The organism is Rubrivivax gelatinosus (assembly GCF_004340905.1).
GTDB lineage: Bacteria > Pseudomonadota > Gammaproteobacteria > Burkholderiales > Burkholderiaceae_C > Rubrivivax > Rubrivivax gelatinosus.
The window spans coordinates 56171-111801 of the sequence record NZ_SLXD01000011.1; the positions used below are offsets into that span (position 1 = coordinate 56171).

The following is a 55631-nucleotide window of genomic DNA, read 5'->3' on the forward strand; positions in this document are numbered from 1 at the left end:
CGCCGACGAAACCGACCTTGCCCGACTTGCTGGCCATCGCCGCCAGCATGCCGACGAGGAAACTGCCCTCGTGCTCGCGGTAGACGAAGCTCTGCACGTTGGGCAGCTTGATGACCATGTCGACGATCGCGAAGCGCTGCTTCGGGAAGTCGCGCGCCACCTTCTCGATCGCCGAGGCCTGCGGGAAGCCGATGCCGACCACCGGGTCGGCGCCGCGTTCGGCAAAACGCCGCGCAGCCTGCTCGCGCTGCGCGGCGTTGGCGATCTCGAACTCGAGATACGGCTTGCCGGTCTCCTTCTGCCACTGTTGCGCGCCCCGCCAGGCCGCCTCGCCGAAGGACTTGTCGTTCTTGGCGCCGAGTTCGTAGATCACCGCCGGCTGGGCGCCGGCGGTGGCCGCCGCCGCGAGCGTCGCGGCGGCCAGGAGGACACGTTTCATCGTCGTCAGAAGCTGGCCTTGAACTGCACCCCGTAGGTCCGCGGGTCGTTGATGAAGCCGGTGAGGTTGTTGAAGTCGATGCCGCCGACGACCCGGACCTGGTCCGTCAGGTTGCGCACGAAAGCCGCCGCATCGTACTTCCCGTTGCCCCAGACGTAGCCGATGCGCAGGCCGCCTTCGAGCAGCGACTTGCCGGTGAACTCGGTGGAGTCGTAGAGGAAGAAGTTGACCTCGCTGCGGTAGGCCCAGTCGGTCAGCACGTAGACGTCGCCGGCGGCCAGCGGCTGGGTGTACTTGAGCGTGAAGTTGACGGTGCGCTTGGGCGCCTGCGGCAGCGGGTTGCCGTCGATCAGCGCCTTGCCGTCGGCGTTCAGCGGGTCGGTCACCGTGCACTGCGCGCAGACCGAGACCGCCAGGTCCTTGTCCTGGATCTTCGTCAGGTTGTAGCCCATGCCCAGCGTGGCCAGCAGGTTCTCGCTCAGGTAGGCCTGCAGGTCCAGCTCGAAGCCCTGGCCGGTGGCCTTGTCGGCGTTGAGCAGGATGTTGGAGTTGGCCGCGCCGCCCACCGCGGTGAGCTGCTGGTCCTTCACCGTGTAGCGGAAGACGTTGAAGGCCACGCGCGCGCGGCGCTCGAACAGGTCGGCCTTCACGCCGGCCTCGAACGAGGTGTTGGTCTCGGGCTTGGCGATCGACTGGCCGTTGAAGGCGCCGGCGCCCTGCACGCTGCTGGCGCGGAAACCGGTGGCGGCGCGCGCGTACAGGTTGACGTCCTTCGACAGCGCGTAGGTCGCGCTCAGGTCCCAGTTGATCTTGTTGTCGTGCGTCGTGGCGCTGATCGAGTCCAGCGTGTCCAGGCCGCCGGAGTACTCGAGGATGTCGAAGTCCTTCTTGTCGCGTGTGTAGCGCAGGCCGGCGCGCAGCGAGAGCGCCGGCGTCGCCTGCCAGGTGGTGGCGCCGAACACGGCCCAGGCGTCGTTCTTCTGGCGCGAACGTTCGTACGAGCTTTGCGGGTTGCCGGCGGCGAGCGAGTCGTAGCCGAAGCTCTCGAAGTCGAAGTTCTCGTGGAACAGGAAGACGCCGGCCTGCCAGCCCAGCGGCGCCTTGCCGGTGGACTCGACGCGGAACTCCTGCGTCCACTGCTCGTGCGTCGGGATGCCGTCGGCGGTCTCCGACGGGAAGAAGATGACGCCCGGGCCGGTGGGCGTGCCGCCGTCGATGTCGCCGCGGCTGTAGGTCTTGACGGTCTCGTAGCCGGTCACCGAGTACAGCGCCACCGGGCCCAGATCCCAGCGCAAGCGGGCGCTGCCGCCGTAGTTCTGCAGCTCGGAGCGGTTGACGCCGTCGATGAAGATCTTGTCGGGGTCGAAGCCGTCGACGAGGTCGTTGCTGCCGGCCTTGATGATGTTGGCGCGGAACAGCCGCGCCGAGCCGTCGAAGTCGCGTGCGTGCAGGTTGAACAGCGCGCCGAAGTCCTTCGTCGGCTGCGTCTTCCACTGCAGGCGCAGGGCGCTGTCGCGGTAGCCCTCCAGGTCCTGCGTCGGGCCGTCGGGGTTGGCGTTCTCGACCCAGTCGCTGCGCGTCTGGTTCAGCGCCGACACGCGCAGCGCCGAGGTGTCGGAGGTCGGCACGTTGAGCGCGCCTTCGAGGTTGACGGTGTTGTAGGTGCCGTAGGACAGGCTGCCGTAACCCTCGAAGCGCTGGGTCGGCGCCACCGAGTCGAACTTGACGACGCCGGCCGGCGTGTTGCGCCCGAACAGCGAGCCCTGCGGGCCGCGCAGCACCTCGATGCGCTCCAGGTCGAAGGCCGGGAAGCCCTTGAGGATGGCGTTCTCCTGCACGACGTCGTCGTAGACCAGCGAGACCGGCTGCGAGGCGTTGAGGCGGAAGTCGGTGTTGCCGTAGCCGCGGATGTAGAAGCGCGGGAAGGCGCGCCCGAAGGAGGACTCGATGTTCAGGCTGGGCACACGCGCCGACAGCATGCGGATGTCCTGGCCGCTGGTGTTGAGCACCTCCAGCGTCTCGCCCTGCAGCACGCTGACCGAGTTGGGCACCTCCTGGATGTTCTCGAGCCGGCGTTCGGCGGTGATGTTGATCGTCTGCAGCTTGCCGGCTTCGGCGTCGGTTCCGTCGGCGGACTGTGCGGATGCACCGAGGTGAAGCGCTGCGATCGCGGCGGCTGCGACGGCGTGGTGCGCCGGCAGGCGCGGGGTTCGGGCCATGGGATCCTCCTGGTGTGATGTGGGCTCGCGGCGCTGCTGCGCAATCGGCGTGCCACTGGGCACGTTGCTTGCGCAGCGCTCCCTCAAGCAGGCGGGGAAACCCGCAGGCACCCGGCGGACGCGGTGTTTATCGTGGGCCGCCCGTCCACGAGGAACGTGATGCCCGCCGAGTCCGTCTCGCCGCCGCCCCAGCGGCACATCCGCCTGACCTCCCACCCGGGCCAGGGCCCGGCCGGCGCGCCGGCCATCCGCTGGGGCGCGGCCGATGCGCTGGAACGCGGGCCGCTCGTCGGCACCACCACGCAGCGCGGCCAGCGCAACGTCATCGGCACGCACAGCGGCAGCTACGGCGTCTACCGCGCGCTGGCCGTGGCCGCCGGCAACCTGCCGCGCGGCCATCGCGCCGACCTGACGAACACCTCGCCGACCGACCCCATCGGCCCGTACCCGCAGTGGAGCGACGCACGCCGCATCGTCTCGCTCGACCCCTGGGGCGCCAGCGTGCAGCAGGTCTACGCCGGCCACCTGGCGCAGGGCTACGACATCCGGCCGACGATCGCCGTGACCAAGGCGCGGGTGCACCTGCCGGAGATCAAACAGGCCATCGCCTTCCAGCGCCTGGCGGTCGACGGGCGTTTCCTGCTGGCCGACGCCAGCGCCGCGGTGACCAAGATCGCGATCGAGCCGGTCTGGTGGCTGCCCGGCGTGGCCGAGCGTTTCGGCGTCGCCGAGGCCGAGCTGCGCCGCGTGCTGTTCGAGGAGACCGGCGGCATGTACCCGGAGCTCGTCACGCGCAGCGACCTGGAGGTCTTCCTGCCGCCGATCGGCGGCCAGACGCTGTACGTCTTCGGCGACGTGCACGACCTCGCCAAGCCCGAGGTGACGCTGACCGCGCGGGTGCACGACGAGTGCAACGGCTCGGACGTCTTCGGCTCGGACATCTGCACCTGCCGGCCCTATCTGACGCACGCCATCGAGGAGTGCATCCAGGGCGCGCAGGCCGGAGGCGTCGGCCTCATCGCCTACAGCCGCAAGGAGGGCCGGGCGCTGGGCGAGGTGACCAAGTTCCTGGTCTACAACGCGCGCAAGCGCCAGGAAGGCGGCGACCGCGCGGACAAGTACTTCCTGCGCACCGAGTGTGTCGCCGGCGTGCAGGACATGCGCTTCCAGGAGCTGATGCCCGACGTGCTGCACTGGCTGGGCATCCGCAGGATCCACCGCCTGGTCAGCATGAGCAACGACAAGTACGACGCGATCACCGGCAGCGGCATCGAGGTCGGCGAACGCGTGAAGATCCCCGACGCGCTGGTGCCCGCCGACGCCCGGGTCGAGATCGAGGCCAAGATTGCCGCCGGCTATTTCACGCCCGACGGCCGGCTGCCGAGCGAAGACGACCTGGCGCAGGTGAAGGGACGCAGCCTTGAATGACGCGCTGGCGGTGCTGCGCGACCCGGCGACGATCCGCCTGCGATCGGCGGCCATCACGCAGGCGGTGGCCGACGGGCGCTCGGGCTGGTTCCGGCTCGACCGTTCGCGGCTGGACGAGGTGGCCGAACGTGTCGCCACGCTGACGCACGAACGTTTCCCCGACGGCCGCATCCCCTTTCACAGCCGCTGGCGGCATTTCGAGGCCGGCGGCGTGAACCGCCGGGCGCTGCTCGACGAACGCCTGGGCCGTGCGACGCCGGCCGAACGCGCCCGGGCCTACTTCGACGTCGCCGTCGTCAGCGTGCTGCTCGACGCCGGGGCCGGCGGCGCCTGGCGCTTTCGCGAAGGCGAGGGCGACGAGGCGGCCAGCTTCACGCGCTCGGAAGGCCTGGGCGTCGCCAGCTTCCGCGGTTTCCTCGCCGGCGCCTTCGCCTTCGAGAGCGCCGAGCCGCTGCGTGCCGACGCCGCGGCGCTGCGCCGGCTGGACGCCCGTTCGCTGGCCGAGCTCTTCCAGGTGACGGCCGACAACCCGATGGTCGGCCTCGAAGGCCGCGCCGCGCTGCTGGGGCGGTTGGGCACCGTGCTGATGGCCGAGAGCGGGCGCAGCGGCCACGAGTCGCGGCCGGGGCTGATGTTCGACCTGCTGACCGCCGGCGGGCGCAGCGAGGTGACGGCGGCCGAGATCCTCGGCGTGCTGCTGCGTGTGATGGCGCCGATCTGGACCAGCGGCAGCGTCGTCGCCGGCCAGCGCGCCGGCGACGTCTGGCCGCACCGTTTCGCCGGCAGCGCCGCGCCCGGCGGCGTCGTCGACCCGCGCACGCCCGGCTGGGTGCCGTTCCACAAGCTCAGCCAGTGGCTGGCGTACTCGCTGATCGAGCCGCTGCAGTGGTGCGGCGTGCAGGTCCGCGGGCTGGACGCGCTGACCGGCCTGCCCGAGTACCGCAACGGCGGCCTGCTGCTCGACGCCGGCGTGCTGCTGGCGCGCAACCCGCGCGACCTGATGCGGCGCTGGAAGCCCGCCGACGAGTTCATCGTCGAGTGGCGCGCGCTGACCGTGACCCTGCTCGACGAAGTCGCCGAGCGCGTGCGTGCACGCCTGGGCCTGAGCGCCGAAGAGCTGCCGCTGGCCTGCGTGCTCGAAGGCGGCAGCTGGGCCGCCGGCCGCCAGATCGCGCGCGAACGCCGCGCCGACGGCGCCCCGCCGGTCGACATCGACAGCGACGGCACGATCTTCTGACCCCCAAACCCCGGAAACGCCCGCATGACGCCCGTCGTCCACCACGTCACGCACCCGCTGGTGCAGCACAAGCTGACGCTGATGCGCCAGAAGGACCGCAGCACGAACAGCTTCCGCCGCCTGCTGCACGAGCTGTCGATGCTGATGGCCTACGAGGTCACGCGCGAGATGCCGACCTCGATGATCGAGATCGAGACGCCGCTGGCGACGATGCGCTCGCCGGTCATCGACGGCAAGAAGACGGTCTTCGTCGTCGTGATGCGCGCCGGCGACGGTTTCCTCGACGGCATGCTCGAGGTCGTGCCCGGCGCACGCGTCGGCCACATCGGCCTGTACCGCGACCCGAAGACGCTGGTCGCCGTCGAGTACTACTTCAAGATGCCGCAGGACATGCACGAGCGCGACGCCATCGTGCTCGACCCGATGCTGGCCACCGGCAACTCGGCGGTGGCCGCGGTCGACCGGCTGAAGGAGACGCGGCCGAAGTCGATCCGCTTCGTCTGCCTGCTGGCGGCACCCGAGGGCCTGCGCCACTTCCAGGCGCACCACCCCGACGTGCCGGTCTACACCGCGGCCATCGACGAGCGCCTGGACGAACACGGCTACATCCTGCCCGGGCTGGGCGACGCCGGCGACCGCATCTTCGGCACCAAGTAGCGCCTGCCCGCGCCGTATGCTCGGCGGCGTTCCCCCCCTCGCCGACCTCTTCATGCTCGTTCGCAACATCACCCTGCCCGACGGCCGCAGCGGCCTGGACCTGCTGGTCCAGGACGGCCGCATCGCCGCCCTCGGCCCCGCGCTCTCCGCGCCCGAAGGCACGCCGGTCGTCGACGGCGGCGGCTGGCTCGTCAGCCCGCCTTTCGTCGACGCGCACTTCCACATGGACGCGACGCTCAGCTACGGGCTGCCGCGCATCAACGCCAGCGGCACGCTGCTCGAAGGCATCGCGCTGTGGGGCGAGCTCAAACCGCTGCTGACGCAGGAGGCGCTGGTCGAACGGGCGCTGCAGTACTGCGACTGGGCGGTGGCGCGCGGCCTGCTGGCGATCCGCAGCCACGTCGACGTCTGCGACCCGCGGCTGCTGGCCGTCGAGGCGCTGCTGGAGGTGAAGAAGCGCGTCGCGCCCTATCTGGACCTGCAGCTCGTCGCCTTCCCGCAGGACGGCGTGCTGCGTTCGCCGGGTGCACTCGCCAACCTGGAGCGTGCGCTGGACCTGGGTGTCGACGTCGTCGGCGGCATTCCGCACTTCGAACGCACGATGGCGGACGGGGCGGCGAGCGTGAAGCTGCTGTGCGAGATCGCCGCGCGCCGCGGCCTGCGTGTGGACATGCACTGCGACGAGAGCGACGACCCGCTGTCGCGCCATGTCGAGACGCTGGCTTACGAGACCCAGCGCCTGGGCCTGCAGGGCCGCGTCACCGGCTCGCACCTGACGTCGATGCACTCGATGGACAACTACTACGTCAGCAAGCTGCTGCCGCTGATGGCCGAGGCCGGGCTGCACGCGGTGGCCAACCCGCTGATCAACATCACGCTGCAGGGCCGCCACGACAGCTATCCGAAGCGCCGCGGCATGACGCGGGTGCCCGAGCTGCTGGCGGCCGGCGTCAACGTCGGCTTCGGCCACGACTGCGTGCTCGACCCCTGGTATTCGCTCGGCTCGGGCGACATGCTGGACGTGGCGGCGATGGGGCTGCACGTCGCGCAGATGACCTCACAGGCCGGCATGCGCCAGTGCTTCGACGCGGTGACGGTGAACAACGCGCGCATCCTGGGGCTGGAGGGCTACGGCCTGGAGCCCGGCTGCCGCGCCGACTTCGTGCTGCTGCAGGCGCGTTCGCCCGCCGAGGCGATCCGGCTGCGCGCCCAGCGCCTGCTGGTGGTGCGTGGCGGCCGGGTGCTGTCGCGCATGGCGCCGGCCAGCGCCGAGCTGTCGCTGCCGGGGCGGCCCGTGACCGTGGATTTCACGCTACAACGTTCCTAGGGGCAGGGTGCCCCAGGGGGTTCAGGGGGGCTTGGCTAGAATCGATCGGCCCTGGCAAGCCCAAAGCTGTAACCCGTTCCCCCCATGAAACTCATCGGTTCGCTCACCAGCCCCTACGTCCGCAAGGTGCGCGTCGTCATGGCCGAGAAGAAGCTGGACTTCCAGCTCGTGCTGGAAGACGTCTGGGGCACGGACGCCATCCTCAAGTCCAACCCGCTGGGCAAGGTGCCCTGTCTGGTGATGGAAGGTGGCGAGGCGGTCTTCGACTCGCGCGTGATCGTCGAGTACCTGGAGACGCTGTCGCCGGTCGGCAAGCTGATCCCGCCGTCGGGCCGCGAACGTGTCGAGGTGCGCACCTGGGAAGCGCTGGCCGACGGCGTGCTGGACGCGCTGATCCTCGCGCGCCTGGAAGCCACCTGGAACGGCCGTGCCGAAGGCGAGCGGTCGCAGGCCTGGATCGATCGCCAGATGACCAAGGTGCAGGCCAGCCTGAAGGCGATGAGCCAGGGGCTGGGCGAGCGCGCCTGGTGCGCCGGCAACCACTACACGCTGGCCGACGTCGCCGTCGGCTGCGCGCTGGGCTACCTGGACTTCCGTTTCCCGGAAGTCGACTGGCGCAGCCCGTACCCGAACCTCGCCAAGCTGGCCGAGAAGCTCGCCGCACGGCAGAGCTTCATCGACACCGCGCCGCCGCGCGGCTGAACCTCAGCCGCCCAGCAGGAAGCTCGCCTGCAGGTCCAGCGGCGGCACCGGCGGTTCGCTTTCGTCCTTCAGCTCGACGCCGCTCAGGCGGCGGCGGCGCGCTTCGTCCAGCAGCCAGGCCAGGCGCGACGCCGCGGCCTCGACCGGCAGGCCTTCGGGGCGCACGTTGGAGATGCAGTTGCGCTCGGCGTCGCTGCGACCGGGGCGCGGCGCCCAGGTCAGGTACAGGCCCAGGCTGTCGGGTGAACTGAGGCCCGGGCGTTCGCCGATCACGATGACGACGATGCGTGCGCCCAGCGCGTGGCCGATCTCGTCGCCGATCGCCACACGCGCCTGCTCGACCACCGCCACCGGTGCGAAACGCCAGCCGCGGCGCAAGCTGCCGCGCAGCGCGGCGATCAGGGCCGCGGCGTGGCGTTCGGCGGCCAGCGTCGACAGCCCGTCGGCGATGACCAGCGCCAGGTCCGGCGGCTGCTCGGGCGCCGGCAGTTCGCGCAGCAGGGCGCACGAGGCCTCGTCCAGTCGCCGGCCCAGATCAGGGCGTTTCAGGTAGCTCGCGCGGTCGGGCGCGGCGCTGTGCAGGCGCAGCGTCGCCAGGCCCAGCGCGGCGATGCCGGCTTGGACCGCGTCGGCGTCGAAGGGCCGGTGCACGGCGTCGCGCGCCTCGGCGTGCGCGCGCTGGAAGTCCAGATGCGCGGCGGTCGGCAGGCTGACGCCGGCACGGCCCAGGCCGATGCGCGCCGGCGTGTGGCGGGCGAGCGCCCGCCAGGGTTCGGGGGTGACGGCGTCGTTCATCCGGCGATCCGGGCGAAAGCCGGCGGCAGGCCGGCGAGCAATCGGTCGGGCGCGCCGGGTTCGGTGATCTGCATCGCCTCCAGCCAGCGTTCGAACTCGGGCGCGGGCCTCAGGCCCAGCACACGGCGCAGGTACAGCGCGTCGTGGAAGGACGTGCTCTGGTAGTTCAGCATCACGTCGTCGGCGCCGGGCACGCCCATCACGAAGCTGCAGCCGGCCACGCCCAGCAGCGTCAGCAGCGTGTCCATGTCGTCCTGGTCGGCTTCGGCGTGGTTGGTGTAGCAGACGTCGCAGCCCATCGGCAGGCCCAGCAGCTTGGCGCAGAAGTGGTCCTCGAGCCCGGCACGCTGGATCTGCTTGCCGTCGTAGAGGTACTCCGGGCCGATGAAGCCGACGACGCTGTTGACCAGCAGCGGACTGAAGTGGCGCGCGACGGCGTAGGCGCGCGCCTCGATCGTCTGCTGGTCGCAGCCGTGGTGCGCGCCAGCCGACAGCGCGCTGCCCTGGCCGGTCTCGAAGTACATGACGTTGTCGCCGCGGGCGCCGTCGTCGAAGAGCGCGCCGCGCTGCAGCGAGCGCGCCGCCGCCTGCGCCTGGCCGAGCAGCGCGAGGTCGATGCCGAAGCTGCGGTTGGTCGCCTCGGTGCCGCCGATCGACTGGAACACCAGGTCCACCGGCGCGCCGGCCTCGATGCAGCGCAGCGTGTTCGTCACGTGCGTCAGCACGCAGCTCTGGGTGGGGATCTGCCAGCGCTGGATCACGGCGTCGAGCATCTGCAGCAGCCGCGTCACCTGGGCGACGTTGTCGCCGGCCGGGTTGATGCCGACGACGGCGTCGCCGCTGCCGTGCAGCAGGCCGTCGAGCACGCTGGCGGCGATGCCGGCGGCGTCGTCGGTCGGGTGGTTGGGCTGCAGCCGCGTCGCCATGCGCCCGGGCAGGCCGATCGTGTCGCGAAAGCGCGTGTGCACGCGGCACTTGCGCGCCACCAGCACCAGGTCCTGGATGCGCATGATCTTGCTGACCGCGGCGGCCATCTCCGGCGTCAGCCCGGGCGCCAGCGCGGCGAGCACGGGTTCCGTCGCTGCGTCGCTCAGCAGCCAGTCGCGAAACCCGCCCACCGTCAGGTGCGCCACCGGCGCGAACGCGGCGGCGTCGTGGGTGTCGACGATCAGCCGCGTGACCTCGTCGTCCTCGTAAGGCACGACGGTTTCGTTGAGGAAGGCCGCCAGCGGCAGCTCGGCCAGCGCGTGCTGGGCGGCGGCGCGTTCGGCGCGGCTGCTGGCGGCGACGCCGGCCAGCTCGTCGCCGGAGCGTGCCGGCGTCGCACGCGCCATCAGCGTGCGCAGGTCCTCGAAGACGTGGCGCGTGCCGCCGACGACGTGCGACCAGCTCACGGGGGTGGGCGACGCTGTGCCATGGGCGCAGTGTGGGCCCCGCGGCCGCTGCCGGCCAAGACCCCGGCCTGAGGTGGGCAAGCGCCGGCCGCTAAGGCACGCCGGCCATGTCCGGCAGGCGGTGGGCGATGCCCTTGTGGCAGTCGATGCAGGTCTTCTCGCCGCGCGCCAGCGGGCCGCTGTGCGCGTTCTGCGCGCGCGGGCTCTGGCGCGTGAAGTCCATGTAGTCGTAGTCGTGGCAGTTGCGGCACTCGAGCGAGTTGTTCGCCTTCAGCCGCTTCCACTCGTGCTCGGCCAGCGTGCGGCGCATGGCCTCGAACTTCTCCGGCGTGTCGATGCTGCCGAAGACCTTGCCCCAGACCTCCTTGGAGGCCTGCATCTTGCGCGCCATCTTGTCGGTCCAGTCGTGCGGCACGTGGCAGTCGCTGCACTTGGCGCGCACGCCGGAGCGGTTGGTGAAGTGGATGGTGTTCTGCAGCTCGGCGTAGACGTTGGTCTTCATCTCGTGGCAGCCGATGCAGAAGCGTTCGGTGTTGGTGGCTTCCAGCGCCGTGTTGAAGCCGCCCCAGAACAGCACGCCGGCGACGAAGCCGCCGACGGTCAGGAAGCCGAGGCTGTAGTAGGTGCTGGGGCGTCCCAGCACCTTCCAGTAGCGCTTGAGCAGGCTCAGCATCGTGGCGCGCCCGGGTCAGCGCCGCGGTGCCGGCGGGTTCTGCTGGGCGCGCAGCAGCTGGTCGACGTCGACGAAGCGGTTGTCCACCAGCGGCGGCAGGTTGACCTGCGGCACGTGGCACTGGGTGCAGAAGTAGCGCCGCGGCGCCAGCTCGGCGAGGTGGTTGCCACGCCGGTCCAGGTAGTGCGTGACGCTGACCATCGGCGCGCCGCTCTCCTGGGTGCGCGTGCGCGCATGGCAGAACATGCAGCGGTTGGCGTTCTTGTCGAGCTGGTAGTTGTCGATCTTGTGCGGGATCACCGGCGGCTGCATCGCGTAGTTGCGCACGCGGCGGATGTCCGAGTTGTCGGAGTTGACCAGCGGCGGCGGCGGCGTCGTCTCCTCGATCGGCGCGCCGCGCATCGGGTCGGTGGTGTCGACGGCCTGGGCCAGCGCCGCCGTCAGCGCCAGCGCGGCCAGCAGCGCGAGGCGCTTCATATCGTGCCCCCCTGCGGCGGCATGCCGCCGGCGCGGCGGATGCTGACGGCGCACTTCTTGAAGTCGGTCTGCAGCGAGATCGGGCAGGTGGCGTCCAGCGTCAGCTTGTTGATCAGCTGGCTGGCGTCGAACCAGGGCACGAACACCAGCCCGCGCGGCGGCTTGTTGCGCCCGCGGGTCTCGACGCGTGTGCGCATGCTGCCGCGGCGCGACGTGAGCTCGACGATCTCGCCGCGGCGCACGCCCAGTGCACGTGCGTCCTCGGGGTGCAGGTAGCAGACGGCGTTGGGGAAGGCGCGGTAGAGCTCGGGCACGCGCCGCGTCATCGAGCCCGAGTGCCAGTGCTCGAGCACGCGCCCGGTGCACAGCCAGTACGGGAACTCCTGGTCGGGCTCCTCGGCCGCCGGCTCGTAGGGCAGGGCGTAGATCACCGCCTTGCCGTCGGGGTGGCCGTAGAAGCGCACGCCCTCGCCGGGCTTGACGTAGGGGTCGCTGCCTTCGCGGTAGCGCCACAGCGTCTCCTTGCCGTCGACCACCGGCCAGCGCAGGCCGGGCACCTGGTGGTAGGTGTCGAAGGGCGCGAGGTCGTGGCCGTGGCCGCGGCCGAAACGCGCGTACTCCTCGAACAGCCCCTTCTGCACGTAGAAGCCGAAGCTGCGCGCGTCGTCGTTGTCGTAGCCGGCTTCCATCTGCGACAGCGGGAACTTGTCGACCTCGCCGTTGCGGAACAGCAGGTCGAACATCGTCTTGCCGCGCAGCGCCGGCTTGCGCGCCAGCAGCTCCGCGGGCCAGACCTCTTCCATCCTGAAGCGCTTGCTGAACTCCATCAGCTGCCAGAGGTCCGAACGCGCCTGGCCGGGCGGCTTGACGAGCTGGTGCCAGAACTGGGTGCGCCGCTCGGCGTTGCCGTAGGCGCCCTCCTTCTCGACCCACATCGCGGTCGGCAGGATCAGGTCGGCGGCCATCGTCGTGACCGTCGGGTAGGCGTCCGAGACGACGATGAAGTTGGCCGGGTTGCGGTAGCCCGGCAGCGCCTCCTTCATGATGTTCGGCGCGGCCTGCATGTTGTTGTTGACCTGCACCCAGTAGGCGTTGAGCTTGCCGTCGCGCAGCATGCGGTTCTGCAGCACCGCGTGATAACCCGGCTTGGCCGGGATCGTGCCGGGCGGCAGCTGCCAGATCTCCTCGGCCGTCGCGCGGTGCTTGGGGTTGGTCACCACCATGTCGGCCGGCAGCCGGTGGCTGAAGGTGCCGACCTCGCGCGCGGTGCCGCAGGCCGAAGGCTGGCCGGTCAGCGAGAACGGGCCGCTGCCGGGGCGGCTGATCTTGCCGGTCAGCAGGTGCAGGTTGTAGAGCAGGTTGGAGCACCAGGTGCCGCGTGTGTGCTGGTTGAAGCCCATCGTGAAGTACGAGGTGAGCTTCAGCTTGGGGTCGGCGTAGAGCTCGGCCAGCGCCAGCAGGCGCTCGCGCGGCACCTTGGACAGCTCGGCCGTGTAGTCCAGCGTGTAGGGCGCGACGAAACGCGCGTATTCCTCGAAGCTCGCCGGCCGCGACGCCCCCGGATCCTGCGCGTGGGCGGCCTTGCGCTGCAGCGGGTGCTCGGGGCGCAGGCCGTAGCCGATGTCGTCGGTGCCGACGACGAAGCGCGTGTGGCGGTCGAGGAAGGCGCGGTCGTAGGCCTTCTTCTGGATGATGTGGTTGGCGATGTAGTTGAGGATCGCCAGGTCGGTCTGCGGGCGGAAGGTCAGCGTCAGGTCCGACAGCTCGTAGCAGCGGTGCTCGAAGACCGACAGCGTCGCGACCTTGACGTGCGGCGCCGACAGCCGCCGGTCGGTGATGCGCGTCCAGAGGATCGGGTGCATCTCGGCCATGTTCGAGCCCCAGAGCACGAAGGCGTCGGCCTGCTCGATGTCGTCGTAGACGCCCATCGGCTCGTCCATGCCGAAGGTGCGCATGAAGCCGGCGACGGCACTGGCCATGCAGTGGCGCGCGTTCGGGTCGATGTTGTTGCTGCGGAACCCGGCCTTGAACAGCTTGGCCGCGGCGTAGCCTTCCCAGACCGTCCACTGGCCCGAGCCGAACATGCCCACGCCCTCCGGGCCACGCGCCTTCAGCGCGCGCTTGAACTGCTCGGCCATGGTGTCAAAGGCCACGTCCCAGCTGACCGGCTGGAATTCGCCGTCCTTGGCGTAGCGCCCGTCCTTCATGCGCAGCAGCGGCGTCGTCAGGCGGTCGGCGCCGTACATGATCTTGGAGAGGAAGTAGCCCTTGACGCAGTTGATGCCGCGGTTGACCTCGGAGTTCGGGTCGCCGTGGGTGGCGACGACGCGGCCGTCCTTGACGGCGACGCTGACGCCGCAGCCGACGCCGCAGAAGCGGCACGGCGCCTTGGACCATTTGAGCTGCGTGCGCGCGGCGTCGGTGACGACGTTCTGCGCGCCGGCCTCCTGCGGCAGCCCGGCGGCCAGCGCCGTCGTCGCGGCGGCGCTGGCGCGCACGAAGTCGCGGCGCGTCAGCGCCGGGGCCGCCACGGTGGCGGCGGCGTGCGTGGCCGGCGGCGGGCTGGCGAGATCGGCTTCCGGGGCGATCGGCACGACCATCGGTGCGTTCACGGCGTGACTCCTTGCTGCAGCGCGGAGCGCGGCTCCGCGTGCTGATAGACCAGGGCGACGTTGAGCACGCCGGGCAGTTCGCGCAGCGCGTCGAGCACCTGCAGCACCGAGGCGGCGCCGACGCCTTCGACGACGACGGCGATGCGGCCGTCGTCGCCGGCGCCCACCAGCTCGGTGTCGGCGAGCGCGGTGATGGCCGTGCGCAGCGCGCCGACGGCCTCGGGCCGCGCCTGCACCAGCACGCCGGCGATGTGGATCTCCGGGTCGTCCGCGGTCTGGGGCGCGGTGCTCATCGCGGCAGGTTCCCGGTCAGGAGCTGGACCATCCAGACGACGAAGCCCCAGCCGGCGACGATCAGCACCGCCAGCAGCGGCGCGGTGACGGTCGTCAGGAAGAGGAAGCTGCGCCACTCCTCCTGCCTCGTGGACGGGGCCTCGGGATCGGCAGGATGCACCGGCGCCCCGGGTGGCGGCTCGGCGTTCATCGTGCCGGGCCCCGCAGGGGCGGGTGAAGGATCGGACTCACGCCCCGGTTATCGGCTATCCGCTCGCCGGCATGACCTAGGTCAAGTACGGTGACGCGTCGGGCACGGCGGACACCCGCTGCGGCCGGCGACCGCGGGCCGCTGGCCGCGGGCCGCTGGCTATACTCCAGTCTCCAGCGCCGATTTGTTTCCTGATTGCGGGCGCTTTAACAAATGCCGCTAAAGAGGACACCGAGACCCGGTGCCCGCTGACGGCGGCGCCGGGTTTTTGCTTATGGCTTCGGTCGGACGCGTCACTCCCCAGACGATGCACTTCGACGAGCCGCTGCCGCTGCGCAGCGGGGCGTCGCTCCCCTCCTACTCGCTGGTCTACGAGACCTACGGCACGCTCAACGCCGAGCGCAGCAACGCGGTGCTGGTGTGCCATGCGCTCAACGCCAGCCACCACGTCGCCGGCGTCGACGAGCGTGGCGCCACCGGCTGGTGGGACAACCTGGTCGGCCCGGGCAAGCCGCTGGACACCGAGCGTTTCTTCGTCATCGGCGTCAACAACCCGGGCTCGTGTTTCGGCTCGACCGGGCCGACGCACCTGAACCCGGCCACCGGCAAGGCCTGGGGCGCCGACTTTCCGGTCGTCACCGTCGAGGACTGGGTCGACGCGCAGGTGCGGCTGATCGACCGCCTGGGCATCACGAAGCTCGCCGCGGTGCTCGGCGGCAGCCTCGGCGGCATGCAGGCGCTGTCCTGGGCGATGCGCCACCCCGAGCGGCTGGAGCACTGCGTCGCGGTGGCCACCGCGCCCAACCTGTCGGCGCAGAACATCGCCTTCAACGAGGTCGCGCGCCGCGCCATCGTCACCGACCCCGACTTCCACGGCGGCCACTTCTACGAACACGGTGTCGTGCCCCAGCGCGGCCTGCGCGTGGCGCGCATGATCGGCCACATCACCTACCTGTCCGACGACGCGATGGAGGCCAAGTTCGGCCGCGAGCTGCGCGCCGCCGAGCTGGGCTACAGCACGCAGGAGATCGAGTTCCAGATCGAGAGCTACCTGCGCCACCAGGGCGACAAGTTCAGCGCCTATTTCGACGCCAACACCTACCTGCTGATCACGCGCGCGCTGGACTACTTCGACCCGGCGCGCGAACACGGCGGCAAGCTCGCGGCGGCCTTCGCGCCGGCACGCGACAAACGCTTCCTCGTCGTCAGCTTCACGACCGACTGGCGCTTCTCGCCGGCGCGTTCGCGCGAGATCGTCAAGGCGCTCGTGGACAACCGCATCGCCGTCAGCTACGCCGAGATCGAGGCCCCGCACGGCCACGACGCCTTCCTGCTCGAGGACCCGCGTTACCACCAGGTGATGCGGGCCTACTTCGAGGGTGTCGCCGCGCGCGTCGGTGCCGTGACGACGGAGGCCGCCCATGTCTGAACGCCGCGACCTGCAGATCATCGGCGACCTCGTGCCGCACGGTGCCCGCGTGCTCGATCTGGGCTGCGGCAATGGCGAGCTGCTGGCCTGGCTGCAGCGCCACAAGGGCTGCAGCGGCTACGGCATCGAGATCGCCGACGCCAACGTGCTCGCCTGCGTGCAGCGCGGCGTCAACGTCGTGCAGCTCAACCTGGAAGAAGGGCTGGCGCTGTTCGACGACCAGAGTTTCGACGTGGTGCTGCAGATCGAGACCCTGCAGCATCTGCGCAATGCCGAACGCATGCTGCACGAGACGGTGCGCGTCGGCCGCATCGGCATCGTCAGCTTCCCGAACTTCGCCCACTGGCCGAATCGCGTGCGCGTCGTCGGCGGCCGCATGCCGGTGACACGCGCCCTGCCCTACGAGTGGTACGACACGCCCAACATCCGCGTCGGCACCTATGCCGACTTCGAGGTGCTGGCGCGCAAGAACGGGCTGCAGATCCGCGACGCCTTCGGGCTGCAGGACGGGCGTGTCGTGCGCACGCTGCCCAATCTTCGCGCCAGCGTCGCGGTCTTCAAGTTCGAGCGCGGTTAGCGGAGGGCGGGTCGGCACGCGCTCCCGGCGCGGCCGGCCGCGCCTAGACTCGGGCACCCCTTAACACGAGGAGCTGGCCGTGATCGGATACGTCACCCTGGGCACCAACGACCTGCCGCGCGCCGCGGCGTTCTACGACACGCTGCTGGCCGAGATCGGCGCCAAACGCCTGATGGACTTCGGCCGCGGCTACGCCTGGGGACGCTCGATGGAGCAGCCGATGCTGGGCATCATGAAGCCCTTCGACGGCCAGGCCGCCAGCGTCGGCAACGGCGTGATGGTCGCCTTCCAGGTCGACAGCCGCGAGGCCGTCGACCGTGTCCACCGCAAGGCGCTGGAGCTGGGCAGCACCGACGAGGGCCCGGCCGGGCCGCGCGGCGAAGGCTTCTACGCCGGCTACTTCCGGGATCTCGATGGCCACAAGCTCAACGTCTTCTGCATGGGTTGACCAGGGCGCCGGCGGCCCGCTCGCCGGGCTCAAGGTGCTCGAACTCGGCCAGCTGATCGCCGGCCCGTTTGCCGCCAAGACGCTGGCCGACTTCGGCGCCGACGTCATCAAGATCGAGCCGCCCGACGGCGGCGACCCGCTGCGCCGCTGGCGGCTCTTGAAGGACGGCACCTCGGTCTGGTGGCAGCTGCAGTCGCGCAACAAACGTTCGGTGGCGCTGGACCTGAAAGACCCCGAGGCCCAGGCCGTGGTGCGCGAGCTGGCGCTCGAAGCCGACGTGCTGGTCGAGAACTTCCGCCCCGGCGCGCTCGAAGGTTTCGGCCTCGCGCCCGAGGCGCTGATGGCGGCCAACCCGAAGCTGATCGTGCTGCGTGTCAGTGGCTATGGCCAGACCGGGCCCTACCGCGACAAACCCGGTTTCGGCGTCGTCGCCGAGGCGATGGGCGGCCTGCGCCACCTGAGCGGCGAGCCCGGTCGCGTGCCGGTGCGTGTCGGTGTCTCGATCGGCGACACGCTGGCGGCGCTGCACGGCGTCATCGGCGTGCTGATGGCGCTGCACGAGCGCGAGAAGAGCGGGCGCGGCCAGATCATCGACGTCGCGCTCTACGAAGCGGTGTTCAACTGCATGGAAAGCCTGCTGCCCGAGTACAGCGCCTTCGGCGCCGTGCGCGGCCCGGCCGGCAGCGCCTTGCCGGGCATCGCGCCGACCAATGCCTACGTCTGCCGCGACGGCCAGGTGCTGGTGGCCGGCAACGGCGACAGCATCTTCCGCCGGCTGATGAAGACCATAGCCCGCGAGGACCTGGCCGCCGACCCCGAACTGGCCGACAACACCGGCCGCGTCGCGCGCGTGGCCGAACTCGACGCCGCGATCGGCGCCTGGACGGCCGAACGCACGGTCGACGAGGTGCTGGCGGCGCTGGACGCGGCCGCCGTGCCCGGCGGGCGCATCTACACCGCGGCCGACATCGCGCACGACCCGCACTACGCGGCGCGCGAGATGCTGCTGCCGGTGACGCTGGCCGACGGCAGCACGCTGACGGTGCCCGGCATCGTGCCCAAGCTGTCGCGCACGCCGGGCGGCCACCATCGCAACGCGCCGGCGCTGGGCCAGGACACCGACGAGGTGCTGGCGCCGCTGCGCGCCAGGCGCGAAGCCGAAGGCTAGACGCGCGGCACCGGCGCCAGCGGGTCGAAGCCCGCCGGCTGCTTGCTCTGCCAGGCCTGGATGGCCTGCGCCATCTCGCCGATGTCGAAGATCGCGCTCTGCAGCAGCGCCATCTGCTCCAGCGCGTCGGCGGTCGGGTGGTCGATGGCGTAGTTCAGCGCCAGCTTGCTGCCGGCGACGGCCAGCGGCGACTTGGTGGCGATCTCGGCGGCCAGCGTCAGCGCGTGGTCCAGCGTCGCCGCGGCGTCGGGCAGCACGGCGTTGACCAGGCCGATGGCCAGCGCACGTTCGGCGCCGATGCGTTCGCCGGTGTAGGCCATCTGGCGCGCGACGCCCGGCGGCACGATCTTCGGCAGGCGCTGCAGCACGCCCAGGTCGGCGGCCATGCCGATCTGGATCTCCTGCACGGTGAAGAAGGCGTCGGCCGAACACACGCGCAGGTCGCAGGCCGCCGCCAGGTCGAGCGCGCCGCCGAGGCAGCCGCCCTGGACCGCGGCGATGACCGGGAAACGCGCCGACTCCAGCACGTCGAAGCAGCGCATCAGCTGGCGCAGCGAGTCCTGGAAGGCCAGCCGCCGGCGCGCGTTGCCGGTGTCCAGCAGCGACAGGTCGCTGGCGAAGACGTCCAGCGCCATGCCGGCGCTGAAGTGCTTGCCGGTCGAGGAGATCACCAGCACGCGCGTGCGGCCCTCGGCGTTGAGCGACTCGACGACCTCGCGCAGCGCCGGGAAGAAGGCCGGCGTCATCGTGTTCAGCCGCTCGGGGCGCGCGAGCTGCAGGTGGGCGACGCCGGTGTCGGCGAGCTCGAGGCGGAAGAAGTCGGTCGTCATCGGCCCAGGATAGCGGCGGCCCCCGGCGCTGCGAAGCCCGGCTTCCCCTCGGGGCGCGGGGGCGGCCGTCCTACACTGGCGGGATCGCCGAACTGAAGCAGGAGCCGCCCATGAACGCCCCCGACCGCCACCTGCCGCTGGCCGACTTCGTCGACCGCGCCTGGGACGAGCGCATCGTGCCCGCCCTCACCGACTACATCGCCGTGCCGGCCAAGAGCCCGATGTTCGACGCCGACTGGCAGGCCCACGGCCACATCGAACGTGTCGTGCAGGACGCGGTGGCCTGGGTCGAAGCGCGCCGCGTGCCGGGTCTGGCGATCGAGATCGTGCGCATCCCCGGGCGCACGCCGGTGATCTTCTTCGAGGTCGCGGCCACCGGCGCGGCGACCGACACGGTGCTGTTCTACGGCCACCTGGACAAGCAACCCGAGTTCAGCGGCTGGCGCAGCGACCTCGGGCCCTGGACGCCGAAGTACGTCGACGGCCTGCTCTACGGCCGCGGCGGCGCCGACGACGGCTACGCGATCTACGCCGCGGTCACCGCGATCGAGGCGCTGAAGGCCCAGGGCACGGCGCACCCGCGCTGCGTCGGCGTCATCGAGACCTGCGAGGAAAGCGGCTCGCACGACCTGCCGGCCTATCTGGAGGCGCTGAAACCCCGCCTCGGCGAGGTCGGCCTCGTCGTCTGCCTGGACAGCGGCGCCGGCAACTACGACCAGCTCTGGCTGACGACCAGCCTGCGCGGCATGGTCAGCGGCGTGCTGAAGGTCGAGATCCTGACCGAGGGCATCCACTCCGGCGACGCCAGCGGCCTGGTGCCGTCGAGTTTCCGCATCCTGCGCCAGGTGCTCGACCGGCTGGAAGACGCCAGGACCGGCCAGCTGCTGCCCGGGTTCTTCCACTGCGAGGTGCCGGCCTCGCGCGTCGCCCAGGCCCAGGCCACCGCCGCCATCCTCGGCGACGACGTCTGGAAGCGTTTGCCCTGGGCCTGCGGCGCCGACGGCAACCTGGCGCTGCCGACGACGACCGACCCGGTCGAAGGCCTGCTCAACCGCACCTGGCGGCCGACGCTCAGCGTCACCGGCGTCGACGGTTTCCCCGAGCTGAAGAGCGCCGGCAACGTGCTTCGCCCCTACACCGCGTTCAAGCTCAGCCTGCGCCTGCCGCCGCTGGTCGACGGCCACGAGGCCAGCGTGCGGCTGAAGGCGCTGCTCGAGGACAACGCGCCGTACAACGCCCGCGTCACCTTCGTGCCCGACGGCCGCGCCGGTGCGCTGGGCGCCAGCGGCTGGAACGCGCCCGAGCTGCCGCTGTGGCTGGAAGACGCGCTGAACACGGCGTCGAACGCCCACTTCGGCGCCCCGGTCGGCTACATCGGCCAGGGCGGCACGATCCCGCTGATGAGCATGCTGCAGGCCGGCTTCCCGAAGGCGCAGATGATGGTCTGCGGCGTGCTGGGCCCCAAGAGCAACGCCCACGGGCCCAACGAGTTCCTGCACGTGCCCTACGCCAAGCGCCTGACGGCCGCGGTGGCGCAGGTGGTCGCCGCCTTCCGCTGAACCGGGGCCGGAGGCCACGATGGACCAGCTGCGCGCGATGAAGGTCTTCGTGCGCGTCGTCGACGAAGGCGGCTTCGCACGCGCGGCGCGGGCGCTGGACATGGCGCCGCCGGTGGTCACGCGGGTCGTCGCCGAGCTCGAGGCGCACCTGGGCGCACGGCTGCTCAACCGCACCACGCGCCGCGTCGCGCTGACCGAGGTCGGCGAGAGCTACCTGGAGCGGGCGCGGCGCATCCTGGCCGAGGTCGACGAGGCCGACGCGCTGGCCGGCGAGGCGACGCGCGAGCTGAGCGGGCCGCTGCGCCTGCTGTGCCCGTCGGCGCTGGCGGCGCACCAGCTGGTGCGCCATCTGCCGCGATTCGCCGCCCAGCACCCGCGGCTGGCGCTGGAGCTGGCCGCGCCGGGGCGGGTCGAGACCGTCGACGAGGACTACGACGTCACGTTGCTGACGCTGCGCGACCCGATCGACGGCGACTTCGTCGCGCGCCGGCTGGCGCGCTCGGAGGTGCTGCTGTGCGCGTCGCCGGTGTATCTGGCGCGTCAGGGCCGGCCGCGCCATCCGCGCGACCTGGCGCGCCACGAGCTGCTGTTCCAGCCCGCGGCGCAGCCGCGCGGGCTGGTGTTCTTCCGCGGCGCCGAGGCGGCGTCGGGCGAGGCCACGGAGACCGTGGTGCCCGAACGTGCGCCGGTGCTGCGCTGCGACGACGTGCAGACGCAGCTCGCCGCGGCGGTCGCCGGGCTGGGCGTCGCGGCATTGCCGACGCTGGTGCTGGAGCAGGTGCTGGCCGACGGACGGCTCGAGCGCGTGTTGCCGGCCTGGCGCCTGTCGGGCCTGTCGATCTGGGCCGCGATGCCCAGCCGCAAGCACGTGCCGGCGCGCACGCGTGCGCTGATCGAGTTCCTCATCCAGGCCTTCGGCGGCGAGGACCGCGACCCCTGGCTGGCTGCCTGCGGCGGCTCGCTGGCGCTGGTCGCCTAGGAGCCTGCGCGGCTTCTGCCGCGCAGGCTCCTAGGCGATGGCTCTACGCACGGCTCCCGCGAGCCCCCTCCGAGAGGGTGCTCCAGCTCGTTCGACGGCTTCCTCCAGCCTCCCTCCGCGAGGGAGGCTCCGGTCAGTTCGACGAGCGGTTGTGCGCCTCTCGGGCCGCGCCGGGCACCGTCAGGCGCCGCCAGTTCAGCGCCGTCGCCGGTAGGCTAGAAGGTGAAGCCGGTCTCGACGCGGCGGCCCGACAGCGGCTGCAGCAGCGGCAGCAGCGGCTTCAGCGGCGCGTAGCGCATCGCGACCTTGCTCGCGTAGTCGAAGAAACGCGGCAGGTCCTCGGCGTAGCCCGGCTTGCCGTCGCGGTGCTTGAGGCGGCAGAAGATGCCCAGCACCTTCAGGTGGCGCTGCAGCCCCATCCATTCGAGCGCCCGCCAGAACTCGCCGAAGTCGTGGCCCATGGTCTCGCCCAGCGGCAGCCCGGCGCGGCGCGCCTGCTCCCACCAGCGCACCGCCCAGTCGATCTCCTGCGCCTCGTCCCAGGACAGGAAGGCGTCGCGCAGCAGCGAGGCGAGGTCGTAGGTGATCGGCCCGCGCACCGCGTCCTGGAAGTCCAGGATGCCGGGGTTGGGCTCGGCGACCATCAGGTTGCGCGGCATCCAGTCGCGGTGCACCGCGACCTGGGGCTGCTCCAGCGCGCTGGCCACCAGCGCGTTGCAGACGCGGTTCCAGGCAGCGTGCTCCTTGTCGCCCCAGGTGACACCGAACTCGCGCTGCACGCACCACTCGGGGAACAGCGAGAGCTCGCGGCGCAGCAGCGCTTCGTCGTAGGCGGGCAGCGTCGAGGCATCGACATGGCCCTGGAACTGCACCAGCGCACGCAGCGCGTCACGCATCAGCGTTTCGGCGTGGCGACCCTCGGTGTCGCGCAGCGCGTCCAGGTACAGCGTGCGGCCCAGGTCGGTGAGCAGCACGAAACCCTGCGTGGCGTCGCATTCCAGCACCTTGGGCGCGTGCAGCCCGGCGGCCTCGATCAGGCCGGCGACGTGCACGAAGGGGCGCACGTCCTCCTGCGGTGGCGGCGCGTCCATCACGATCAGGCTGGCGCCTGCGGCGTCGACACGCAGGTAGCGGCGAAAGCTCGCGTCGGCCGACGCCGGCGCGAGCGTCGTGCGGTCGATGCGGTGGCGTGCGGCGATCGAATCGAGCCAGTGCTCGAAGGCGATGCGGCGGTCCTCGTCGGACCACACGACGGCGGCGGTGGGCAGGCTGGGCCTCATGGATAATCGATTCTACAAATGCGACTGACACCGCTGGCGCTGGCGGCGGGATTGCTGTTCGTCGGCGCGGGTGTTCGGGCGCAAGCCCTGGACGCCCCGGCCGAAAACGTGCCGCCGTCCCCGCTGCAGCTGATCCCCGACCGCAAGCTCGATGCCCCGCCCGGCGGCGAGGCCGGCCGCCGCCTGCCGATCGTGCTGCGCGCGCAGGAAGTGCGTGCGCGCCCGAACCTGGACGCCGTGGCCGAAGGCGACGCCGAGTTCCGCCGCGGCGGCACCGTCATCCAGTCCGACCGCCTGAGCTACGACCAGGCCGAGGACCTCGCGGTGGCGCGTGGCCACGTGCGCATCGAACGCGCCGGCGCGATCTACTGGGGCCCCGAGCTGCAGCTGCGCGTGCAGCGCTTCGAGGGCTTCTTCCTCGAGCCCGAGTTCGAGCTGCTGGAGTTCGGCTCCGGCGGCCGGGCCGACCGCATCGACTTCCTCGACAGCTCGCGTGCGCGCCTGTCCAACGCGCTGTACACCAGCTGCCCGCGCGACGGCGGCGCCGAGCCCGGCTGGGTGCTCGAGGCACGCAGCGTGCGCCTGGACTTCGACGCCAACGAAGGGGTGGCCGAAGGCGCGGTGCTGCGTTTCCTGGGCACGCCCATCCTCGGCGGCCCGGCGATCAGCTTCCCGCTGACCGACGAGCGCAAGTCCGGCTGGCTGCCCCCGTCGATCGGGCTGGACAGCCGCAGCGGGCTCGAGCTGACGGTGCCCTACTACTGGAACATCGCGCCCAACCGCGACGCCACGATCGCGCCCTGGCTGTCGAGCAAACGCGGCGCCGGCGCGCAGACGCAGTTCCGCTACCTCGAGCCTTCGCTGGGCGGCACGCTCGACCTGGACCTGCTGCCCGGCGACCGCGTCGCCGGCCGCTCGCGCAGTGCCTGGCACTGGGAGCACGACGGCCGCTTCGGCGACTCGGCCACCTACTCCGCCAACCTGCGCCACGTCTCCGACGACGGCTGGTGGAAGGATTTCCCCGACTCGCGTCGAAGCCTGACGCCGCGCCTGCTGAGTTCGGACGCCGACGTCGAGCAGCCTTTGCGTCTGGGCGACGCCGAGGGGCTGGCGTATCTGCGCATGCAGCGCTGGCAGGTGCTGCAGGACAGCGACCAGCTCGTCACCTCGCCGTACCAGCGCAGCCCGCAGACCGGCCTGCGCCTGGGCGGCGCCGCCGCCGGTGGGCTGAGCTACCGCGCCGAGACCGAGTTCAACCGCTTCACGCTGCCCGCCGACGAGGACGACGGCACGCGCCTCACCGGCGACCGTGTGCACCTGCTGGCGTCGGTCGCGCGGCGTTTCGGCGATCCCGGCTGGTGGCTGGAGCCGCGGCTGGCGTTCAACGCCGCCAGCTACCGCACCGACCAGCGCATGGCCGACGGCAAGCGCAACGCCTCGCGCTCGGTGCCGACCTTCAGCCTGGACTTCGGCGTCGAGCTCGAACGCGAGACCTCCGGCTTCGGCCGCGCGCTGCGCCAGACGCTGGAGCCGCGCCTGCTGTACGTGCGCACGCCCTACGAGAAGCAGTCCGACCTGCCGAACTTCGACTCCTTCGGCAAGGACTTCAACTTCCAGTCGATCTACTCGCCCAACATCTTCTCCGGCGTCGACCGCGTCTCCGACGCGAACCAGCTGACCGCCGGCGTCACCTCGCGTGTCGTCGACGCCGGCAACGGCAAGGAGCTGTTCCGCCTGGGCGTCGTGCAGCGCTACCTGTTCTCGGACCAGCGCATCACGTCCCAGGCCGACGGCACGCCCGACGGCGAGCCCTTCGACCAGCAGTTCTCCGACGTGCTGCTGCTGGGCTCGACCTCGCTGGTGCCGAGCTGGACGCTGGACGGCACGGTGCAGTACAGCCCCGAGATCTCGCGCACCGTGCGCTCGGTGGTCGGCGCGCGTTATTCGCCGGGGCCGTTCCGCACCATCGGCGCCACCTACCGCTTCGCGCGCGGGCTCAGCGAGCAGGTCGAACTCGGCTGGCAATGGCCCCTGTCCGGCCGGGTGCCGACCTCGGCCGGCCGTGGCGCGCGTTCGGTGGCCGCCGCCGGCGGCTGCAGCGGCACCTGGTACGGCGTCGGGCGCTTCAACTACAGCATGCGCGACAGCCGCATCACCGACTCGATCCTGGGCGTCGAGTACGACGCCGGCTGCTGGATCGGCCGTTTCGTCGCCGAGCGCCTGTCCACCGGCCGCAGCGAGGCGACGACGCGGCTGATGTTCCAGCTGGAGCTGGTCGGCCTGTCGCGCCTGGGCTCCAATCCGCTCGGGGTCTTGAAGGACAATATCCCAGGCTACACCCTGCTGCGCGAAGAACGCCGCGACCCCATCTCTTCCGACGAATGACCGATTCCATCAACGTCTGGCGCCGCGCCGCGCTGGCGCTGGCGCTCGCCGCCGCGGCCGTCACGGCCCCGGCGCAGCAGCGCGAGCGCAACGGCGACTACATCGTCGCCATCGTGAACCAGGAGGCCGTCACCGCCGCCGAGGTCGAGGCCCGCGTGCAGCGTGCGCTGCAGGACGCGGCCCGCGCTGGCGAGCGCCTGGCCGAGGACCTGGTGCGCAAGCGCGTGATCGACGACCTCGTCGAGGAGCGTGCGATCGTCACCTACGCGCGCGACAGCGGCATGCGCGTCGAGGACCCCGAACTCGACCGTGCGGTGCAGAGCGTGGCGGCGCAGAACCAGATCAGCGCCGACCAGCTGCGCTCGCGCCTGCAGGCCGAGGGCATCGACTACGCGCGCTTTCGCGCCAACCTGCGCGACCAGATCCTGATCGAACGCGTGCGCGAGCGCGAGGTCTATCAGCGCATCCGCGTCACCGACGGCGAGGTCGACCGCTACCTGGCGCAGCAGAACATCGCCACCCAGGCCGACGTCGAACTCAACCTCGCGCAGATCCTGGTCACGGTGCCCGAAGGCGGGGACGACGCCGTGGTCGCCGCCCGCAAGGCACGCGCCGAGCAGGCGCTGGCGCGCGTGCGCGGCGGCGAGGACTTCGGCGTCGTCGCCCGCGAGATCTCGGAGGACTCCAACAAGGAGCGCGGCGGCGTCATCGGCCTGCGGCCCTCGGCGCGCCTGCCCGACCTCTTCGTCGAGGCGGTGCGCAGCGTGCCGGCCGGCGAGGTCAGGTCCGAGCTGCTGCGCTCGGGCGCGGGCTTCCACGTGCTGAAGGTCGTCGAGCGCAAGGAGACGACGGCGGTCAAGGTCACCCAGACGCACGCGCGGCACATCCTGGTGCGCACCTCGCAGCAGGTGTCGGCCGAGGTCGCCGCGCGCCGGCTGGCCGAGTTCCGGCGCCTGATCCAGTCCGGCCAGCGCCGCTTCGAGGACATCGCGCGCCAGTATTCCGAAGACGGCTCGGCACCGTCGGGCGGCGACCTCGGCTGGTTCTCGCCCGGCACGATGGTGCCCGAGTTCGAGGCGGCGATGAACCAGCTGCCGGTCGGGGGGGTCTCGCCACCGGTCCAGTCGCGTTTCGGCGTGCACCTGATCCAGGTTGTCGAGCGCCGCGACGTCGCCGTCGAGGCGCGTCAGGTGCGCGAGCAGGCGCGCAACGTGCTGCGCGAGAGCAAGTTCGACGACGCCTACAGCGAATGGGCCAAGGACCTGCGCGACCGCTCGTACATCGAGTTCCGCGAACCGCCGGTCTGATGGCCCCCCCCCGTAGCGCCTTCGGCGCGCCTTGCAGGCCGCGCCGGGCCGTTGGCCCGGCCCTGCGGCTGGCGCGCACGGTCCACCGGACCGTGCACGTCCCGCCGCAGCCCCCCCAGGGGGGCGCCGCCACTGGGCCGGCGAAGCCGGACCCACGGCGGCCGCTTGATCGGGTGGCACCGTTGCGGGCTCGTCGCTCGCAATGAAGCACCAGCCGCGCAAACGTTTCGGCCAGCACTTCCTGGCCGACGACGCGATCATCGACGCGATCGTCGACGCCATCGACCCGCACCCGGGCGAGGCGATGGTCGAGATCGGCCCGGGGCTGGGCGCGATGACGATGCCGCTGCTCGAGCGCATCGAGCGCCTGACCGTCGTCGAGCTCGACCGCGACCTCGCCGCCAGGCTGCGCCGCGTTGCCGGGCTCGAGGTCGTCGAGGCCGACGTGCTGAAGGTGGACTTCGCGGCGCTGGCCGCTGCCGCCGGGCGGCCGCTGCGGGTCGTCGGCAACCTGCCGTACAACATCTCGACGCCGATCCTCTTTCATCTGCTGGAGGCGGTCGAGCACGTCGTCGACCAGCACTTCATGCTGCAGAAGGAGGTCGTCGACCGCATGGCCGCCGGCCCCGGCGGCAAGGACTACGGCCGGCTGTCGGTGATGCTGCAGTGGCGCTACGAGATCGAGTCGGTGCTCGACGTGCCGCCCGAGGCCTTCGACCCGCCGCCGCGCGTGGACTCGGCGATCGTGCGCATGCTGCCGCTGCCGCCGCCCGAGGGCGTCGACGCGGCGCTGCTGGGCGAGCTGGTGACGGTCGCGTTCTCGCAGCGGCGCAAGCTGCTGCGCCACACGCTCGGACGCTGGATGGAACAACGCGGCACCGAGGTCGGGTTCGACCTCCAGCGCCGCGCCGAAGAAGTGCCGGTGGCCGACTACCTGGCGCTTGCGCGCGCGGTGGCCGCCGGTTGAACGATCGCCGCCGCCGTCAGGCGGCGTTGAGCCAGGCCGCGGTGTCGAACGCGCTGCACATCATCGGCATGTTCATGCCGAAGTTGGGGTTCTGACCGTTCTTCGAGACCGTCTTGGCGGCCGGCTTGACCGCGCTCGTGCTCTGGGCCGTTTCAGCAGCCCGCTCCCATGACCCGTTATCTTGGGAGCGGGCTACTGAAAAGAATAGAAGCACCTGAACGGTATCCTCCGTTCGCCCCAGAAGTCGGCGGCGTCGCGGAAGACGTCGAGCAGCTGCTCGCGCGCCTCGCGGTCGAAACGCGGGTTGTCGGGAATCTGCTCAAGCACGACGACGAAGCCCGGTTGCGTGCCGGCCTTGTGCACGAGGTCGGTCATGCAGTCGTACAGCGCGTCGAGGTTCTTGCCGAAGTGGGCCGGAAACAGGAACGCCGCGGCAATGGCCTCCAGCACCTCCTGCTTGGACTGCGCCGCCGACAGGTTGGCGTAGAGGAAATGCTGGCCGGCGCTGCCGGCGGCCTGCATCAGGTCATCGACACGGTAGGCCCGTATCGCCTGGACGATGTTCGATCGGACGGTCTGCAACTGCATGGTCGCGTGCCTCCTTGGGGGTTCAGAAATCGGCGTCACCGCGCGCCCGTTTGCGCGATGCGACTGAAGCTCGCGTAATGGTCGGCGGTGTAGAAACAGGTGTCCGGCGCGGTCGCTTGCTGGCCGCCGCAGACGATGCGGCGGGCGCCCCGGTTGCGTGCGCCCGGTGTCGGCACGGTGTACTCGCGGTAGTAGCCGCGGGTCTTGGCCGGAAGCAAACGTTCGCGATTGAAGAAAACCGTGCCGTCCTTGGGGTAGGGGAACGGCCCGCCGGAGCGGATCAGCCGGTAGGTCTTCTGGGCCTGGGCCGGCAGTTCTTCGAGGGTGACGACGCTGGGCGAGTCGGACGGGGGCGCAGCCGGGCGTGCATGGACCGCTGCGCCGGACGCCAGGCCTGTGGCCATGACGATCGCGAGAGCCCCTCTGCAAACCGCCTGTCGGAGCGCGCCACTCCTGTCGGCCTGACCGGACCAGAACACGGGTCAACCCTGAAAGAACAAACCGCGATCGTACCGTCCGGCGGCCGAAAACTCAAGGTTCTGCCTCAAAAGAGGGCAAGCGGCAGCCCATGTGAGTATGCGCCCACATGTTTTCTGTGGCGCTCCAGAAGCGCCCGCGAGGGGGCTTCTGGAGGCGATTTCTCAGCGCGGGACGTTGGCGTCGGCGACGGCCATCGCCGTCATGTTGACGATGCGCCGCACCGTCGCCGACGGCGTCAGCACGTGCACCGGCTTGGCCGCGCCCAGCAGGACCGGGCCGATCGCGATGCCGCCGCTGGCCGCTGTCTTCAGCAGGTTGTAGGCGATGTTGGCGGCGTCGATGTTGGGCAGCACCAGCAGGTTGGCGTCGCCCTGCAGCGTGCCGTTGGGCATCAGCGCGGCGCGCGCCTGGGCGTCCAGCGCGATGTCGCCGTGCATCTCGCCGTCGACCTCCAGCCAGGGCGCACGTTCGCGCAGCAGGGCCAGCGCGCGGCGCACCTTGACGGCGCTCGGCTGGTCGCTGGTGCCGAAGTTGGAGTGCGACAGCAGTGCCGCCTTGGGCTGGATGCCCAGGCGCAGCAGCTCGTCGCCGGCCATCGCCGCGATCTCGGCCAGTTCCTCGGCCGACGGGTCGTAGTTGACGTGGGTGTCGACGAGGTAGACCTGGCGCCCCGGCAGGATCAGGCCGTTCATGCAGGCGTAGACGCTGGCGCCTTCGCGCCGGCCGATGACCTGGTCGATGTAGTGCAGGTGGCTGGCCGTCGTGCCCCAGGTGCCGCAGAGCATCGCGTCGACCTCGCCCTTGGCCAGAAGCATCGAGCCGATCAGCGTCAGCCGCCGGCGCATCTCGATCTTGGCCACCTGCTGCGTCACGCCCTTGCGTTCGGCCATGCGGTGGTAGGTCTGCCAGAAGTCGCGGTAGCGGCTGTCGCGCTCGACGTTGACGACCTCGAAGTCCAGCCCCTCCTTGATGCGCAGCCCCATCTTCTCGGCGCGCCGCTCGATCACCGCCGGCCGGCCGATCAGCGTCGGCCGCGCCAGGCCCTCGTCGACGACGACCTGCACCGCGCGCAGCACGCGTTCGTCCTCGCCTTCGGCGTAGGCCACGCGGCGCGCCGCGGCGCGTTTGGCGATGTTGAAGATCGGCCGCATCGTCTGGCCCGAGGCGTAGACGAAGGCCTGCAGCTTCTCGCGGTAGGCGTCGAAGTCCTCGATCGGGCGCTGGGCGACGCCGCAGGCCTGGGCCGAGGCCGCCACCGCCGGCGCGATCTTGATCATCAGCCGCGGGTCGAAGGGCTTGGGGATCAGGTACTCGGGGCCGAAGGACAGGGTCTGCCCGCCGTAGGCCGCCGCCACCGCGTCGTCCTGCTCGGCCTGGGCCAGCCCGGCGATGGCGTGTACCGCGGCGATCTCCATCTCGTCGGTCACCGTGGTCGCGCCGCAGTCCAGCGCGCCGCGGAAGATGTACGGGAAACACAGGACGTTGTTGACCTGGTTCGGGTAGTCGGTGCGGCCGGTGGCGATGACGGCGTCGTCGCGCACCGCCTTGACCTCCTCGGGCAGGATCTCCGGCGTCGGGTTGGCGAGCGCGAAGACGATCGGCCGCGCGGCCATCGAGCGCACCATCTCGGGCTTGAGCACGCCGCCGGCCGACAGGCCCAGGAACAGGTCGGCGCCCTCGATGACCTCGCGCAGCGTGCGCGCCGAGGTGTCCTGGGCGAACTGGGCCTTGTCCTCGTCCATCAGCTCGGTGCGGCCGCGGTAGACGACGCCGGCCAGGTCGGTGACCCAGACGTTCTCGCGCCGAACGCCCAGCTTCACCAGCAGCCCCAGGCAGGCCAGGGCCGCGGCGCCGGCGCCGCTGGCGACGACCTTGATCTCCTCGATGCGCTTGCCGACGACCTTCAGCGCGTTCAGCGCCGCGGCGCCGACGACGATCGCGGTGCCGTGCTGGTCGTCGTGGAAGACCGGGATCTTCATGCGTTCGCGCAGCTTGCGCTCGACGTAGAAGCAGTCCGGGGCCTTGATGTCCTCGAGGTTGATGCCGCCGAAGGTGGGCTCCAGCGCGGCGATGTGGTCGACGAGGCGGTCGAGGTTCTTCTCCTGCACCTCGAGGTCGAAGACGTCGATGCCGGCGAACTTCTTGAACAGCACCGCCTTGCCTTCCATCACCGGCTTGGCAGCGAGCGGGCCGATGTCGCCCAGGCCCAGCACCGCGCTGCCGTTGGTGACCACGGCCACCAGGTTGCCGCGCGAGGTGTAGCGGAAGGCGGCCGCCGGGTCGGCGACGATCTCCTCGCAGGCGAAGGCGACGCCCGGCGAGTAGGCCAGCGCCAGGTCGCGCTGGTTGACCATCTGCTTGGTCGGCGCGACGGCGAGTTTTCCGGGCGTGGGAAGTTCGTGGTATTCGAGCGCGGCGCGACGCAGCTCGGCGCGCTTGTCTTCTGGGCTGGACATCCCGGTCTCCTGTTGGCGTCGCGAGGGGCCCGGGGATTCTAGGCAGCCGGGTCCGGCCCTGCCGCGATGCGCAAAACTGCGTAGCGCGCCCGCCCGCCCGGCGCCGATACTGCGCGCTCCGAATCCCTGCCCCGATGACCGACTCCGAAGATCCCGTCCGCGTGCCGCGGCTGCGGCGCTGGCTGCCGTGGATCGCGCTCGTGCTGCTGCTACTGGTGGCGCAGTCGCTGCTCGTGTGGCTGACGCTGCGCCACGAGTCCACGCGCGCGCAGGAGGAAGCCGACGCGATCGCCACCGAGACCGCGGCCGAGGTCAAGCGCGACCTGCTGGCCGCGATGCGTTCGCTGCAGGCCCTGAACTGGGGCGACCCGCCACCGCAGGCCTGGCGGGCCGACGCGTCGGCGCTGCTGCGCGGCCAGCGCCTGATGCTGCGCATCGAACGCCGCGACGCGGCGCTGCAGGTGCTCGACGCCGCCGATGGCCCGTTCGCGCTGCCGCTGTTCTCGGCGATGCCCCGCGCCGCGCTTGACGTCGAGGCCGGCATCGCCTGCACCGCCGCGCGCCACATGGCCGCGCCGGCGTTCTCGCGCAGCTACTTCGTGCCCGGCGAAGACGGCGTCGGCCAGGAGGTCGTCGACGTCTGCATCCCGCTGCAGCGCGGCGGCCGCGACGCGGGTTACCTGATCGGCACCATCGGGCTGCCGCAGCTGCTGGAGGCCGCGCTCGGCCCGCGCCAGGCGCGGCGCCACGAACTGAGCTTCGTCGAGGGCGACGGCACCCGGCTGGCGCGGGCCGGGCTGGTGCGCGGCGCCGGGCTGTACCAGGCCGAGCGGCTCATCGACGTGCCCGGCGCGGCGCTGCAGCTGCGCGCCGACAGCGCCGCCGGCCGGCCCAGCCTGATCCCCAACGTCGCCACCGCGCTGGTGCTGGGGCTGTCGCTGGCGCTGTTCGCCGTCGTGCTGCTGCTGGCGCGCGACGTGCGTCGGCGTGCGCGTGTCGAACGTGCGCTCGGCGAGGCGCTCGCGTTCCGCAAGGCGATGGAGGATTCGCTGGTCACCGGCTTGCGCGCGCGCGACCTGCAGGGCCGCATCACCTATGTCAACCCGGCGTTCTGCGCGATGGTCGGCTTCAGCGAGGAAGAGATGCGCCAGCCGCTGCCGCCGTACTGGCCGCCGGAGTTCGTCGAGGTCTACGCCGAGCGCCAGCGCGGCCGGCTGGTCGGCGCCGGGCGCCCGGCGCGCGAGGCGCGGGAGGGTTTCGAGACCGTCTTCATGCGCAAGAACGGCGAACGTTTCCCGGTGATGATCTACGAGGCCGCGCTGGTCGACGGCCAGGGCCGGCAGAGCGGCTGGATGAGCACCGTGCTCGACGTCAGCGCCCAGCGCCGCATCGAGGAGCTGTCGCGCCAGCAGCAGGACCGGCTGCAGGCCAGCGCGCGGCTGGCGACCGTCGGCGAGATGGCCTCGCTGCTGAGCCACGAGCTGAACCAGCCGCTGGCGGCCATCGCCAGCTACTCCAGCGGCTCGCTGAACCTGCTGGAGGACGCCGAGCGCGAAGGCACGCCGCCGGGCCCGGTCGACGCGATGCTGCGCCAGGCGCTGGAGCGCATCGCCGAGCAGGCCGAACGTGCCGGCCGCATCATCAAGAGCGTGCACCACTTCGTGCGCCGGCGCGTGCAGCAGCGCGAGACGCTGGGCGCCGACCAGCTGATCGACGCCGTGCTGCCGCTGGTGCGGCTGCAGGCGCGCAAGAGCGGCACGCGCATCGAGCTGGACATCCCCAAACGCGCGCCGCGCCTGGAGTGCGACCGCACGATGCTCGAGCAGGTGCTGCTGAACCTGACGCGCAACGGCATCCAGGCGATGGAGAACGACACGCCGCTGGAGGAGCGGGTGCTGGCGCTGCGCGTGCGCCAGGCCTCGCCGCAGCGCATCGAGATCGTCGTCGCCGACCGCGGCCCGGGCATCCCGGCCGAGGTCGCCGAGAAGCTCTTCACGCCCTTCTACACGACGCGCACCGAGGGCATGGGCCTGGGCCTGAGCCTGTGCCGCACGGTCGTCGAGCAGCACGGCGGCACGCTGGAGTTCGGCCCCGGCGCCGATGGCCGCGGCAGCGAGTTCCGCTTCACGCTGCCGGCCGCGCGCACGCCGGTGCCGCCCGGCGGCCAGCCGCGCCAGGAGGTGGCCGACGGCTGAGCGGCGATACTCGCGTCCGATGCGCCCCGACCCCGCCCTCGGCATTCCCGTCGTCTACCTCGTCGACGACGAGGACGTCGTGCGCGACGCGCTCGCCTGGCTGCTGCGCTCGCGCCGCCTGCTGTCCGAGGGTTTCGCCAGCGCCGAGGCCTTCGAGGCCTTCCGCGCCGGCCGCCGCGCGCCCTGGCCCGACGCGCCCTCGTGCCTGCTGCTGGACGTTCGCATGCCCGGCCAGTCGGGCCTCGCGCTGTTCGAGCAGCTCGCCGAATGCGGGCTCACCGAGACGCTGCCGGTGATCTTCCTCACCGGCCACGGCGACGTGCCGACCGCGGTGGCGGCGGTCAAACGCGGCGCCTTCGACTTCGTCGAGAAGCCGTTCTCCAACAACACGCTGGTCGACCGCGTCGAGCAGGCGCTGCTGGCCAGTGCCGAGGCTCTCGCGCGCCGGCGGGCCGCCGAGGCCGTGCGGCGCTCGCTGGCCGACCTGACCGAGCGCGAGCGCGAAGTCATGCAGCTGGTCGTCGAAGGCCGGCCGAACAAGGGCATCGCCGACCAGCTGGCGATCAGCGTGCGCACCGTCGAGGTCCACCGCGCGCGCGTGTTCGAGAAGATGAACGTCAAGTCGGCGATCGAGCTCGCGAACCTGCTGCGAGAATCCGGCGCCTGAGGCACGGCCTGCCCTCTGAGGCCGCCAGCATCCTGTCGACCATGGGCGAATTCGAACTCATCGAGAAGTACTTCGGCCGCACGCCGCGGCGCGCCGCGCTGGGCGTCGGCGACGACTGCGCGCTGCTGGACGTCGAGCCGGGCATGCGCCTGGCCGTCTCCAGCGACCTGCTGGTCGAGGGACGGCACTTCCTGTCCACCGTCGCCCCGGAGCGTCTGGGCCACAAGGCGCTGGCGGTGAACCTGTCGGACCTGGCGGCCTGCGGCGCCGAGCCGCTGGCCTTCACGCTGGCGATCTCGATGCCGCGTGTCGACGAGAGTTTTCTCGCCGGCTTCTCGCGCGGCCTGTTCGCGCTGGCCGAGCGCCACGGCATCGAGCTCGTCGGCGGCGACACGACCGCCGGCCCGCTGTCGATCTGCATCACCGTCTTCGGCCAGGTGCCGCCCGATCAGGCGCTGCTGCGCAGCGGCGCCCGCCCCGGCCACGACCTCTGGGTCAGCGGCCGTCTCGGCGACGCGCGCCTGGCGCTGGAGGTCTTCCGCGGCACGGCGATGCTGCCCGGCAGCGCCTTCGAGGAAGTGCGCCGGGCGATGGAATGCCCCGAGCCGCGCGTGCCGCTGGGCATCGCGCTGCGCGGGGTTGCCACCAGCGCGATCGACCTCAGCGACGGCCTGGCCGGCGACCTGGGCCACGTGATGCGGCTGTCGGGCGTCGGCGCGACGGTCGACTTCGACGCCATCCCGCGCAGCACCATGCTGGCGATGCAGCCGGCCGCGCTGCAGCACGAATGCCTGCTCGCCGGCGGCGACGACTACGAGCTGCTGTTCACCGCGCCGCCGTCGCGCCGCGACGCGGTGCTGGCGGCGGCCGCCGAAGCCCAGGTGGCGGTGACCTGCATCGGCGGCATCGACGCCGAGGACGAGCTGCGTGTCCTCGACGGCCAGGGCCGGCCGCTGGGCGTCGCGCCACGCGGTTTCGACCACTTCGCCTGATGGCCGCCTCGGGTGCCAGCACGGCGTTCATGCTGCGCCACCCGGCGCACTGTGTCGCACTCGGTTTCGGCAGCGGCCTCGCCCCCAAGGCGCCGGGCACCTTCGGCACGCTCTGGGCCTGGGGCGCGTTCTGGCTGCTCGACCCCTGGCTGGGCGCGGCCGGCTGGGCCCTGCTCATCGGGGCCGGGCTGCTGATCGCGCCGTGGGTCTGCGCCGTCACCGCGCGCCACCTGGGTGTCGGCGACCCGTCCGCGGTGGTCTGGGACGAGGTGGTGGCGTTCTGGATCGTGCTCTGGCTGGTGACGCCGGCCGGCTTCGTGATGCAGGCCATCGCGTTCGCGCTGTTCCGTTTCTTCGACGCCGCCAAACCCGGCCCGGTGGGCTGGGCCGACCGGCGTTTCAAGCCCCGGTCCGACGGCACGATCGGCTGGCGCGAAGGCTTCGGCATCGTCTTCGACGACCTGGTGGCTGCCGGCTGCACGCTGCTGGTCATCGCGCTCTGGGTCACGCTGTGGCGCTGACGCGTTTCGAGCCGGCGGTGCTGGCGCTGGCCGACGCGCTGCGGGCGCGCCGCTGGCGCATCGCCTGCGCCGAGAGCTGCACCGGCGGCCTGCTGGCCGCGGCCTGCACCGCGGTCGCAGGCTCCAGCGACTGGTTCGAGCGCGGCGTCGTCAGCTACAGCAACGAAGCCAAGACCGGGCTGCTGGGCGTGCCGGCGGCGCTGATCGCCGCGCACGGCGCGGTCAGCGAGGAAGTCGCGCGCGCGATGGCCGAAGGGCTGCTGGCGCGCTCGCCGGTCGAGCTGACGATGGCCGTCACCGGCATCGCCGGCCCCGGCGGCGCGGTGCCCGGCAAGCCGGTCGGCACGGTCTGGATCGCCTGGGCCGTGGCCGGGCGCACCGAGGCGCGGCTGCTGCAACTCGGCGGCGACCGCGCCGCGGTGCGCGAATCGACGGTGGACGCGGCGCTGGCCACGCTGGCGGCGGCGGCGCGTCCATGAAGGTCCGCCTCGCCGGCGAGATCGACGCGCGCTGGCGGCACGAGCTCGCCGCCGCGCTGCCCGAAGCACGCTGGTGCGACGACGGTGATGCCGAGGTCGCCGTCGTCGCCAACCCGCCGCCCGGCGCGCTGGCCGGCATGCCTTCGCTGGCGCTGGTGCAGTCCTTGTGGGCCGGCGTCGACCGCCTGCTCGCCGACCCGACGCTGCCGCCCGGCGTGCCGGTGGCGCGCATGGTCGACCCGGCGATGGGCGCCGCGATGGCCGAGACCGCGCTGTGGGCCGTGCTGGCGCTGCACCGCGGCTTCTTCGACTACGCCGCGCGCCAGCGCGAAGGCCTGTGGCGGCCGCATGCGCAGCGCCGCGCCGACGAGGTGCCGGTGCTGGTGCTGGGCCGCGGCGAGATGGGCGGCACGGTCGGCGCGCGCCTGGCGGCGCTGGGCTACCGCGTCGAACACTGGCACCGCGGCCGCGAGCTGGCGCCGTTGCTGGCCGGTGCCGACATCGTCGTCAACCTGCTGCCGCTGACACCCGCCACGCGCGAGCTGATCGACGCGCGTTTCCTGGCCGCGCTGCCCGCGGGTGCCTCGCTGGTGAACCTGGGCCGCGGCGCCCACGTCGTCGAGGCCGACCTGCTCGCGGCGCTGGACGGCGGCCGGCTGCGCCACGCGGTGCTCGACGTCTTCCGCCACGAGCCGCTGCCGCCGGGCCATGGGTTCTGGGCCCATCCGCGTGTCACCGTGCTGCCGCACGCGGCGGCAGCGACCGATGCGCGCAGCGCCAGCGCCGTCGTCGCCGCCAACCTGCGCGCCTGGCGCGACGGCCGGCCCGTCGCGCATCTGGTCGATCGCGGGCGCGGTTACTGAATCAGGCGTGGAGGGCCAGAGCGCGGGGCATGCTGGCGCGTGTGCCACGCGTCGGCGTGCCGGCCGCGGCGGCGGCCTCGACGGTCATCAGCACCAGGCGGCGCAGCGCGTCCCAGGGCTCGGCCGGCCAGTCGGGGTGGCGCAGGCCCTTGACGATGCCGTCGACGATGCTCGCCGCCTGCACCAGGTGCTGCGTCTGGTGGCTGGCCAGCGCCGGCAGCACGCGTTCGTAGAGCTTTTCCTTCGTGCCCCAGACCCGCGCCTCGCGCAGCGCCAGCGGCAGCGGTTTGCCGTCGTCGACGGCGGCGCGCACACGCGCCAGCGCACGCAGGTCCTCGGCCAGCGTCCAGTGCACCAGCACCGCGGCCTCGCCTTCGGCGCGCAGGCCGTCGAGCATGCGCAGCGCACGCGCCACCTGGCCGGCGAGCACCGCCTCGCCGAGCTTGAAGACGTCGTAGCGCGCGACGTCGAGCACCGCGGCCTCGACCTGCTCGAAACTCAGTTCGCCCGGCGGGTACAGCAGCGCGAGCTTCTGCAGCTCCTGGTGCGCGGCCAGCAGGTTGCCTTCGACACGGTCGGCGAAGAAGGCCAGCGTCTGCTGTCCGGCTTCGCCGCTGGCCACACGCTGGCCCTGGCGGCCCAGGCGCTGCGCCAGCCAGGCCGGCAGCGCCTTGCGTTCCACCGGCTCGACCTTCAGCGTCACGCCGGCGCCGTCGAGCGCGGTGAACCAGGCCGACTTCTGCTGCTGGAAGTCGAGCCTGGGTAGCGTCACCAGCGTCAGCACGTCGGGCGAGAGCTGCTGGCAGTAGCGCTGCAGCGCCTCCGAGCCGTCCTTGCCGGGTTTGCCGTTGGGGATGCGGATCTCGATCAGCTGGCGGTCGGCGAACAGCGACAGCGCCTGCGCCGCGCCGAGCAGCGCGCTCCAGTCGAAGTGCTGGCCGACGGTGAAGACCTGGCGCTCGACGAAGCCGGCGGCGCGCGCCGCGGCGCGGATCGTGTCGCCCGCCTCCTGGGCCAGCAGCGGCTCGTCGCCGTGGATCGTGTAGAGCGTGTCGAGCCCGCGCTGCAGGCGCTGCTCGAGATGTTCCGGACGCAGTTGCATTTACAGGCGGATCGCCGCCAGGCGTCGCATCACCTGGATCACGATGTCGTTTTCCATGTCGCGGTACAGGTCGGCCTCCTCGAACTGCTTGGCCAGTGCCGCGCTCTCGCTGTAGCTCAGGTCTTCCTCGCGCAGCAGCTCGGTCGGAGCGATCAGCTCGCGCCCGTCGGGCGTGCGCGCGCTGAAGTGCAGGCGCACGCGGATCTCGAACTCGCGCACCTGGGCGGCGGAGGTCGACGCGACGACGCTCTTCTCGCGTTTGTCCTCGGTGATCTCCAGGATCACCTGGGCGGCGGCGGGCACGTCGACGATGCGAACGTCGGGTGCGAGTGCACGGCGCAGCGCCGCGCCGACCGTCGACTTCGGCTTGAAGCCGACCAGCGCGATGCGCTCGAAGCTCGGCTTCTGCGGCCGGCGCAGCTGAAAGCCGCAGCCGCCGAGCGCGAACGCGCCCAGCGCGGCGATCGCGCCGAGCGCGCGGCGGCGGTCAGACGACGACATTGACGAGCCGGCCCGGCACGACGATGACCTTCTTCGCCGCCTTGCCGTCGCTGAACTTGGCGAACTCGGGCGAGGCCAGCGCCGCGGCCTCGATCGCCTTGCGGTCGGCGTCGGCGGGGATGCGCACGCTGCCGCGGGTCTTGCCGGCGATCTGCAGCACAAGCTCGATCTCCGAACGTTCGAGCGCGGCTTCCTCGACCTGCGGCCAGGGCGCGTCCATCAGATCGCCCAGCGTGGCGACGAAACCGAGCTCGCCCCACAGCGCGTGCGCGACGTGCGGCGCCGCCGGGTACAGCGCGCGCAGCAGGATGCCGACGCCTTCGCGCAGCGTCGCGTCGTCGGCCGCGCCGGCGCCGTCTTCGAGCGCGTTCAGCAGCTTCATCGTGCCGGAGACGACGGTGTTGTACTGCAGCCGGTCGTAGTCGGCGCCGATCTGCCTGAGCAGCGTGTGCACCTCGTAGCGCAGCGGGTTCGTGCCCTGCGGCGCGGCGCCGGCGGCGGCCACGCGCGGCGCGACCTTGACGCCGAAGCTCCAGAGCCGGCGCAGGAAGCGGAACACGCCTTCGGCGCCCGAGTCCGACCACGCGGCGCTCTGGTCCGGCGGGCCGGCGAACATCGTGAAGGTGCGCGCGGTGTCGGCGCCGAACCTGGCGATGATGTCGCGCGGCTCGACGACGTTGTTCTTGCTCTTGGACATCTTCTCGATGCCGCCGAGCTGCACCGGCTGGCCGTCGGCCTTGGCCACGGCGCCCACCGGCTGGCCGCGCTCGTCGAACTTCACGTCGACTTCGCTCGGGTAGAACCAGCGTTTCTTGCCCGACGCGTCCTCGCGGTAGTAGGACTCGTTGAGCAGCATGCCCTGCGTGAACAGCTTCGTGAACGGCTCGCTGAAGCTCACCAGGCCGATGTCGCGCATCGCCTTGGTCCAGAAACGCGCGTACAGCAGGTGCAGCACCGCGTGCTCGATGCCGCCGATGTACTGGTCCATCGGCATCCAGTACTCGTTGCGCGCGTCGACCATCGCGCCCTCGCTGTCCGGGCAGCAGTAGCGCATGTAGTACCAGGACGAGTCGACGAAGGTGTCCATCGTGTCCGTCTCGCGCCGCGCGGGCTTGCCGCACTTGGGGCAGGCGACGTTCAGGAAGGACTCGCACTTGTTCAGCGGGTTGCCGCTGCCGTCCGGCACCAGATCCTCGGGCAGCACGACCGGCAGGTCCTTCTCGGGCACCGGCACGTCGCCGCAGTGCGGGCAGTGGATGATCGGGATCGGCGTGCCCCAGTAGCGCTGGCGGCTGATGCCCCAGTCGCGCAGGCGCCAGGTGGTCTTCTTCTCGCCCAGGCCCTTGGCCTGCAGCGCGGCGGCCACGGCGTCGACGGCCTGCTTGTACGCCAGGCCGCTGTAGTTGCCGGAGTTGATCGTCACGCCGCGCGTCTTGTCGGCGTACCAGTCCTGCCAGCGCTCGTAGTCGTAGTGCTCGCCGTCGACGTGCACCACCTGGACGATGTTCAGGCCGTACTTCTTGGCGAAGGCGAAGTCACGCTCGTCGTGCGCCGGCACGCCCATCACCGCGCCGTCGCCGTAGCTCATCAGCACGTAGTTGCCGACCCAGACCGGCACCTGTTCGCCGGTCAGCGGGTGGGTGACGAAGAGGCCGGTCGGGCGGCCTTCCTTCTCCTTGAGCGCCAGCTCGGCCTCGGTCGTGCCGCCCTTCTTGCACTGCTCGATGAAGGCCGCCAGCTCGGGCTTGCCTTGCGCGGCGTGCTGCGCCAGCGGGTGCTCGGCGGCGACGGCGCAGAAGGTGACGCCCTTGATCGTGTCGGGGCGCGTCGTGAAGACGTACATGCGCCCGCCCTGGATCAGCTCGCCGTCGGCGCCGCGGATGTCGTGCGTGAACGCGAAGCGCACGCCCTCGCTCTTGCCGATCCAGTGCTCCTGCATCAGGCGCACGCGTTCCGGCCAGCCTTCGAGGTAGTGGGCGCTGGTGCTGTCGTTGACGCCGGCCAGCAGCTCGTCGGCGTACTGCGTGATCGCCAGGTAGTAGCCGGGGATCTCGCGCTTCTCGACGATCGCGCCGGAGCGCCAGCCGCGGCCGTCGACGACCTGCTCGTTGGCCAGCACCGTCTGGTCGATCGGGTCCCAGTTGACGACCTGGGTCTTCTTGTAGGCGATGCCCTTCTCGAGCATCTTCAGGAAGAACCACTGGTTCCACTTGTAGTAGCCGGCGTCGCAGGTGGCGACCTCGCGGCTCCAGTCGAAGGCCAGGCCCAGCGGCTGCATCTGGCTCTTCATCTCGGCGATGTTGGCGCGCGTCCACTTGGCCGGCGCGACGCCGTTGTCGATGGCCGCGTTCTCCGCCGGCAGGCCGAAGGCGTCCCAGCCCATCGGCATCAGGACGTTCATGCCCTTCATGCGCAGGTAGCGCGCCATCATGTCGTTGATGGTGTAGTTGCGCACGTGCCCCATGTGCAGCTTGCCGCTGGGGTAGGGCAGCATCGAGCAGGCGTAGAACTTGGGCCGGTCCGGGTCCTCGACGACCTTGAACGCACCGGTGGCGTTCCAGTGCGCCTGGGCGGCGGCTTCGACTTCGGCGGGGACGTACTTTTCGTTCATCCCCCGGATTGTAGGGAGCTACCTGGGGGCGGCAGGCTCGGTGACGAAGCCGATGCGTGTCAGGCCCGCCTGCTGGGCGGCGTCGATCAGCTCGGCGACGCGGCCGTAGGGCACGGCGCGGTCGGCGCGCAGCCGCACCTCGGTCTGCGGGTCGCGTGCGCCGGCCTCGCGCAGCGCGCGTTCGACCTCCCCGGCAGCGGCGCGCTGCTCGCCCAGGTAGAGCTGGCCGTCGGCGTCGATCGCGACGGCGACGAATCCCGGCGTGTCCGACGGCGTCGAGGCGCCGGCCTCGGGCAACTGGAGCTTCAGGCTCGACGCCAGCAGCGGCGCGGTGACGATGAAGATCACCAGCAGCACGAGCATGACGTCGATCAGCGGCGTCATGTTGATCTCGCTGATCGGCGGCGGCGGGCTCGAGCGGTCCAGGCGTCCGAAGGCCATCGCCGGGGCCTCAGTCGCGCGCCGAGTCCAGCACCATGCGGCGCAGGTCGTGGGCGAAACCTTCGAGTTCGGCCTCGCAGGCGGCGACCAGCTTGCCGAAGGCGTTGTAGGCCAGCACCGCCGGCACGGCGACGGCGATGCCCGCTGCCGTCATCACCAGCGCCTCGCCGACCGGGCCGGCGACACGCTCGATCGTCAGCGTGCCCGCCTCGCCGATGCCGGTGAGCGCATGGTGGATGGCCCAGACGGTGCCGAACAGGCCGACGAAGGGCGCGGTGCTGCCGATCGAGGCCAGGATCACCTGGCCGAACTGCAGGTGCGCCAGGCCGCGGTGCAGCGCGTCGCGCAGGCGACGCGTGAGCCGTGCGTCCAGCGCCGCGGCGCCTTCGAGCGTGCCACCGGCGGCCGGTGCGACGGTGGCGTCGACGAGCGGCAGCAGCACGCCTTCGCGGTCCAGCGCCTGCACGCGGCTGCGGCCGTCGCTGACCGAGGCGGCGTCCCAGAAGGCCGGCACCGCGCGCCGGATGTCGGCGCCGGCGCGACGCAGCAGCAGGCCCTTCCAGACGATCAGCAGCCAGGCCGCGACCGACATCGTGAACAGCAGCAGCGCGACGATGCGGCCGACCGTGTCGGCCTCGCCCCAGAAGTGTTCCAGGCCCTGCATCGGCGGCAGCCGGGCTACAGGCCCAGCACGTCGGCCATGCCGTACAGCCCGGGGCCGTGCTCGACGAGGAAACGCGCCGCGCGCACGCTGCCGGCGGCGTAGTTCGCGCGGCTGTTGCTGCGGTGGCTGATCTCGATGCGCTCGCCGGTGCCGGCGAACAGCACCGTGTGGTCGCCGACGATGTCGCCGCCGCGGATCGTCGCGAAGCCGATCGTGCCGGGCTGGCGTTCGCCGGTGTGGCCTTCGCGCGCGAAGACGGCCTGCTCGGCCAGGTCCTGGCCGAGCGCGCGCGCCACCGCCTCGCCCATCGCCAGTGCGGTGCCGCTCGGGGCGTCGACCTTGTGGCGGTGGTGGGCCTCGACGATCTCGATGTCGTAGCCGTCGGCCAGCGCCTTGGCCGCGGTTTCCAGCAGCTTGAGCACGACGTTGACGCCGACGCTCATGTTGGGCGCGAAGACGACGCCGACGTGCTGCGCGGCGGCGGCGATCTCGGCCTTCTGCTGCGGGGTGAAGCCGGTGGTGCCGATGACCATGCGCACGCCGAGTTCGCGGCACAGCGCCAGGTGTGCCAGCGTGCCTTCGGGGCGGGTGAAGTCGATCAGCACGTCGGCACCGGCGAGGCCGGCGCGCAGGTCGGCGGTGACGGCGACGCCGGTCGTGCGGCCGAGGAAGGCGCCAGCGTCCTGGCCGAGCGCGGGGCTGCCCGGCAGGTCGAGCGCGCCGCTGAGGCGGCAGCCCTGGCTGCCGAGCACCGCCTCGACCAGCATGCGGCCCATGCGCCCGGAGGCGCCGGCCACCGCGATCGAGACCAGGCTCACGAAGCCTCCAGCGGCGGGTAGCGGCGCGCCGCGCCTTGCGGCTCGGCTTCGGGCGCTGCCTCCTCGCGCCTGGGCGGGCGCGGCAGCGCCAGGCGCTCGGCCTCGGTCAGCTCGAGCTTGGGCACCTTGGGCTTCTCGTCCTTCTGGCGCGTGATCGAGTCGACGAACTCGCGCTCGCTCGGCAGGTCCTCCGGCGCCTCGACGGCGGCAACGACGCCGGCGGCGTCGAAACGCACGACCATGCTGCGCCGCTGGGGCTCGGTGCCGGGACGGCGGATCGTGAAGATGTAGTCCCAGCGCTCGGCGTGGAACGGATCGGTGACCAGCGGCGTGCCGAGCACGTTGCGCACCTGTTCGCGCGACATGCCGATCTTCAGCGCCTGCAGCTGCTCGCGCGTGACGACGTTGCCCTGCACGATGTCGATGCGGTACGGCGTGATGAAACCGAGGAAGCTGGGGCCGGACGACGGCGTCGAGGAGCATGCGCCCAGCAACAGCGAGCCGGACAGCAGGGCCAGGATGCGAAGCATGAGGGGATTCCTGCGCGGCCGCAGAGAACGGCGCGATAGGCTGGCTATGATGGCCGGCATTCTAGCCGGCGACCGTGCAGTGCCGGCCCTCGAGGATTTCCGACATGTCCAATGCCGAAGAACTGAAGAGCAGCGGCCTGAAGGCCACGCTGCCGCGCATCAAGATCCTGGAGGTGTTCCAGAGCGCCGAGCGCCGCCACATGACGGCCGAGGACGTCTTCAAGGCCCTGCTCAACGAAGGTGCCGACATCGGCCTGGCCACCGTCTACCGCGTGCTGATGCAGTTCGAGCAGGCGGGGTTGCTGTCGCGCAGCAACTTCGAGTCCGGCAAGTCGGTCTTCGAGCTCAACGAAGGCCAGCACCACGACCACCTGGTCTGCATGGACTGCGGCCGTGTCGAGGAGTTCTACGACCCGGAGATCGAGGTCCGCCAGCGCGCCATCGCCTCGCAGCGCGGCTTCGAGCTGCAGGACCACGCGCTGGCGCTGTACGCGCGCTGCACGCGCCCGGACTGCAAGCACCGCCACGGCAAGTGAGCGCCGCGCGCGTCCTGCGCGCGCGTTCTGGCGTCAGCCCTGGCCGCGCTCCATCGCGCGCTGGTGGCGCTCGATGAACTCCTGGTAGGTGTCGATGCCGCGCAGCTGCAGCACCGTGTTGCGCACCGCGGCCTCGACCAGCACCGCGAGGTTGCGCCCGGCGTCCACCGCGATCACCACCTTGCGCACCGGGATGCCGAGGATCTCCTCGTACAGCGGCTCGTAGGGCAGGCGCTCGAATTCGCGCTCCATCGTCTCCTTGCGCACCAGGTGCACGATGAGGCGCAGGCGCATCTTGCGCCGCACCGCGGTCTCGCCGAAGATCGCCTTGATGTCCAGCAGGCCGATGCCGCGCACCTCGAGCAGGTTCATCAGCAGCTCGGGGCAGCGGCCTTCGAGCGCGGTCTGCGAGGTGCGGTACAGGTCGACGGCGTCGTCGGCCACCAGCCCGTGGCCGCGCGAGATCAGCTCCAGCCCGAGTTCGCTCTTGCCCAGGCCGGACTCGCCGGTCAGCAGCACGCCCAGGCCGAGGATGTCCATGAACACGCCGTGGCGCGTCGTGCGCTCGGCGAACAGGTGCGCCAGGTAGGCGCGCACGACGTCGATGACGTGGCCGGCGGATTCGCGCGTGATGAACAGCGGGATCTCGGCGCGGTCGCACATCGCCACCAGCCGGTCCGGCGGCACCTGCTCGTCGGCGACGATGAGCACCGGCGGCTCGAGCGTGACGATGCGCGCGATGCGGCGTTCCTGGTCCTCGGGCGCGCTGGCGACGAGGTAGGCGATCTCGCGCCGGCCGACGATCTGGACGCGGTACGGGTGGATGTAGTTCAGGTAGCCGACGAGGTCGGCCGCGGAGCGCGCGTCGCGCACCGCGCTGTCGTCGAAGCGCCGCTCGGGGTGCGCGTGGCCGGCGATCCACTCCCAGCGCAGCGCCGCGCGGTGGGCCTCGAACAGCGCCTCGGCGCTGATCGAAGTCGGCTTCATCGCGGGCTCGCCGTCATGCGACGGACTTCAGCGGTTCCCAGTCGTGGATCAGCTTGTGCACCGCGGCCGCGTCGGCCTCGGTCTTGAGCCGCTCGCGCAGTTCGCGGTCGGACAGCATCTCGGCGATCTCGGAGAGGATCTCCAGATGCCGCTGCGTCGCCGCCTCGGGCACGAGCAGGAAGATCAGCAGCGAGACCGGTTCGTCGTCCGGGGCGTCGAAGGGGATCGGCTGCTGCACCCGCAGCACGCCGGCCAGCGGGTTCTTCAGGCCCTTGATGCGGCCGTGCGGGATCGCGACGGCGTGGCCCAGGCCGGTGGAGCCCAGGCGTTCGCGCGCGAACAGGTTGTCGGTGACGAGGCCACGGGCGATGGCGTGCTGGTTTTCGAACAGCAACCCTGCCTGTTCGAAGACGCGCTTCTTGCTCGTCGCTTCGACGTTCACCAGCACGTTGCTGGCAGGCAGGATGGCGGCGAGTCGGTTCATGGGGACTTCCCCTCGCGGGCCGCGTTTCTGCTGCGCTGCTGCCGCGTCGTGTTGCTAGACGAAGGATGATAGCAATCGGGGTTCCGACCGGCTCGCAAGCGGGCCACCCGATGCAGGGGAACCGCGAATTCTTGCGGCTACATCACAACATCTGTTTGCGGCAGATGAAAAACCCTGGACGATTCGCGCCGGAGTCCCAACAAAAACGGCCCCTCAGGGCCGTCGACGATGCCGGGTGGCGACTGCTCAGCCGGCGTTGGTCTCCAGGCGCTTGGCCGTCGCGTGGTGATGGTCCTGCACCTTGTCCTTGTGGCGCACGACCTGGCGGTCGAGCTTGTCCATCAGCTGGTCGATCGCCGCGTACAGATCCTCGTGGGCCTGCTCGACGAAGATGTCGCGGCCTTTCACGCGCAGCGTCACCTCGGCCTTCTGGCGCCGTTCCTTTTCCTTCAGCTTCTCGACGGTGAGCAGCACCGTGACGTCCACGACCTGGTCGAAGTGTCGCGTCACCCGATCCAGCTTGGTGAGCACGTACTCACGGAGGGCCGGTGTGACTTCGAGGTGGTGGCCGCTGATCGTCAGGTTCATCTATGCCTCCTAGGAGAGGGGTGGGAACGTGCCTTGCCCTGCAATGCGTACGGGCTCGGCTGGGGAAAGCGCTGGGTCGCGACGAGGGTTCAGAGGGGTCTGTAGCGGGTTCGGGAGAGGGCTTTTCGAGGGCCGTCCGGGCCAGTGTGCACCCGTTGCACAACGATGACAAGCAGACTCCGGAGCGGTCGCGAGGGCGTTGCGGACGGCTGTTTCAGAGCCCTTGACGGCGCGCAGAAACACACGATTCGCAAGCTCCGCGCGGCGTTGCGGCAAGGCATGATGGGCAGTTGGGCGGCGCTTCGTGCCCTCAGACCACCGTGTCGGCGAAGCCTCGCGCCGGCACCGAGATCGTGAAGCGGCTGCCGCCGCCGTCGGCGTTCTCGGCCAGGATGCGGCCGCCATGCGCCTCGACGATCTTGCGGCAGATGGCCAGCCCCAGGCCGGTGCCGCCCGAACCGTCCTTCGTCTTGCTCGACTGCACGAAGGCCTCGAAGATCGTCTCCAGTTCCGCCGGCGGGATGCCGGGGCCCTGGTCGCGCACGGTGATCACGATCTGGTTCTTCGCGTCGATGTCGCCGCGCAGCTCGATCGTCGCGCCGTCGGGCGAGAAGCGCACCGCGTTGGCGAGCACGTTGCGCACCACCTGCTGGAAGCGCAGCGGGTCGACCTTGGCGACGAGCTGCCCGTCGCTGAGCACGAGGTCCAGGTGCAGCCGGCGGCGCACCAGCAGCGGGTCGATCTCGCGCGCGACCTCGCGCACCAGCGGCCTCAGGTCGGTGCGCTCGAGGTGGAAGGTGCCCACCGTGCTCTCGATCTTGGAGACGTCCAGCAGGTCGTTGACGAGCGCCAGCATGCGCTGGCCGGCGGCGTGGATGTCGCCGAACATCGACGCCAGGCGCTCGTGGGCGCGCCCGCGTACCATGCCCAGCTCGGAGAAGCCGATGATCGCCTGCAGCGGCGTGCGCAGTTCGTGGCTGATGTTGGCGATGAACTCCGATTTCGCGCGCGAGGCCTCCTCGGCGATGTCGCGCGCCTCGCGCATCGCGCGGTCGGCTTCGCGGAACTCGCTGATGTCGGTCAGCGTCGCCAGCAGGCCTCGCGAGCGGCCGTCGGCGTCGCAGACGGCCGCCTTGGTGACAGCCATCGTGCGCCGCGAGCCGTCGGGCAGCGAGACCTCGGACTCGTAGCGCAGCGTGCCTCCGTGCGCCAGCACCTGGAGGTTGTGGCGCTCGTGCACCTCGGCCTCGGCCGGCAGCAGGTAGTCGCGCACGCGTTTGCCCACCAGTTCGTCCTGGTCCATGCCGGCCTGGGTCGCCCAGGCGAGGTTGACGGTGATGTAGCGGGCCTCGTGGTCCATCAGCGCCACCGGCAGCGGCATCGTGTCGAGCATCTGGGACCACAGCGCGAGCTGCTCCTGCAGTTCGCGCCGGGCGGTGCAGCACTCGGTGACGTCGACGGCGCTGCCGGCGTGGCCGACGACACGTTCGCCTTCCATCAGCGGCGAGACGGCGAAGTCGAACTGGCGCTCGCCGGCACCGGCAAAGCGCACCGGCGACGCGCGCAAGGCCGACGCCCCCGGCGCCAGCAGCGCGGCGACCGCCGCGCGCGACTCGGGGTGGACGAGCTCGAGCAGCCGGCGGCCGAGCAGCGCGTCGGCCGGCTCGCCGGTGGCCGCCTGCCAGCGCGTGTTGACGAAGGTGAGCCGGCCCTCGGCGTCGGTGCGGAAGATCATCTCCTGCACGCTCTTGACGATGACGCTCAGCTCGCGTTCGCGCATCGCCACCGCGAGCTGCGCCGCGTCGCGCTGGCGCCGGGCGGCCTCGCGTGCGCGCACGCTGCGTTCGGCGATGAAGGTCATCGCCGCGATCACGGCGGCCGCGGCGGCGGCACCGACGAGCAGCCAGGCCACCAGGTGGCGCCACGCCGCCAGGCCGACGTCGAGGTCACGGGTGACGACGACCGCCAGCTCCGGCCGCGACGCCAGCACCTGCGTCGCGACGACCAGCCGCGAGGCCTGGGCGAACGCGGCGCTGCCGTCACCCGGAGCCGCCAGGCGCGCGCCGGCCGCGGCGATCGCGTCGGGAGTCGCGCTGAGCACCTGGCCGTCGCGGCGCACGAGCATCGCGCTGGTGCCGGGATCCTCGCGCGCATGGCGCAGGAACGCCGCGAGTTCGGAGCTGTCCAGCAGCGCCACCAGCGTCATCGGGCGGCCGTCGGCGCCGAGGCTGCCGCGCAGGATCGGCACGGTGTCGCGGCCGGGCAGCAGCGGCCCGGCGTCGGCGAGGTAGCTGCCGCAGGCCTGCTGGCCGGCGGCCGGGATCGGCGCCAGCCGGGCGATGTCCAGCCTGCTCCCGCGCGCGGCGGGCACGCTCGACGCGACGATCGTTCCGCTTTCGTCCACCAGTGCGGTGGCGGCCACCAGCGGCTGGCTGGCCGCGGCCCGGGCGAACGCCGCGTCCAGCTCGGCCAGCCGCTGCGGCGGCGTGCGCTGCACCGCCTCGGCCGCCACCGCGAGCACGCGGGCGGCATCGTCGAGTGCATGCGACGCGTGTTCCTCGACCATGCGCGCCAGCAGTTGCGCGCGGTCCTGCTGCACCAGCCGGGCTTCTTCGTGTTCGTAGACCGCGATGCCCGCGGTGGCTGCCGCCAGCAGCAGGATCAGCACCGAGCCGCCGGCGATCACCAGGCGCGCCGTCAAGGGGCGCCGTCGTCGCCGGTGCGAGTCGCCAGCCGGTTTCATGGCGCCAGCGCCTCGGGTGGCGTCGGGCCGTCGACGAGGTCAGCGAAGCTGGGCTTGCGCCGGTTGATCGCGTCGCGCAGCGCCAGCAGCCGCGGCGCCAGGGCCAGGAAGACCGAGGTGATCTCGGGATCGAAGGCACGACCGCTCTGCTCGCGAAGCATCTGCAGGGCCTGCGCGTCCGGGAAGGCCTTGCGGTAGCAGCGGTCCATCGTCAGGGCATCGAAGAAGTCGACGACCGCGACGATACGCCCCGACAGCGGAATCGCGGCGCCCTCGAGCCCCGCCGGGTAGCCCGTGCCGTCCCAGCGCTCGTGGTGCGACAGCGCCACTTCCGCGGCCATGTGGAACAGCGGGATGCGCGACTGACCGAGGATCTCCGCGCCGATGCGTGCGTGCTCGTTCATCGTCGCGCGCTCCTCGCGGTCCAGCGCGCCGGGCTTGCGCAACACCTTGTCGGGGATGCCGATCTTGCCGACGTCGTGCATCGGCGCGGCCTTGCGCAGCATGGCCGCCCAGCGGTCCGAGCGTCCCAGCGCCAGCGCCAGCGCCTCGCACAGGAAGCCCATGCGGATGATGTGCTCGCCGGTATCGCTGTCGCGGTACTCGGCGGCCAGCGCCAGGCGGAACAGCGCCTCGTGGTGCGCGCGTGCGACCTCCTGGTACATCTCGCCGAAGTCGCGCAGGAAACACTCCATCTGCGCATGCGCGGCGGCGTCGAAGCGGTTCGGGGAAGCGCTTGCCTCCAGGCGGTCATCGCTGGCCGGCAGGGCGTCCATCGACGGGAACTCCTCTCATTCGAATCGACGAATTATCAACAATGTTGCTTTTAGCAGTTTAGGTGTGCGTCGCCGGCGGCGTGGAAATTCGGCAGAATTACTCGATGGCCGAAATCCCTATGTCCGAAGACGCACGCGATACCTACAGCACGCTGGAGGTCGCCCGTTTGCTCGGCATGGCGGTGCGCTCGGTGCAGATGATGGTCGACCGCGGTGAGCTGGAGGCCTGGAAGACACCGGGCGGGCACCGTCGCATCTCGCGCGACTCGGTCGAGCGCTGGCGCGAAGGCCGGCGCTCCGGCCCGGCGCGCTCGCAGCCCATACCGCGGCCCGCCTCGGCGGCGCGGCGCGTGCTGCTCATCGAGGACTCGACGCACTACCAGAACCTCGTCTCGTTGCTCGTCAAGCAGCACCTGCCCGGCGTCGAGCTGCACGTCGCCGACGACGGCATCGCCGGGCTCGCGCTGGCCGGCCAGCTGCAGCCCGACGTGCTCATCGTCGACATCCTGCTGCCCGGCATCGACGGCGCGACGCTGATCACCAGCCTGCGCTCGCACCCTCAGTTCAGCCGCAGCCGGCTGGTCGTCGTGACCTCGCTCGACGAGGCCGGGCGGGCGCCTTACGCCTTCGCCCTCGAAGGCGTTCCCGTCGTGCACAAGCCCCAGCTCGTGGCGCAGCTGCCCGGGCTGCTGAAGGCCGCGCTGGACGCGACCGCGACGCCGGCATGAACGCGCAGCCCGTGGGCGACGTCACGGCGTCGTTGCCGCGGGTGCTGCTCGTCGAGGACGACCCCTCGATCCGCCGCTTCGTGCAGATCGCGCTGGAGGAGCTGGCGATCGACTTCGTCGAGGCCGGCTCGCTGGCCGAGGCGCGTGCGGTGCTCGACAGCGGCCCGGTCCGCCTCGTGATCTGCGACCTGATGCTGCCCGACGGCAGCGGCGTGGACCTGCTGCACGAGCTGGCCGCGGGGCGCGCCACGGCGCGGCTGCCGCGCCTGGTCGCCTTCAGTGCCGGGATTTCGGCCGAGCGGCGTTCGCAGCTCGAGGGGCTGGGCGTCGACGAGGTGCTGGCCAAACCGGTGCCGCTGGACGAACTCGAGGCCTGCGCCCGGCGTGCGCTGGACGACGCGCCGGCCGCCGCGCCGGCGCCCGCGTCCGGTGCCGTGACCCAGTACTTCGCCGGCGACGCCGGCCTCTACCAGGCCTACCGCGCGAGCTGCCTGCCGCAGTTCCTGCGCGACGTGCGCCAGGGCGACGCGGCGCTGGACGCCGGCGACCTGGGCGCGCTGCGCCGCCTGGCGCACAGCCTGAAGTCGGTGCTGCTGACGCTGGGCTACGGCGACGACAGCGAGCGTGCGGCGGCACTCGACCGCGCTGCCGCGGCGGGCGACGTGGCCGTGGCCCGCGAGGGCTGGTCGACGCTGCGCGCGTCGCTGCTGGCGATCGTCGAAGCCGGGTAAGCGCCGCCGCTCAGCGCGCGCTGCCGGTGGCCTGCCAGCGCAGGAAGGCGTAGATGTCGGTGATCTCGGCGGCCTGCTGGGCGCGTGTCGCGCCCCCGCCGTGGCCGCCGTCGTAGTCCAGGCGCAACAGCACCGGCTTGCCGCTGGCCGTGGCCTGGCGCAGCCGCGCCGCCATCTTCAGGCTCTGCCAGACCTCGACGCGTGCGTCGTTGATGCCGTGCGTCAGCAGCACCGCCGGGTAGCGCACGCCGTCGCGCACCTGGTGGTAGCTGCTCATCGCCAGCAGCGCGCGAAAGCCCTGCTCGGTGGCCACGCTGCCGAACTCGGGGATGTTGGGCGGGCCGTTGGGCTCGAGTTCGGCGCGCACCATGTCCAGCGCACCGACCGAGATCACGGCGGCGCCGAACAGGTCGGGGCGCTCGGTGATCGCGCGGCCGACGAGCACGCCGCCGGCACTGCCACCCCAGGCGCTGAGCCGCGCCGGCGAGGTGTAGTGCTGGGCGATCAGGTACTCGCCGGCGGCGATGAAGTCCTTCCAGCTGTTGGGCTTGGTCTCGCGCAGCCCGGCGCGGTACCAGTCCTCGCCGAAGGCCCCCGAGCCGCGCGGGTTGGCGACGGCGAAGACGCCGCCCTTCTCCAGCCAGGCCAGGCGCGTCGCCGAGTACCAGGGTTCGTCGGTCATGCCGTAGCTGGCGTAGCCCCAGAGCAGCGTCGGCGCGCTGCCGTCCGGCTTCAGGTCGGCGCGGTGCACGATGGCCAGCGGCACCTTGGCGCCGTCGTGGCCGGGCACGAGCACCTCGCGCACGACGTAGCGCCCGGCGCCCGGGACACGTCCGGGGCGCAGCAGCTGGGTGTCGGTGACGGCGACGGTGCCGTCGGCGCCCGGCTTCACCGACCACAGGCGCTCGGGCTCGGTCCAGCCCTGCAGCGCCAGCATCACGCCGGGCAGGCGCGGGTCGGCGCCTTCCATCTCGAAGGCGCCGCGCACCGGCAGGGCGACTTCCTCGGGCCGGCCGTCGCTGGCCAGCGGCAGACGCAGCAGCGACGAGGCGCTGCCGTCGCGGCGGCGCAGGTACAGCGCGTCGGCGCCGCGCGCCAGGCCGGTCAGCACGCCCTCGCCTTCGGGCACCCGCACGCGGGCCGCGTCCAGGCCGGCCGTGACCGTGGTCTCGAGCAGCCGGTAGCGCGGCGCGTCGCGGTGGCTCAGCAGGAACAGGCGTTCGCCGACGGTCTGCAGGGCGGTGACGCCGGCTTCGCGGCCGAACAGCGGCTTCCAGCGTGCCGTGCCGGCGGCAGCGTCGGCCAGCGGCGCGACCCAGGCCGCCAGCTCGTGGTCGGTGCCGTGGCTGACCAGCGCCAGCGCCCAGCCGGTGCCCGGCACGGGCATCACGCCGGGGGCGTCCTGGGCCTCGTCGATCACGACGCCGGGCGTCTCGAAGGACAGCGCCACCGGCGCCTTCTCCGGGTCGCGGCCCAGGCGAACGAAGACCGCACGCGCGCCGGCGTACTTGGCCGCCGGCGGGGCGTCGGCCGCGGTTGCGCGCAGCCGGGTGAAGAAGAAGCCGCTTTCGTCATCGAGCCAGGCGACGTTGCCGTATTGCGCGCGGGACACCGGGCCGAGCACGCGCCGGCCGGTGGCGGCGTCGACGACGTACAGCTGCGCGTCCTCCGAGCCGCCGGCCGACAGGCCGTAGGCGACGTAGCGCCCGCCCGGCGAGGCCTCGAAGTAGTCGATCGCATGCGGCGTGCCGCGCGGCGCTGCGGCCAGCGGATCCACCAGCAGGCGCTCGCGTGCGCCGTCGCGCACGTAGAGCCGGAACTGGTCGTCGCGGGCGCCGCGCTTCTCGTAGAACAGGCGCTCGCCCGGGCGGCGCTGGACCGTGCCCAGGCGGGTGCCGGCCTCGGCCATCAGCTGCGTGACGCGGCGCGCCATCGCCGGGCGGCCGGGGATCGTGTCGAGCGTGCGCCGCGCCTCGCGCGCACGAGCCTTCATCCAGGCCGCGACGGCGGGGTCGCGCACGTTCTCGAGTTGGCGGTACGGGTCGTCGACCTGGACGCCGTGGAACAGGTCGGACGTCGGCGCAGGGGCGCCGACGTCTCGCGGCGCGGCGGTGGCCGCGGCGGCCAGCAGCAGCGACGCGGCGATGAAGGGCAGGCGGATCACGGCTTGGGGCCTCGGCGACGGATGGAGGGCCTGGAGGATAGCCGCTGCGCCGACGGCACACCGCGCGGCCGTCTGCGAGGTTTTGCGCGACGGATCGTGACCGATTGCCGATTGCAAAAATGCTAAAGATGCAAAATGCGATTCACAGGGACGAACGCTGCCATGCACTCCTCGCTGACCGAGCTGCTCGAAAACATGAAGTCGGGCCTGTTGTGGGTCCACCGCGACGCGACGGTGCGCTACGCCAACAGCGATGCCTGCCTCCGCACCGGCCTCGCGCCGGGGCACAAGCTCTTCGACCCGGACATGGCTGCCGCCGTGTCCGCCGCGGTGACCCAGCAGGCCGCCAGAAAGCTCGTCTCGGTCGGCGTGGCCAGCGCTCCCGGCCTGCCGCCGCCGGACCTGCGGTGCCGGGTGATCCCGGGCCTGTCGCGCGAGGACGCCTTCGTGCTGATCGCGCCCGACGCGTCGGAGGACGCCGGCTCGGCCTTCGACAACCTGATGCAGGTGATCCGCACCGACCTGCGCGACCCGCTGACCGAGGCGAACGACGCCATCGTGCTGGCGCGCGAGCACGGCGGCGGCCCCGAGCTCGACGCCCTGGTCGACGGCGTGCACGATCTCGTGCGTGTGCTCGACAAGCTCGTCGATCTGGCCGAACTGTGGGGCAGCGGCGCGCTGTTCGCCAACGATCGCATCGAACTGTGGTCGCTGCTGCAGGGTGTCTGGGCCGAGGTCGAGCCGCTCGCGCTCGCGCGCCAGATCAAGGTGCGCTTTCGCGCCCAGACCGACACCGCCAGCCTGGCGACGCTGTACGGCAGCGAGCACTGGCTGCGTCGCGTCTTCCTGGAGTGCCTGGAGGCGGCGCTGCGCAGCTCGCCCGGCGGCGCGGTGCTCGACATCGAGCACCGCCAGATGGGGCCGCGCGCGGTCATCGTGTTCCGCGACTGCGGCATGTTCGCCCCGCGCGCAGCCGACGAAGTCGACCTGCCGCGCAGCGAGCCCGCCGGCAGCCGCCCGCCGCCGGCCCAGCGCGACGCCCGCGACCAGATCGGCTTCAAGCTGTGCCAGCACATCGTCTCGCTGCACGGCGGCCAGTTGCGCGAGGAGGACGACGACGGCATGCGCAACTTCGTCATCGACCTGCCGACCGGCGCCCCGTACCGCAACGACCAGTCCCAGCTGGACATCGTGCAGGCGCAGCAATACGCCCGCGACCTCGCTGCGCTGATGGCGCGCGCACGCCAGCGTGGCGCCGACCCGGCGCCACGCTGATCCGACACAAGGCATCACCAGGAGCCGCCATGAAACGCGTCCTCATCGTCGAAGACCAGGCCGACATCCGCAAGCTGATCCGCATGACGCTGGAGTTCGAGTCCTACGAGATCCATGAAGCCGCCGACGGCGCCTACGGCCTGCGCCTGGCGCAGGCGGTGCGCCCCGACCTGGTGCTGCTGGACGTCATGATGCCGGGCGAGATCGACGGCCTGCAGGTCTGCCAGCGCCTGAAGAACGACCCGGCGACGCGGGCGATGAAGATCGTGCTGCTGACCGCGCGCGGCCAGGCGCGCGACCGCGAGGCCGGCCAGGCCGCCGGCGCCGACGAGTACCTCGTCAAGCCCTTCAGCCCGCTGCAGCTCATCGACACCATCGAGCGCCTGCTGGAGACCGCCTGATGTCGGCGCGGCCGTGGCGCGTGCCCGGGTGGCCGCGGCGGCTGCGCCACCAGCTGCTCGCGCTGCTCGTCGTCAGCACCGTGCTGGCGATGGCGCTGCTGTACCGCGTCTCGGCTTCGCGCCTGGACGAGGTCGCGGTCGACACCAGCCGGCGCTGGGCCGAGTCGATCGTCGCCGGCGCCTCGGCGGCCGCGGCCTCGGCGCTGGAGGCCGGCGACGCCGCCGATACCGAGGCGCTGCTGCGCAGCTTCGCCGGGATGCCCGGCGTCGAACGCCTGGAGCTCGTCGACGCCCGCGGCGTCCAGCTGCTGTCGCTGCGCCAGTCGCGCGAAGGCCTGGTCGTGCGCGAGACGCCGAGCGCGGCGCCGGCGCGGGGCGTGCCGGCGCCGGCGGCACGCATGGGTTTCGTCGGTGCCGACGCGGTCCAGGTCTGGGCCCCCGCGGGCCCCGGGGGAAGGCTCGGCAGCTTCGGGCTCACCTATTCGCTGGGCGCCGAGCGTGCCCGGCTGGGCGCCTTGTCCTACGAGGCGGTGCTCGCGATCGCACTCGTCAGCCTGCTGACGATCGTCATCACCTACGGCTTCATCCAGCGCGCGCTGGCGCCGCTGCAGCGCCTGGTGCGCTTCTCGGCCGAAATCGGGCGCAACGCCGGCGCCCGCATCGAACTCGGCGGCGGCAGCCGGGAGTTCCGTGAGCTCGCCGACGCGCTCAACGGCACCTCCGGCCGGCTGCGCGAGCAGATGGAGGCGATCGTGCACGCCGAGTCGCGCAACGAGGCCATCCTGCAGGCCGTGCCCGACGTCATCCTCGGCCTGGACGCCGCCGGCCGGGTCCGTGTCGTCAACCCCGGCGTCAGCAGCGTCTTCGGGCTGCAGGCCGAGGAGGCGCTCGGCCGGCCGGTGTCGGACCTGCTGCCGGGGCTGAGCTGCGGCGAAGC

54 protein-coding genes and 1 riboswitch (2 of these 55 running past the window's edge) are annotated in these 55631 nt (G+C 71.6%); of the genes, 26 read left to right on the forward strand and 28 right to left on the reverse strand.

What is annotated here, in order from left to right; all coding sequences use genetic code 11:
• Both EV684_RS16925 and EV684_RS16930 read right to left on the reverse strand, forming a co-directional pair.
• Nucleotides 1-439, reverse strand: partial view of a BMP family lipoprotein gene (locus EV684_RS16925; RefSeq protein WP_132648471.1) — the 5' portion only. It extends 524 nt beyond the left edge of the window; only the first 439 of its 963 coding nucleotides appear in the window; its start codon is at nt 437-439; its stop codon lies off the left edge, out of view.
• A 5-nt stretch (nt 440-444) separates the two neighbouring features.
• Nucleotides 445-2658: a TonB-dependent receptor gene (locus tag EV684_RS16930; protein ID WP_132648472.1), complete on the reverse strand. Its 2214-nt coding sequence runs from the start codon at nt 2656-2658 to the stop codon at nt 445-447.
• A 159-nt stretch (nt 2659-2817) separates the two neighbouring features.
• On the opposite strand from EV684_RS16930, the gene EV684_RS16935 reads away from it, so the two are divergent.
• The 5 genes from EV684_RS16935 (at nt 2818) to EV684_RS16955 (ending at nt 8009) form a co-directional block, all read left to right on the forward strand.
• Complete coding sequence (locus EV684_RS16935) at nt 2818-4086, forward strand: GTP cyclohydrolase II (RefSeq protein ID WP_132648473.1); 1269 nt, start codon at nt 2818-2820, stop codon at nt 4084-4086.
• Complete coding sequence (locus EV684_RS16940) at nt 4079-5323, forward strand: URC4/urg3 family protein (RefSeq protein ID WP_132648474.1); 1245 nt, start codon at nt 4079-4081, stop codon at nt 5321-5323. Before EV684_RS16935 ends, EV684_RS16940 begins: the two co-directional genes overlap by 8 nt.
• Nucleotides 5324-5347: 24 nt before the next feature.
• Entirely contained in the window at nt 5348-5980 is a 633-nt protein-coding gene (gene upp / locus EV684_RS16945) for a uracil phosphoribosyltransferase (RefSeq protein WP_132648475.1), read from the forward strand.
• Between the two features lie 52 nt (nt 5981-6032).
• A complete protein-coding gene (locus EV684_RS16950) occupies nt 6033-7307 on the forward strand; it encodes an amidohydrolase family protein (RefSeq protein ID WP_132648476.1) in 1275 nt (424 codons plus the stop codon).
• 84 nt (nt 7308-7391) lie between these two features.
• Nucleotides 7392-8009 carry a glutathione S-transferase family protein gene (locus tag EV684_RS16955; RefSeq protein ID WP_132648477.1) on the forward strand — a complete coding sequence of 206 codons (618 nt, stop codon included), beginning with the start codon at nt 7392-7394 and terminating at the stop codon, nt 8007-8009.
• A 3-nt stretch (nt 8010-8012) separates the two neighbouring features.
• On the opposite strand, the gene eutC is transcribed toward EV684_RS16955, so the two are convergent.
• From eutC to EV684_RS16990, 7 genes are all read right to left on the reverse strand, one after another.
• Nucleotides 8013-8804: an ethanolamine ammonia-lyase subunit EutC gene (gene eutC, locus EV684_RS16960; protein ID WP_132648478.1), complete on the reverse strand. Its 792-nt coding sequence runs from the start codon at nt 8802-8804 to the stop codon at nt 8013-8015.
• Nucleotides 8801-10138 (reverse strand): ethanolamine ammonia-lyase subunit EutB, encoded by a 1338-nt coding sequence (locus EV684_RS16965; protein WP_242478426.1) that lies wholly within the window; start codon nt 10136-10138, stop codon nt 8801-8803. Before EV684_RS16965 ends, eutC begins: the two co-directional genes overlap by 4 nt.
• Before the next feature lie 151 nt (nt 10139-10289).
• Complete coding sequence (locus tag EV684_RS16970) at nt 10290-10871, reverse strand: NapC/NirT family cytochrome c (RefSeq protein ID WP_132648480.1); 582 nt, start codon at nt 10869-10871, stop codon at nt 10290-10292.
• 15 nt (nt 10872-10886) lie between these two features.
• Nucleotides 10887-11348 (reverse strand): nitrate reductase cytochrome c-type subunit, encoded by a 462-nt coding sequence (locus EV684_RS16975; protein ID WP_132648481.1) that lies wholly within the window; start codon nt 11346-11348, stop codon nt 10887-10889.
• Nucleotides 11345-13864, reverse strand: coding sequence for a periplasmic nitrate reductase subunit alpha (gene napA, locus EV684_RS16980; RefSeq protein WP_132648614.1), 2520 nt, complete (start codon nt 13862-13864; stop codon nt 11345-11347). Before napA ends, EV684_RS16975 begins: the two co-directional genes overlap by 4 nt.
• Before the next feature lie 92 nt (nt 13865-13956).
• On the reverse strand, nt 13957-14253 hold the full coding sequence (locus tag EV684_RS16985) for a chaperone NapD (protein ID WP_132648482.1): 297 nt from the start codon (nt 14251-14253) through the stop codon (nt 13957-13959).
• Complete coding sequence (locus EV684_RS16990) at nt 14250-14414, reverse strand: periplasmic nitrate reductase, NapE protein (protein WP_243651200.1); 165 nt, start codon at nt 14412-14414, stop codon at nt 14250-14252. Before EV684_RS16990 ends, EV684_RS16985 begins: the two co-directional genes overlap by 4 nt.
• 196 nt (nt 14415-14610) lie before the next feature.
• Nucleotides 14611-14688, forward strand: a riboswitch (SAM riboswitch).
• Nucleotides 14689-14718: 30 nt separating this feature from the next.
• Here EV684_RS16990 and metX point away from each other — a divergent pair.
• From metX to EV684_RS17010, 4 genes are all read left to right on the forward strand, one after another.
• The gene (metX, locus tag EV684_RS16995) at nt 14719-15873 is read left to right on the forward strand and encodes a homoserine O-succinyltransferase MetX (protein ID WP_132648484.1); all 1155 of its coding nucleotides are present in this window, start codon (nt 14719-14721) and stop codon (nt 15871-15873) included.
• The gene (gene metW / locus EV684_RS17000) at nt 15866-16450 is read left to right on the forward strand and encodes a methionine biosynthesis protein MetW (RefSeq protein WP_132648485.1); all 585 of its coding nucleotides are present in this window, start codon (nt 15866-15868) and stop codon (nt 16448-16450) included. Before metX ends, metW begins: the two co-directional genes overlap by 8 nt.
• A gap of 79 nt (nt 16451-16529) precedes the next feature.
• Nucleotides 16530-16898 (forward strand): VOC family protein, encoded by a 369-nt coding sequence (locus EV684_RS17005; protein ID WP_132648486.1) that lies wholly within the window; start codon nt 16530-16532, stop codon nt 16896-16898.
• The gene (locus EV684_RS17010; protein ID WP_132648487.1) at nt 16864-18066 is read left to right on the forward strand and encodes a CaiB/BaiF CoA transferase family protein; all 1203 of its coding nucleotides are present in this window, start codon (nt 16864-16866) and stop codon (nt 18064-18066) included. Before EV684_RS17005 ends, EV684_RS17010 begins: the two co-directional genes overlap by 35 nt.
• Here EV684_RS17010 and EV684_RS17015 read toward each other — a convergent pair.
• On the reverse strand, nt 18063-18896 hold the full coding sequence (locus EV684_RS17015; protein WP_132648488.1) for an enoyl-CoA hydratase-related protein: 834 nt from the start codon (nt 18894-18896) through the stop codon (nt 18063-18065). The genes EV684_RS17010 and EV684_RS17015 overlap by 4 nt on opposite strands.
• A gap of 110 nt (nt 18897-19006) precedes the next feature.
• On the opposite strand from EV684_RS17015, the gene EV684_RS17020 reads away from it, so the two are divergent.
• Together EV684_RS17020 and EV684_RS17025 are read left to right on the forward strand one after the other, a co-directional pair.
• Nucleotides 19007-20455 carry a M20 family metallopeptidase gene (locus tag EV684_RS17020; protein WP_132648489.1) on the forward strand — a complete coding sequence of 483 codons (1449 nt, stop codon included), beginning with the start codon at nt 19007-19009 and terminating at the stop codon, nt 20453-20455.
• A gap of 19 nt (nt 20456-20474) precedes the next feature.
• On the forward strand, nt 20475-21434 hold the full coding sequence (locus EV684_RS17025) for a LysR family transcriptional regulator (protein ID WP_132648490.1): 960 nt from the start codon (nt 20475-20477) through the stop codon (nt 21432-21434).
• A gap of 215 nt (nt 21435-21649) precedes the next feature.
• Here the strand turns inward: EV684_RS17025 and EV684_RS17030 are convergent, their stop codons facing one another.
• On the reverse strand, nt 21650-22714 hold the full coding sequence (locus tag EV684_RS17030; RefSeq protein ID WP_132648491.1) for an aminoglycoside phosphotransferase family protein: 1065 nt from the start codon (nt 22712-22714) through the stop codon (nt 21650-21652).
• An 18-nt stretch (nt 22715-22732) separates the two neighbouring features.
• Between EV684_RS17030 and EV684_RS17035 the strand changes: the two genes are divergently transcribed.
• From EV684_RS17035 to rsmA, 3 genes are all read left to right on the forward strand, one after another.
• The gene (locus tag EV684_RS17035) at nt 22733-25099 is read left to right on the forward strand and encodes an LPS-assembly protein LptD (protein ID WP_132648492.1); all 2367 of its coding nucleotides are present in this window, start codon (nt 22733-22735) and stop codon (nt 25097-25099) included.
• On the forward strand, nt 25096-26406 hold the full coding sequence (locus EV684_RS17040) for a peptidylprolyl isomerase (protein WP_132648493.1): 1311 nt from the start codon (nt 25096-25098) through the stop codon (nt 26404-26406). Before EV684_RS17035 ends, EV684_RS17040 begins: the two co-directional genes overlap by 4 nt.
• A gap of 202 nt (nt 26407-26608) precedes the next feature.
• The gene (rsmA, locus tag EV684_RS17045) at nt 26609-27373 is read left to right on the forward strand and encodes a 16S rRNA (adenine(1518)-N(6)/adenine(1519)-N(6))-dimethyltransferase RsmA (RefSeq protein WP_132648494.1); all 765 of its coding nucleotides are present in this window, start codon (nt 26609-26611) and stop codon (nt 27371-27373) included.
• 16 nt (nt 27374-27389) lie between these two features.
• Here rsmA and EV684_RS17050 read toward each other — a convergent pair whose 3' ends face one another.
• The 4 genes from EV684_RS17050 to EV684_RS17065 form a co-directional block, all read right to left on the reverse strand.
• Nucleotides 27390-27587 carry a hypothetical protein gene (locus tag EV684_RS17050; protein ID WP_132648495.1) on the reverse strand — a complete coding sequence of 66 codons (198 nt, stop codon included), beginning with the start codon at nt 27585-27587 and terminating at the stop codon, nt 27390-27392.
• Nucleotides 27566-28000, reverse strand: coding sequence for a barstar family protein (locus EV684_RS17055; protein ID WP_375138666.1), 435 nt, complete (start codon nt 27998-28000; stop codon nt 27566-27568). The genes EV684_RS17050 and EV684_RS17055 overlap by 22 nt, the downstream gene beginning before the upstream one ends.
• Entirely contained in the window at nt 27997-28365 is a 369-nt protein-coding gene (locus tag EV684_RS17060) for a ribonuclease domain-containing protein (protein WP_132648497.1), read from the reverse strand. Before EV684_RS17060 ends, EV684_RS17055 begins: the two co-directional genes overlap by 4 nt.
• A gap of 237 nt (nt 28366-28602) precedes the next feature.
• Nucleotides 28603-30897: an NADP-dependent malic enzyme gene (locus EV684_RS17065; RefSeq protein ID WP_132648498.1), complete on the reverse strand. Its 2295-nt coding sequence runs from the start codon at nt 30895-30897 to the stop codon at nt 28603-28605.
• Nucleotides 30898-31031: 134 nt separating this feature from the next.
• Between EV684_RS17065 and EV684_RS17070 the strand changes: the two genes are divergently transcribed.
• Genes EV684_RS17070 through EV684_RS17095 form a run of 6 tightly spaced genes read left to right on the forward strand, consistent with a single transcriptional unit; the run spans nt 31032 to nt 36614 of the window.
• Complete coding sequence (locus EV684_RS17070; protein ID WP_132648499.1) at nt 31032-33092, forward strand: sensor histidine kinase; 2061 nt, start codon at nt 31032-31034, stop codon at nt 33090-33092.
• 19 nt (nt 33093-33111) lie between these two features.
• Nucleotides 33112-33759: a response regulator transcription factor gene (locus tag EV684_RS17075; protein WP_132648500.1), complete on the forward strand. Its 648-nt coding sequence runs from the start codon at nt 33112-33114 to the stop codon at nt 33757-33759.
• 41 nt (nt 33760-33800) lie between these two features.
• Nucleotides 33801-34751, forward strand: coding sequence for a thiamine-phosphate kinase (thiL, locus tag EV684_RS17080; RefSeq protein WP_132648501.1), 951 nt, complete (start codon nt 33801-33803; stop codon nt 34749-34751).
• Entirely contained in the window at nt 34751-35272 is a 522-nt protein-coding gene (locus EV684_RS17085) for a phosphatidylglycerophosphatase A family protein (RefSeq protein WP_132648502.1), read from the forward strand. The genes thiL and EV684_RS17085 overlap by 1 nt, the downstream gene beginning before the upstream one ends.
• Entirely contained in the window at nt 35263-35751 is a 489-nt protein-coding gene (locus tag EV684_RS17090; protein ID WP_132648503.1) for a CinA family protein, read from the forward strand. The genes EV684_RS17085 and EV684_RS17090 overlap by 10 nt, the downstream gene beginning before the upstream one ends.
• Complete coding sequence (locus tag EV684_RS17095) at nt 35748-36614, forward strand: 2-hydroxyacid dehydrogenase (RefSeq protein ID WP_132648504.1); 867 nt, start codon at nt 35748-35750, stop codon at nt 36612-36614. Before EV684_RS17090 ends, EV684_RS17095 begins: the two co-directional genes overlap by 4 nt.
• Before the next feature lies 1 nt (nt 36615).
• Here EV684_RS17095 and holA read toward each other — a convergent pair whose 3' ends face one another.
• Genes holA through EV684_RS17130 form a run of 7 tightly spaced genes read right to left on the reverse strand, consistent with a single transcriptional unit; the run spans nt 36616 to nt 43281 of the window.
• Entirely contained in the window at nt 36616-37716 is a 1101-nt protein-coding gene (gene holA / locus EV684_RS17100) for a DNA polymerase III subunit delta (protein WP_132648505.1), read from the reverse strand.
• A complete protein-coding gene (locus EV684_RS17105; RefSeq protein ID WP_132648506.1) occupies nt 37717-38217 on the reverse strand; it encodes an LPS-assembly lipoprotein LptE in 501 nt (166 codons plus the stop codon).
• Nucleotides 38204-40828, reverse strand: coding sequence for a leucine--tRNA ligase (leuS, locus tag EV684_RS17110; RefSeq protein WP_132648507.1), 2625 nt, complete (start codon nt 40826-40828; stop codon nt 38204-38206). Before leuS ends, EV684_RS17105 begins: the two co-directional genes overlap by 14 nt.
• An 18-nt stretch (nt 40829-40846) precedes the next feature.
• Nucleotides 40847-41269 carry an ExbD/TolR family protein gene (locus EV684_RS17115; protein WP_132648508.1) on the reverse strand — a complete coding sequence of 141 codons (423 nt, stop codon included), beginning with the start codon at nt 41267-41269 and terminating at the stop codon, nt 40847-40849.
• A 10-nt stretch (nt 41270-41279) separates the two neighbouring features.
• Nucleotides 41280-41933 carry a MotA/TolQ/ExbB proton channel family protein gene (locus EV684_RS17120; protein WP_132648509.1) on the reverse strand — a complete coding sequence of 218 codons (654 nt, stop codon included), beginning with the start codon at nt 41931-41933 and terminating at the stop codon, nt 41280-41282.
• Nucleotides 41934-41947: 14 nt separating this feature from the next.
• Entirely contained in the window at nt 41948-42751 is an 804-nt protein-coding gene (gene dapB, locus EV684_RS17125; protein ID WP_132648510.1) for a 4-hydroxy-tetrahydrodipicolinate reductase, read from the reverse strand.
• Nucleotides 42748-43281: an outer membrane protein assembly factor BamE gene (locus tag EV684_RS17130; RefSeq protein WP_132648511.1), complete on the reverse strand. Its 534-nt coding sequence runs from the start codon at nt 43279-43281 to the stop codon at nt 42748-42750. Before EV684_RS17130 ends, dapB begins: the two co-directional genes overlap by 4 nt.
• 104 nt (nt 43282-43385) lie before the next feature.
• Here EV684_RS17130 and fur point away from each other — a divergent pair, with 104 nt between their 5' ends.
• Entirely contained in the window at nt 43386-43817 is a 432-nt protein-coding gene (gene fur / locus EV684_RS17135; protein WP_009855794.1) for a ferric iron uptake transcriptional regulator, read from the forward strand.
• 33 nt (nt 43818-43850) lie between these two features.
• Here the strand turns inward: fur and hprK are convergent, their stop codons facing one another.
• From hprK to EV684_RS17160, 5 genes are all read right to left on the reverse strand, one after another.
• Entirely contained in the window at nt 43851-44804 is a 954-nt protein-coding gene (hprK, locus tag EV684_RS17140; RefSeq protein ID WP_132648512.1) for an HPr(Ser) kinase/phosphatase, read from the reverse strand.
• Between the two features lie 13 nt (nt 44805-44817).
• On the reverse strand, nt 44818-45288 hold the full coding sequence (locus tag EV684_RS17145; protein WP_132648513.1) for a PTS sugar transporter subunit IIA: 471 nt from the start codon (nt 45286-45288) through the stop codon (nt 44818-44820).
• A 246-nt stretch (nt 45289-45534) separates the two neighbouring features.
• On the reverse strand, nt 45535-45876 hold the full coding sequence (gene hpf, locus EV684_RS17150) for a ribosome hibernation-promoting factor, HPF/YfiA family (RefSeq protein WP_132648514.1): 342 nt from the start codon (nt 45874-45876) through the stop codon (nt 45535-45537).
• Between the two features lie 310 nt (nt 45877-46186).
• Entirely contained in the window at nt 46187-48577 is a 2391-nt protein-coding gene (locus tag EV684_RS17155) for an ATP-binding protein (protein WP_243651201.1), read from the reverse strand.
• Nucleotides 48578-48615: 38 nt separating this feature from the next.
• Complete coding sequence (locus EV684_RS17160; RefSeq protein WP_132648516.1) at nt 48616-49395, reverse strand: HD-GYP domain-containing protein; 780 nt, start codon at nt 49393-49395, stop codon at nt 48616-48618.
• A 104-nt stretch (nt 49396-49499) separates the two neighbouring features.
• On the opposite strand from EV684_RS17160, the gene EV684_RS17165 reads away from it, so the two are divergent.
• The gene (locus EV684_RS17165; protein ID WP_132648517.1) at nt 49500-50123 is read left to right on the forward strand and encodes a response regulator; all 624 of its coding nucleotides are present in this window, start codon (nt 49500-49502) and stop codon (nt 50121-50123) included.
• Entirely contained in the window at nt 50120-50854 is a 735-nt protein-coding gene (locus tag EV684_RS17170) for a response regulator (RefSeq protein WP_132648518.1), read from the forward strand. The genes EV684_RS17165 and EV684_RS17170 overlap by 4 nt, the downstream gene beginning before the upstream one ends.
• A gap of 10 nt (nt 50855-50864) precedes the next feature.
• Here EV684_RS17170 and EV684_RS17175 read toward each other — a convergent pair whose 3' ends face one another.
• Nucleotides 50865-53018, reverse strand: a complete 2154-nt coding sequence (locus EV684_RS17175) for a prolyl oligopeptidase family serine peptidase (protein ID WP_132648519.1) — start codon at nt 53016-53018, stop codon at nt 50865-50867.
• 162 nt (nt 53019-53180) lie between these two features.
• On the opposite strand from EV684_RS17175, the gene EV684_RS17180 reads away from it, so the two are divergent.
• The 3 genes in view from EV684_RS17180 to EV684_RS17190 are tightly spaced (at most 29 nt apart) and all read left to right on the forward strand, a layout consistent with a single transcriptional unit that may run on beyond the window.
• Nucleotides 53181-54293, forward strand: coding sequence for a sensor histidine kinase (locus EV684_RS17180; protein WP_132648520.1), 1113 nt, complete (start codon nt 53181-53183; stop codon nt 54291-54293).
• 29 nt (nt 54294-54322) lie between these two features.
• Nucleotides 54323-54694: a response regulator transcription factor gene (locus EV684_RS17185; protein ID WP_132648521.1), complete on the forward strand. Its 372-nt coding sequence runs from the start codon at nt 54323-54325 to the stop codon at nt 54692-54694.
• Nucleotides 54694-55631 carry the beginning of a PAS domain S-box protein gene (locus EV684_RS17190; protein ID WP_132648522.1) on the forward strand. It continues 1687 nt past the right edge of the window, so the window shows 938 of its 2625 coding nt (coding positions 1-938); the start codon lies at nt 54694-54696; the stop codon falls past the right edge of the window. The genes EV684_RS17185 and EV684_RS17190 overlap by 1 nt, the downstream gene beginning before the upstream one ends.

Excerpts from the sequence above, each read along its gene's own strand:
- EV684_RS16930 (WP_132648472.1), bottom strand. The coding sequence starts at position 2,658 with ATGGCCCGAACCCCGCGCCTGCCGGCGCACCACGCCGTCGCAGCCGCC.
- EV684_RS16935 (WP_132648473.1), top strand. The coding sequence starts at position 2,818 with ATGCCCGCCGAGTCCGTCTCGCCGCCGCCCCAGCGGCACATCCGCCTG.
- upp (WP_132648475.1), top strand. The coding sequence starts at position 5,348 with ATGACGCCCGTCGTCCACCACGTCACGCACCCGCTGGTGCAGCACAAG.
- EV684_RS16950 (WP_132648476.1), top strand. The coding sequence starts at position 6,033 with ATGCTCGTTCGCAACATCACCCTGCCCGACGGCCGCAGCGGCCTGGAC.
- EV684_RS16955 (WP_132648477.1), top strand. The coding sequence starts at position 7,392 with ATGAAACTCATCGGTTCGCTCACCAGCCCCTACGTCCGCAAGGTGCGC.
- eutC (WP_132648478.1), bottom strand. The coding sequence starts at position 8,804 with ATGAACGACGCCGTCACCCCCGAACCCTGGCGGGCGCTCGCCCGCCAC.
- EV684_RS16965 (WP_242478426.1), bottom strand. The coding sequence starts at position 10,138 with ATGGCGCGTGCGACGCCGGCACGCTCCGGCGACGAGCTGGCCGGCGTC.
- EV684_RS16970 (WP_132648480.1), bottom strand. The coding sequence starts at position 10,871 with ATGCTGAGCCTGCTCAAGCGCTACTGGAAGGTGCTGGGACGCCCCAGC.
- EV684_RS16975 (WP_132648481.1), bottom strand. The coding sequence starts at position 11,348 with ATGAAGCGCCTCGCGCTGCTGGCCGCGCTGGCGCTGACGGCGGCGCTG.
- EV684_RS16985 (WP_132648482.1), bottom strand. The coding sequence starts at position 14,253 with ATGAGCACCGCGCCCCAGACCGCGGACGACCCGGAGATCCACATCGCC.
- metX (WP_132648484.1), top strand. The coding sequence starts at position 14,719 with ATGGCTTCGGTCGGACGCGTCACTCCCCAGACGATGCACTTCGACGAG.
- metW (WP_132648485.1), top strand. The coding sequence starts at position 15,866 with ATGTCTGAACGCCGCGACCTGCAGATCATCGGCGACCTCGTGCCGCAC.
- EV684_RS17010 (WP_132648487.1), top strand. The coding sequence starts at position 16,864 with ATGGCCACAAGCTCAACGTCTTCTGCATGGGTTGACCAGGGCGCCGGC.
- EV684_RS17015 (WP_132648488.1), bottom strand. The coding sequence starts at position 18,896 with ATGACGACCGACTTCTTCCGCCTCGAGCTCGCCGACACCGGCGTCGCC.
- EV684_RS17020 (WP_132648489.1), top strand. The coding sequence starts at position 19,007 with ATGAACGCCCCCGACCGCCACCTGCCGCTGGCCGACTTCGTCGACCGC.
- EV684_RS17025 (WP_132648490.1), top strand. The coding sequence starts at position 20,475 with ATGGACCAGCTGCGCGCGATGAAGGTCTTCGTGCGCGTCGTCGACGAA.
- EV684_RS17030 (WP_132648491.1), bottom strand. The coding sequence starts at position 22,714 with ATGAGGCCCAGCCTGCCCACCGCCGCCGTCGTGTGGTCCGACGAGGAC.
- EV684_RS17035 (WP_132648492.1), top strand. The coding sequence starts at position 22,733 with ATGCGACTGACACCGCTGGCGCTGGCGGCGGGATTGCTGTTCGTCGGC.
- EV684_RS17040 (WP_132648493.1), top strand. The coding sequence starts at position 25,096 with ATGACCGATTCCATCAACGTCTGGCGCCGCGCCGCGCTGGCGCTGGCG.
- rsmA (WP_132648494.1), top strand. The coding sequence starts at position 26,609 with ATGAAGCACCAGCCGCGCAAACGTTTCGGCCAGCACTTCCTGGCCGAC.
- EV684_RS17060 (WP_132648497.1), bottom strand. The coding sequence starts at position 28,365 with ATGGCCACAGGCCTGGCGTCCGGCGCAGCGGTCCATGCACGCCCGGCT.
- EV684_RS17065 (WP_132648498.1), bottom strand. The coding sequence starts at position 30,897 with ATGTCCAGCCCAGAAGACAAGCGCGCCGAGCTGCGTCGCGCCGCGCTC.
- EV684_RS17070 (WP_132648499.1), top strand. The coding sequence starts at position 31,032 with ATGACCGACTCCGAAGATCCCGTCCGCGTGCCGCGGCTGCGGCGCTGG.
- EV684_RS17075 (WP_132648500.1), top strand. The coding sequence starts at position 33,112 with ATGCGCCCCGACCCCGCCCTCGGCATTCCCGTCGTCTACCTCGTCGAC.
- thiL (WP_132648501.1), top strand. The coding sequence starts at position 33,801 with ATGGGCGAATTCGAACTCATCGAGAAGTACTTCGGCCGCACGCCGCGG.
- EV684_RS17085 (WP_132648502.1), top strand. The coding sequence starts at position 34,751 with ATGGCCGCCTCGGGTGCCAGCACGGCGTTCATGCTGCGCCACCCGGCG.
- EV684_RS17095 (WP_132648504.1), top strand. The coding sequence starts at position 35,748 with ATGAAGGTCCGCCTCGCCGGCGAGATCGACGCGCGCTGGCGGCACGAG.
- holA (WP_132648505.1), bottom strand. The coding sequence starts at position 37,716 with ATGCAACTGCGTCCGGAACATCTCGAGCAGCGCCTGCAGCGCGGGCTC.
- EV684_RS17105 (WP_132648506.1), bottom strand. The coding sequence starts at position 38,217 with ATGTCGTCGTCTGACCGCCGCCGCGCGCTCGGCGCGATCGCCGCGCTG.
- leuS (WP_132648507.1), bottom strand. The coding sequence starts at position 40,828 with ATGAACGAAAAGTACGTCCCCGCCGAAGTCGAAGCCGCCGCCCAGGCG.
- EV684_RS17115 (WP_132648508.1), bottom strand. The coding sequence starts at position 41,269 with ATGGCCTTCGGACGCCTGGACCGCTCGAGCCCGCCGCCGCCGATCAGC.
- EV684_RS17120 (WP_132648509.1), bottom strand. The coding sequence starts at position 41,933 with ATGCAGGGCCTGGAACACTTCTGGGGCGAGGCCGACACGGTCGGCCGC.
- EV684_RS17130 (WP_132648511.1), bottom strand. The coding sequence starts at position 43,281 with ATGCTTCGCATCCTGGCCCTGCTGTCCGGCTCGCTGTTGCTGGGCGCA.
- fur (WP_009855794.1), top strand. The coding sequence starts at position 43,386 with ATGTCCAATGCCGAAGAACTGAAGAGCAGCGGCCTGAAGGCCACGCTG.
- hprK (WP_132648512.1), bottom strand. The coding sequence starts at position 44,804 with ATGAAGCCGACTTCGATCAGCGCCGAGGCGCTGTTCGAGGCCCACCGC.
- EV684_RS17145 (WP_132648513.1), bottom strand. The coding sequence starts at position 45,288 with ATGAACCGACTCGCCGCCATCCTGCCTGCCAGCAACGTGCTGGTGAAC.
- hpf (WP_132648514.1), bottom strand. The coding sequence starts at position 45,876 with ATGAACCTGACGATCAGCGGCCACCACCTCGAAGTCACACCGGCCCTC.
- EV684_RS17160 (WP_132648516.1), bottom strand. The coding sequence starts at position 49,395 with ATGGACGCCCTGCCGGCCAGCGATGACCGCCTGGAGGCAAGCGCTTCC.
- EV684_RS17165 (WP_132648517.1), top strand. The coding sequence starts at position 49,500 with ATGGCCGAAATCCCTATGTCCGAAGACGCACGCGATACCTACAGCACG.
- EV684_RS17170 (WP_132648518.1), top strand. The coding sequence starts at position 50,120 with ATGAACGCGCAGCCCGTGGGCGACGTCACGGCGTCGTTGCCGCGGGTG.
- EV684_RS17180 (WP_132648520.1), top strand. The coding sequence starts at position 53,181 with ATGCACTCCTCGCTGACCGAGCTGCTCGAAAACATGAAGTCGGGCCTG.
- EV684_RS17185 (WP_132648521.1), top strand. The coding sequence starts at position 54,323 with ATGAAACGCGTCCTCATCGTCGAAGACCAGGCCGACATCCGCAAGCTG.